This window comes from Roseibium sp. RKSG952 (assembly GCF_009711355.1).
Window position 1 is genome coordinate 1 of record NZ_SMMF01000918.1, and the last position, 56,678, is coordinate 56,678.

At 58.7% G+C, this 56,678-nt stretch carries 55 protein-coding genes and 1 tRNA gene (1 of these 56 running past the window's edge); 17 read left to right on the top strand and 39 right to left on the bottom strand.

Going from position 1 to position 56,678, the window contains the following annotated elements; all coding sequences use genetic code 11:
- The first annotated feature begins 155 nt into the window (after positions 1 to 155).
- On the top strand, positions 156 to 434 hold the full coding sequence (locus E1297_RS20520) for a GIY-YIG nuclease family protein (protein WP_155141746.1): 279 nt from the start codon (positions 156 to 158) through the stop codon (positions 432 to 434).
- Positions 435 to 512: 78 nt separating this feature from the next.
- Here E1297_RS20520 and E1297_RS20525 read toward each other — a convergent pair whose 3' ends face one another.
- From E1297_RS20525 to E1297_RS20550, 6 genes are all read right to left on the bottom strand, one after another.
- Positions 513 to 1,754 carry a hypothetical protein gene (locus E1297_RS20525; protein WP_155141747.1) on the bottom strand — a complete coding sequence of 414 codons (1,242 nt, stop codon included), beginning with the start codon at positions 1,752 to 1,754 and terminating at the stop codon, positions 513 to 515.
- A 170-nt stretch (positions 1,755 to 1,924) separates the two neighbouring features.
- Positions 1,925 to 2,677, bottom strand: a complete 753-nt coding sequence (locus tag E1297_RS20530) for an ABC transporter permease (protein WP_155141749.1) — start codon at positions 2,675 to 2,677, stop codon at positions 1,925 to 1,927.
- A 9-nt stretch (positions 2,678 to 2,686) separates the two neighbouring features.
- On the bottom strand, positions 2,687 to 3,457 hold the full coding sequence (locus E1297_RS20535; RefSeq protein ID WP_244327829.1) for an ABC transporter ATP-binding protein: 771 nt from the start codon (positions 3,455 to 3,457) through the stop codon (positions 2,687 to 2,689).
- A gap of 16 nt (positions 3,458 to 3,473) precedes the next feature.
- A complete protein-coding gene (locus tag E1297_RS20540; protein WP_155141753.1) occupies positions 3,474 to 4,235 on the bottom strand; it encodes an ABC transporter permease in 762 nt (253 codons plus the stop codon).
- A 71-nt stretch (positions 4,236 to 4,306) separates the two neighbouring features.
- Positions 4,307 to 5,287 carry an ABC transporter substrate-binding protein gene (locus E1297_RS20545; protein WP_209015893.1) on the bottom strand — a complete coding sequence of 327 codons (981 nt, stop codon included), beginning with the start codon at positions 5,285 to 5,287 and terminating at the stop codon, positions 4,307 to 4,309.
- Between the two features lie 99 nt (positions 5,288 to 5,386).
- Positions 5,387 to 6,076 carry a FadR/GntR family transcriptional regulator gene (locus E1297_RS20550; RefSeq protein WP_368669632.1) on the bottom strand — a complete coding sequence of 230 codons (690 nt, stop codon included), beginning with the start codon at positions 6,074 to 6,076 and terminating at the stop codon, positions 5,387 to 5,389.
- Between the two features lie 192 nt (positions 6,077 to 6,268).
- Here E1297_RS20550 and E1297_RS20555 point away from each other — a divergent pair, with 192 nt between their 5' ends.
- Positions 6,269 to 6,955: a fumarylacetoacetate hydrolase family protein gene (locus E1297_RS20555; protein WP_155141755.1), complete on the top strand. Its 687-nt coding sequence runs from the start codon at positions 6,269 to 6,271 to the stop codon at positions 6,953 to 6,955.
- Positions 6,956 to 7,433: 478 nt separating this feature from the next.
- A complete protein-coding gene (mbfA, locus tag E1297_RS20560) occupies positions 7,434 to 8,417 on the top strand; it encodes an iron exporter MbfA (RefSeq protein WP_155141757.1) in 984 nt (327 codons plus the stop codon).
- Between the two features lie 252 nt (positions 8,418 to 8,669).
- On the opposite strand, the gene E1297_RS20565 is transcribed toward mbfA, so the two are convergent.
- A complete protein-coding gene (locus tag E1297_RS20565) occupies positions 8,670 to 9,566 on the bottom strand; it encodes a GyrI-like domain-containing protein (protein WP_155141759.1) in 897 nt (298 codons plus the stop codon).
- Between the two features lie 232 nt (positions 9,567 to 9,798).
- Between E1297_RS20565 and E1297_RS20570 the strand changes: the two genes are divergently transcribed.
- Complete coding sequence (locus tag E1297_RS20570) at positions 9,799 to 10,164, top strand: hypothetical protein (protein ID WP_155141761.1); 366 nt, start codon at positions 9,799 to 9,801, stop codon at positions 10,162 to 10,164.
- Between the two features lie 99 nt (positions 10,165 to 10,263).
- Here the strand turns inward: E1297_RS20570 and E1297_RS20575 are convergent, their stop codons facing one another.
- Complete coding sequence (locus tag E1297_RS20575) at positions 10,264 to 10,425, bottom strand: hypothetical protein (protein ID WP_155141763.1); 162 nt, start codon at positions 10,423 to 10,425, stop codon at positions 10,264 to 10,266.
- Positions 10,422 to 10,676, bottom strand: coding sequence for a hypothetical protein (locus E1297_RS20580; protein WP_155141764.1), 255 nt, complete (start codon positions 10,674 to 10,676; stop codon positions 10,422 to 10,424). Before E1297_RS20580 ends, E1297_RS20575 begins: the two co-directional genes overlap by 4 nt.
- Here E1297_RS20580 and E1297_RS20585 point away from each other — a divergent pair.
- Together E1297_RS20585 and E1297_RS20590 are read left to right on the top strand one after the other, a co-directional pair.
- Positions 10,675 to 11,130, top strand: a complete 456-nt coding sequence (locus E1297_RS20585) for a MaoC family dehydratase (RefSeq protein WP_155141766.1) — start codon at positions 10,675 to 10,677, stop codon at positions 11,128 to 11,130. The genes E1297_RS20580 and E1297_RS20585 overlap by 2 nt on opposite strands.
- Positions 11,130 to 11,624, top strand: coding sequence for a MaoC family dehydratase (locus tag E1297_RS20590; protein ID WP_155141768.1), 495 nt, complete (start codon positions 11,130 to 11,132; stop codon positions 11,622 to 11,624). The genes E1297_RS20585 and E1297_RS20590 overlap by 1 nt, the downstream gene beginning before the upstream one ends.
- A gap of 266 nt (positions 11,625 to 11,890) precedes the next feature.
- On the opposite strand, the gene E1297_RS20595 is transcribed toward E1297_RS20590, so the two are convergent.
- The 13 genes from E1297_RS20595 to E1297_RS20655 form a co-directional block, all read right to left on the bottom strand.
- Positions 11,891 to 12,370 carry a GNAT family N-acetyltransferase gene (locus E1297_RS20595; protein ID WP_155141770.1) on the bottom strand — a complete coding sequence of 160 codons (480 nt, stop codon included), beginning with the start codon at positions 12,368 to 12,370 and terminating at the stop codon, positions 11,891 to 11,893.
- Between the two features lie 9 nt (positions 12,371 to 12,379).
- Positions 12,380 to 13,078, bottom strand: coding sequence for a 5,6-dimethylbenzimidazole synthase (bluB, locus tag E1297_RS20600; protein ID WP_155141772.1), 699 nt, complete (start codon positions 13,076 to 13,078; stop codon positions 12,380 to 12,382).
- Positions 13,056 to 13,604, bottom strand: a complete 549-nt coding sequence (locus E1297_RS20605) for an adenine phosphoribosyltransferase (protein ID WP_196223372.1) — start codon at positions 13,602 to 13,604, stop codon at positions 13,056 to 13,058. Before E1297_RS20605 ends, bluB begins: the two co-directional genes overlap by 23 nt.
- Positions 13,605 to 13,713: 109 nt before the next feature.
- Complete coding sequence (locus E1297_RS20610; protein WP_155141776.1) at positions 13,714 to 14,592, bottom strand: S-methyl-5'-thioadenosine phosphorylase; 879 nt, start codon at positions 14,590 to 14,592, stop codon at positions 13,714 to 13,716.
- A 77-nt stretch (positions 14,593 to 14,669) separates the two neighbouring features.
- Complete coding sequence (locus E1297_RS20615) at positions 14,670 to 15,299, bottom strand: heme-binding protein (RefSeq protein WP_209015894.1); 630 nt, start codon at positions 15,297 to 15,299, stop codon at positions 14,670 to 14,672.
- An 84-nt stretch (positions 15,300 to 15,383) separates the two neighbouring features.
- The gene (locus E1297_RS20620; RefSeq protein ID WP_155141780.1) at positions 15,384 to 16,223 is read right to left on the bottom strand and encodes a cytochrome c1; all 840 of its coding nucleotides are present in this window, start codon (positions 16,221 to 16,223) and stop codon (positions 15,384 to 15,386) included.
- Positions 16,224 to 16,254: 31 nt separating this feature from the next.
- Entirely contained in the window at positions 16,255 to 17,523 is a 1,269-nt protein-coding gene (locus tag E1297_RS20625; protein ID WP_155141782.1) for a cytochrome b/b6, read from the bottom strand.
- A gap of 24 nt (positions 17,524 to 17,547) precedes the next feature.
- Positions 17,548 to 18,108, bottom strand: a complete 561-nt coding sequence (petA, locus tag E1297_RS20630; RefSeq protein ID WP_155141784.1) for a ubiquinol-cytochrome c reductase iron-sulfur subunit — start codon at positions 18,106 to 18,108, stop codon at positions 17,548 to 17,550.
- 323 nt (positions 18,109 to 18,431) lie between these two features.
- Entirely contained in the window at positions 18,432 to 20,270 is a 1,839-nt protein-coding gene (locus E1297_RS20635; RefSeq protein ID WP_155141785.1) for an ABC transporter ATP-binding protein, read from the bottom strand.
- On the bottom strand, positions 20,263 to 20,703 hold the full coding sequence (locus tag E1297_RS20640; RefSeq protein WP_155141788.1) for a hypothetical protein: 441 nt from the start codon (positions 20,701 to 20,703) through the stop codon (positions 20,263 to 20,265). Before E1297_RS20640 ends, E1297_RS20635 begins: the two co-directional genes overlap by 8 nt.
- 439 nt (positions 20,704 to 21,142) lie before the next feature.
- On the bottom strand, positions 21,143 to 22,462 hold the full coding sequence (locus tag E1297_RS20645) for a methyl-accepting chemotaxis protein (RefSeq protein WP_209015895.1): 1,320 nt from the start codon (positions 22,460 to 22,462) through the stop codon (positions 21,143 to 21,145).
- Between the two features lie 135 nt (positions 22,463 to 22,597).
- On the bottom strand, positions 22,598 to 22,999 hold the full coding sequence (locus tag E1297_RS20650) for a DUF2177 family protein (RefSeq protein WP_155141790.1): 402 nt from the start codon (positions 22,997 to 22,999) through the stop codon (positions 22,598 to 22,600).
- Between the two features lie 101 nt (positions 23,000 to 23,100).
- Positions 23,101 to 24,960, bottom strand: coding sequence for an ABC transporter ATP-binding protein (locus E1297_RS20655; protein ID WP_155141792.1), 1,860 nt, complete (start codon positions 24,958 to 24,960; stop codon positions 23,101 to 23,103).
- A gap of 132 nt (positions 24,961 to 25,092) precedes the next feature.
- Here E1297_RS20655 and E1297_RS20660 point away from each other — a divergent pair, with 132 nt between their 5' ends.
- A complete protein-coding gene (locus tag E1297_RS20660) occupies positions 25,093 to 25,563 on the top strand; it encodes a tRNA (cytidine(34)-2'-O)-methyltransferase (RefSeq protein ID WP_155141794.1) in 471 nt (156 codons plus the stop codon).
- Positions 25,564 to 25,630: 67 nt separating this feature from the next.
- Positions 25,631 to 26,557, top strand: a complete 927-nt coding sequence (hemF, locus tag E1297_RS20665) for an oxygen-dependent coproporphyrinogen oxidase (protein WP_155141796.1) — start codon at positions 25,631 to 25,633, stop codon at positions 26,555 to 26,557.
- Positions 26,558 to 26,570: 13 nt separating this feature from the next.
- Here the strand turns inward: hemF and E1297_RS20670 are convergent, their stop codons facing one another.
- Genes E1297_RS20670 through E1297_RS20685 form a run of 4 tightly spaced genes read right to left on the bottom strand, consistent with a single transcriptional unit; the run spans position 26,571 to position 29,435 of the window.
- Positions 26,571 to 27,818 carry a CCA tRNA nucleotidyltransferase gene (locus E1297_RS20670; RefSeq protein WP_155141798.1) on the bottom strand — a complete coding sequence of 416 codons (1,248 nt, stop codon included), beginning with the start codon at positions 27,816 to 27,818 and terminating at the stop codon, positions 26,571 to 26,573.
- A 3-nt stretch (positions 27,819 to 27,821) separates the two neighbouring features.
- On the bottom strand, positions 27,822 to 28,082 hold the full coding sequence (locus E1297_RS20675; protein ID WP_155141799.1) for a DUF6111 family protein: 261 nt from the start codon (positions 28,080 to 28,082) through the stop codon (positions 27,822 to 27,824).
- Entirely contained in the window at positions 28,079 to 28,747 is a 669-nt protein-coding gene (locus tag E1297_RS20680; RefSeq protein WP_155141800.1) for a CoA pyrophosphatase, read from the bottom strand. The genes E1297_RS20675 and E1297_RS20680 overlap by 4 nt, the downstream gene beginning before the upstream one ends.
- Before the next feature lie 49 nt (positions 28,748 to 28,796).
- Positions 28,797 to 29,435: a DUF1285 domain-containing protein gene (locus tag E1297_RS20685; protein ID WP_155141802.1), complete on the bottom strand. Its 639-nt coding sequence runs from the start codon at positions 29,433 to 29,435 to the stop codon at positions 28,797 to 28,799.
- A gap of 245 nt (positions 29,436 to 29,680) precedes the next feature.
- Between E1297_RS20685 and E1297_RS20690 the strand changes: the two genes are divergently transcribed.
- The 4 genes from E1297_RS20690 to E1297_RS20705 are packed head-to-tail and all read left to right on the top strand — an operon-like array spanning position 29,681 to position 36,568.
- Positions 29,681 to 30,697, top strand: coding sequence for a MoxR family ATPase (locus E1297_RS20690; RefSeq protein WP_155141804.1), 1,017 nt, complete (start codon positions 29,681 to 29,683; stop codon positions 30,695 to 30,697).
- Between the two features lie 21 nt (positions 30,698 to 30,718).
- A complete protein-coding gene (locus E1297_RS20695; protein WP_155141806.1) occupies positions 30,719 to 31,645 on the top strand; it encodes a DUF58 domain-containing protein in 927 nt (308 codons plus the stop codon).
- A 1-nt stretch (position 31,646) separates the two neighbouring features.
- Positions 31,647 to 34,478 carry a DUF4159 domain-containing protein gene (locus E1297_RS20700; protein WP_155141808.1) on the top strand — a complete coding sequence of 944 codons (2,832 nt, stop codon included), beginning with the start codon at positions 31,647 to 31,649 and terminating at the stop codon, positions 34,476 to 34,478.
- A 14-nt stretch (positions 34,479 to 34,492) separates the two neighbouring features.
- On the top strand, positions 34,493 to 36,568 hold the full coding sequence (locus E1297_RS20705; RefSeq protein ID WP_368669633.1) for a hypothetical protein: 2,076 nt from the start codon (positions 34,493 to 34,495) through the stop codon (positions 36,566 to 36,568).
- A 3-nt stretch (positions 36,569 to 36,571) separates the two neighbouring features.
- On the opposite strand, the gene E1297_RS20710 is transcribed toward E1297_RS20705, so the two are convergent.
- Positions 36,572 to 37,078 (bottom strand): GNAT family N-acetyltransferase, encoded by a 507-nt coding sequence (locus E1297_RS20710; RefSeq protein ID WP_244327828.1) that lies wholly within the window; start codon positions 37,076 to 37,078, stop codon positions 36,572 to 36,574.
- 334 nt (positions 37,079 to 37,412) lie between these two features.
- Here E1297_RS20710 and E1297_RS20715 point away from each other — a divergent pair, with 334 nt between their 5' ends.
- Positions 37,413 to 38,387 carry a glutathione S-transferase family protein gene (locus E1297_RS20715; RefSeq protein WP_155141810.1) on the top strand — a complete coding sequence of 325 codons (975 nt, stop codon included), beginning with the start codon at positions 37,413 to 37,415 and terminating at the stop codon, positions 38,385 to 38,387.
- A gap of 13 nt (positions 38,388 to 38,400) precedes the next feature.
- Here E1297_RS20715 and E1297_RS20720 read toward each other — a convergent pair whose 3' ends face one another.
- Positions 38,401 to 38,901, bottom strand: a complete 501-nt coding sequence (locus E1297_RS20720) for an NUDIX domain-containing protein (protein WP_155141812.1) — start codon at positions 38,899 to 38,901, stop codon at positions 38,401 to 38,403.
- Between the two features lie 363 nt (positions 38,902 to 39,264).
- Here E1297_RS20720 and E1297_RS20725 point away from each other — a divergent pair, with 363 nt between their 5' ends.
- The gene (locus E1297_RS20725) at positions 39,265 to 40,170 is read left to right on the top strand and encodes a metallophosphoesterase (protein WP_155141814.1); all 906 of its coding nucleotides are present in this window, start codon (positions 39,265 to 39,267) and stop codon (positions 40,168 to 40,170) included.
- Positions 40,171 to 40,203: 33 nt separating this feature from the next.
- On the opposite strand, the gene E1297_RS20730 is transcribed toward E1297_RS20725, so the two are convergent.
- A complete protein-coding gene (locus E1297_RS20730; protein ID WP_155141817.1) occupies positions 40,204 to 40,785 on the bottom strand; it encodes a hypothetical protein in 582 nt (193 codons plus the stop codon).
- A 240-nt stretch (positions 40,786 to 41,025) separates the two neighbouring features.
- Between E1297_RS20730 and mtnA the strand changes: the two genes are divergently transcribed.
- On the top strand, positions 41,026 to 42,135 hold the full coding sequence (gene mtnA, locus E1297_RS20735; RefSeq protein ID WP_155141819.1) for an S-methyl-5-thioribose-1-phosphate isomerase: 1,110 nt from the start codon (positions 41,026 to 41,028) through the stop codon (positions 42,133 to 42,135).
- Positions 42,136 to 42,148: 13 nt separating this feature from the next.
- Here mtnA and E1297_RS20740 read toward each other — a convergent pair whose 3' ends face one another.
- From E1297_RS20740 to E1297_RS20780, 9 genes are all read right to left on the bottom strand, one after another.
- A complete protein-coding gene (locus E1297_RS20740) occupies positions 42,149 to 42,757 on the bottom strand; it encodes a GNAT family N-acetyltransferase (RefSeq protein ID WP_155141821.1) in 609 nt (202 codons plus the stop codon).
- Between the two features lie 126 nt (positions 42,758 to 42,883).
- A complete protein-coding gene (flhA, locus tag E1297_RS20745) occupies positions 42,884 to 45,064 on the bottom strand; it encodes a flagellar biosynthesis protein FlhA (RefSeq protein ID WP_155141823.1) in 2,181 nt (726 codons plus the stop codon).
- A 68-nt stretch (positions 45,065 to 45,132) separates the two neighbouring features.
- Positions 45,133 to 46,488, bottom strand: coding sequence for a sigma-54 dependent transcriptional regulator (locus E1297_RS20750; protein WP_155141824.1), 1,356 nt, complete (start codon positions 46,486 to 46,488; stop codon positions 45,133 to 45,135).
- Positions 46,489 to 46,503: 15 nt separating this feature from the next.
- The gene (gene fliN, locus E1297_RS20755; protein ID WP_155141826.1) at positions 46,504 to 46,839 is read right to left on the bottom strand and encodes a flagellar motor switch protein FliN; all 336 of its coding nucleotides are present in this window, start codon (positions 46,837 to 46,839) and stop codon (positions 46,504 to 46,506) included.
- A gap of 14 nt (positions 46,840 to 46,853) precedes the next feature.
- Positions 46,854 to 47,585 (bottom strand): FliH/SctL family protein, encoded by a 732-nt coding sequence (locus E1297_RS20760; protein WP_155141828.1) that lies wholly within the window; start codon positions 47,583 to 47,585, stop codon positions 46,854 to 46,856.
- The gene (gene fliG / locus E1297_RS20765) at positions 47,585 to 48,640 is read right to left on the bottom strand and encodes a flagellar motor switch protein FliG (protein WP_155141830.1); all 1,056 of its coding nucleotides are present in this window, start codon (positions 48,638 to 48,640) and stop codon (positions 47,585 to 47,587) included. The genes E1297_RS20760 and fliG overlap by 1 nt, the downstream gene beginning before the upstream one ends.
- Positions 48,640 to 50,256: a flagellar basal-body MS-ring/collar protein FliF gene (gene fliF, locus E1297_RS20770; protein WP_368669634.1), complete on the bottom strand. Its 1,617-nt coding sequence runs from the start codon at positions 50,254 to 50,256 to the stop codon at positions 48,640 to 48,642. The genes fliG and fliF overlap by 1 nt, the downstream gene beginning before the upstream one ends.
- 311 nt (positions 50,257 to 50,567) lie before the next feature.
- A complete protein-coding gene (locus E1297_RS20775) occupies positions 50,568 to 50,843 on the bottom strand; it encodes a DUF1153 domain-containing protein (RefSeq protein ID WP_155141832.1) in 276 nt (91 codons plus the stop codon).
- A gap of 495 nt (positions 50,844 to 51,338) precedes the next feature.
- Positions 51,339 to 52,823, bottom strand: coding sequence for a flagellar hook-length control protein FliK (locus E1297_RS20780; RefSeq protein ID WP_196223374.1), 1,485 nt, complete (start codon positions 52,821 to 52,823; stop codon positions 51,339 to 51,341).
- Between the two features lie 533 nt (positions 52,824 to 53,356).
- Between E1297_RS20780 and mnmA the strand changes: the two genes are divergently transcribed.
- Together mnmA and E1297_RS20790 are read left to right on the top strand one after the other, a co-directional pair.
- Complete coding sequence (mnmA, locus tag E1297_RS20785) at positions 53,357 to 54,532, top strand: tRNA 2-thiouridine(34) synthase MnmA (protein WP_155141848.1); 1,176 nt, start codon at positions 53,357 to 53,359, stop codon at positions 54,530 to 54,532.
- 90 nt (positions 54,533 to 54,622) lie between these two features.
- Positions 54,623 to 54,699: transfer RNA gene (locus E1297_RS20790), tRNA-Met, on the top strand.
- Between the two features lie 536 nt (positions 54,700 to 55,235).
- Here the strand turns inward: E1297_RS20790 and E1297_RS49885 are convergent.
- Positions 55,236 to 56,678 carry the 3' portion of a hypothetical protein gene (locus E1297_RS49885; RefSeq protein ID WP_209015896.1) on the bottom strand. The gene runs 69 nt beyond the window's last position, so 1,443 of the gene's 1,512 nt are visible here — the last part of the coding sequence; the start codon falls outside the window, past its right edge; it ends in the stop codon at positions 55,236 to 55,238.

Genomic DNA, 56,678 nt, shown 5'->3' on the forward strand with positions numbered 1-56,678 from the left:
TGTGTTGCACTTCGCGCCTGAATTCACCCACACTCATCACGGTATAGAAAATGCACCCGGAAGCCTGACCCGACACTGGTTCGGATCCACTGGCAGATTTGCACCGGATAAAATTGCTGCCTTGATCCAGATAGCACCGCGCCCATCTCAGTATCATGAGCTATTTTGTGTATGTTCTGGCCTCAGGGCCACAAACCGACCTTTACACCGGCCTCACCGAAGACCTGCTTGACCGTACCAGACGGCACCGCAGTTGCGCCAAACAGGGCCGCACGCCGAGGCTCGTCTATTTCGAGACTTTCGAGCGGTTAAACGATGCCGCCGCGCGGGAAAAACGCCTGAAAGCGTTGCATCGCGATTGGCAGATCGACGTGGTCGAAGCGGTTAACCCGGATTGGCGGGACCTGTTTCCAAGCCTCGAAGCCAAACGCTGATTGCGCTTAGCATACCGTCACTCTCCCCCCCTGCCGGAACACCCGGCAAGGGCTCGGAGTGTGCTGTTGCGGGCTCCGTTATTCCGCAGGTGTCGGGCTTTTGGCCGTCACCGACAGGCCGTTGGTGATGGCCTCGCGATAGGCTTTCGCTGTGGTTGCCGGATTTTGCTCCGATCCACCGCAAGATCCGGACAGGAAGCAGTTCACGACCGAATCATAAAGCCATATGAAACCGCCATCCGGCGGGTGCTTCTCTGCCTTCCAGGTCTGGAACTGCGTCTGCAAGTCCGGCGGACAGGCGCCGTTCATGTTGTAGATATTGGAACAGCCGCCGCTTAACGCGTAGCCGTCACATTGCGGGGCAGCCCCCCACTGGGGCTCTCCGGCGAAATAGACCGCATCGCCTTTTTGAAACTGTTTGCCCGGCCCGAGATCCAGATATCCGTTGCAGTAGAAGAAGAAGGTTTCTCCGCCCTCGGCTCCCTGCAAGGCGTCATCTGCCGTGGCGAAATTTGCGACCCTCAAAAGGTTCGACCAATCGCCACCGCCATATTGGGCAACACTGGCGGTCTTGACGACGCTCTCGCCGATCGCACCATTGTTCCACCAAGGGCCGGGACCAGCCTGAACCGTGGCCAGACCCGGGATCAGCAGTGTTTGTCCGCCCGCATCAGATATCATTTGGCCCCAGGGTTCGGGGGAATTTCCCATGCCGCCTGAGTAGGCTTGCAAGTGGATCGCACTGACGAAACCCTTGCCGTGGGTTGCGAGGACCTTGCCATAGGTCTCTGTCCAGGTCGGCAGGCTGCTATAGGGACAGAACGTAACGCTCCCAAAGCCCACATTTGCCAGAAGCGTCGAAAAGCCGGTCATCGTGTCGACTTGTGTCTGATCGACGGGATACCCGGTGATTTCCTCGTTATCAAAATCGATTGCATCAATATCGCCACCGGCATCGACCTTGGCTTGTTTCAAGGCTGCAAAATTCCTGAAAAGCGTCGCCGTCGGACCAGTCCCCTCCTTTTGCAGGAGCGCACCGATATTGGCGTAGTCGGAGACACCGCCCGAACCGACGGAAAAAATGATTTGCACGCCGCCCTTGTAAAGCTGTGCTAGATGTCCCGGCAAGTCGCCCGAGGTTTGAGTATTGAAAATGCCATCGGACACGATCGGCGTGTCGTTGAGAGACAAATCCCCGCTGGTGGAGACATGCACCGACCAGACGATTACCGCCGTATAACCGGCTGCAAGCAGGTCATCGATTGCGGGTTGGCCGCCGAACTGGATGGCGCCACCTGCGTAAATGCGCGTGCTGATCATTTTGAAATCCTCCCGTGTTGATTGCCGGACCCGGCCGCGCCGCGAACGCAAAACCGGCAAAGGTCAGGAGCCGTACGCGACTCCTGACGCTAGGGAAGATATGTAGGTGCAACGCCTGCATATTCAATCTTAAATTGATAAAATACACGCTACCATCTTTACGCTTGAAATCAGCGTTTCGCCGCGTAATAGGACACGCGCTTCTCCAGATATCCGAGCAGTTCGGAAACCGTGAAGGCAAGGGCAAACAAGACCACCAGAACCGCCCAGAAATGGGCCATCAGGAAATTGTTGGCATAAAGCTCGAACAGCGCGCCAAAGCCCACGATCGAAATCAGCAATTGCCCGATAATCACGCCCTTCACCGCACGGATAACCCCGATACGAACGCCACCGAGGATCTCCGGCAAGGCCGCCCAGAAATAGATCTTGTAGAACGCCTGCATGGGTGTCGCGCCATAACAACGGGCCATTTCGATCAGGGAGCGGTTGATCTGCATGACTCCGGCCCTTGCATTCAGGATGATGATCCAGATCGCAAACAGGGTCGTTGTGATGATGATCGACTTCATTCCGAAGCCGAACAGCACCATCAAAACCGGAACAAGAGCCGTCAGCGGTGCGCTGAGGAACATGTTTACCCAGGGCAGCAGCAATTCATCGACCAGCCGGTTCTTGCCCATCAGGATACCCACCGGAATTCCGATCACCACTGCAAAGAACACGCCCGACAGGAACGCATAGGCCGTTTCCGCAAGCGCCTTCAGGAACGGAGACGTGCCGATGACGGAAAACAGTGTCGACATCACTTCCGACAAACGCGGCACGAAGAAAGTCAGCTCCATGATCCCGACGAGTTCCCACAAGAGCCCCCACAGAATCAGCGAGGACATGGCCGGCAGACGGTAGCCATAAATGGTCATGGTCTCCTCCTATTCGACGTAGCTGCGCAGCGACGCCCAGATCCGGTCGACGATGTCGAGATATTCCTGGTCGCGGCGGATGTTTTCGACGTTCTTGTGGCGCAGGCCCGCCGGACGGATGATCTCGGACACCCGGCTCGGCCGCGGCAGCAGGATCGCGATCTGATCGGAAACATAGACAGCTTCCTCGATGGAGTGCGTCACGAAGATAAAGGTCTTGCTTTCGTTCTGGACGAGTGAAAGCAGATCCTCCTGGAACTTGCGCCGGGTCTGCTCGTCAACCGCAGAAAACGGTTCGTCCATCAAAAGAACATCCGCGTCCACCGACAGAGCGCGAGCGAGACCGACACGCTGGCGCATGCCGCCGGACAGTTCGTGCGGGTAGCTTTTTTCAAAACCCGACAGCCCCACCTCCGCGATGTATTTTTCGGCGATCGCCTCCCGCTCGGATTTGGCAACCCCGCGCAGTTCCAGACCGAAGGCGACGTTTCGCAGAACGCTTGCCCAAGGCAAAAGCGCAAAATCCTGAAACACGAACGCCCGGTCCGGTCCGGGGCCTGCGACCGGTTTGCCATTGACCTCGATTTCGCCCGAGGTCGGATCGAGCAAACCGGCGATGATCTTGAGCAGGGTTGTCTTGCCGCAGCCGGAAGGCCCCAGAAGCGACGTCAACTGCCCGCGCGGGAACTCCAGTGTGAGATCGCGCAGCGCTTCGACCTCGCCATAATTCTTGGAGACGCCTTTTGCGACGACAGCGTTTTCAGCCTGGGGCACCCCCATGGGTTCCACGACTTCCTTAATCTGAGGCATAACCACGGACGTTTCCTTCAAACAGGTAGACTTCCAGCCGCTCCAGAACGTTCAGGAACAGGACAGCCAGAAGGATGATGGAGAAGATCGCGGCATACATGGCCGGGTAATCCGCGATGGAACGGCTGTAGGTGATGATGTCACCGACCCCGGTCGGTGTGATTTTCAGCTCCGCCAGAATGGCACCGATGAACCCGGCAGAAATGCCGAGCCGCAACCCGCTGAAGATCACTGGCGAGGCTGCCGGGATGATTATCTTCAAAATGATCTCGGTGTCGGAGGCCAGAAACGAGCGGCCCATCTCCTTGATCGAGGACGGCGTGTTGCGCACGGCACTGGCCGTGTTGAGCACAATGACCGGCATCGCCATGATGCAGACCACAAACACTTTCGACGTCAGGCCAATGCCATAGATCATCACAAGAAGCGGAATCAGCGCAGCCAGCGGCGCGGCCTGCATGACGATGAAGATCGGCGAGAACAACCAGTCAAACCGGCTGCTGAGCCCGATCCAGAGCCCTAGCCCGATGCCGAGAAAGGCGGATATCGCAACCCCGATCACCAACGGGCGCAGCGTTTCGACATAGGCCTGATAGAGGCTGCCATCCACGGCCATCCGGCCTAGCGCCGACATGGATTCGAAGAAGGTCGGAAAGGCATAGCTGACCGGGATCATGCCCGCAATCTGCCAGGCTCCGAACAGAACCACGGCGGACAGAAGTTTCAACCACAACGAACGGCGTTTCATTTAAGTGTGCCCTCGTTTTTCCATGTGAAAACAACTGCGGCCGCCGGACGAGCCGGCAGCCGCAACCGGGCTTATTGCTGAGCCGCCTTGTCGAGCGGCGCGAGGTACCAGAAGTCCTCAATGTTCAGGCTCGACGGATCGCCCTCCAGCTGACCGGCATTGGAATACCACTCCAGATCAGCTTGTGCCGCCTTGCGCCCTCCCCCATCGGGGTCGTAGAGGCCACCGGCAACCGCGTCGGAGTAGAACGCATCCAGATTCCTGCGAATTTCCGGCGGCAACTGTCCGATCGGACCTTCGGGATTGGTCTCCCGGGCGATAATGGCCGGATCCCGAGACATGTCCTGCCAGACGCTTGCAAGGGCATTCACGAATGTCTGGACGTCTTCCTCGTTGTTTTGAATCCAGTCGAGATTGGCGAATAGCGCCTCGTCACTGGCATCGACTTCAAACATCGGCAGAACGTTGAACCGGTCTCCGGCGATTTTCACGACCTTGTTCTTGTTCGCCAAGTCCACGATGGTTGCATCGGTCTGCCCGGCCATCAGGGCGGCGACCCGGTTGGAAGACCCCGGCACATAGGACCGGTTTCCGAACTCAATGTTCATCTTGTCCTCGATGACATTGGCGATGGAATCCGTCCCGCCGCCGCGCGAGTGCAGCATGATGGGTTCACCGTCCAAGTCTTCCAAAGAACTGTATTTCTTCGACGTTACAGGGAAGAATTTCAGCTTGGACAGCTGAAACACGATCCGGATCGGCGCTTTTGAGCGCTGCATTGCGGCATAGGGCGTGCCGAAGCCGATATCCATCTGACCGCTCAACACGGCCTGGATTGCCAGTTCCTCATCCGAAAACGCCGTCCATTCGTAATCCAGACCATTGGCCTTGGCCCTCTCAAGGGCAACAAAAAACGCCGCCAGTTCGTCCGACGGCGTTTCAGCCAGCGCAATCTTTATTTTTCCGTCCGCCACAGCCGGAGCCGCCATCAGGCCGACGGCCAACGGAATGACGGCAAGGGTTGCGCCCAACTTACGCATAAGTGACTTCATCGTTTTCCTCCCGAATCCGGAACCATTGTGGTCCCTTCTCATTCAGACGAGGCCCCCGGCGTCTTTGGCTCGTTCAGGCCATCTGAACCTTTCCCGGTCTCAAACCTCCCCGAACAGGCGTTTCGAGACCGAGCTGATATGCTGCCACATGGCGTCATGGGCAGACTTTGGATCGCGGTTTTCTATCGCCGCGCAAATCCGGTCATGTTCTGCAAAACTGGTGTGATTTTCCGGCGGCCGTTCCGTTTCCCGGATGACGATGCTGACTGCGACCGCACGGCGGGCCGTGTTGAGCTGGTCGAACAGGGCAAGCAGCAGAATGTTGTCTGCCGCCTCGGCTATGGCCTGGTGGAACAGGTCGTCCTGCGCCTCATACTCGCGCCAGGACCGGGCCTGCCGGGCGCGCTCCTTGATCTTCCGGATCTTTGCGACCGCCTCGCGGGATGCATTGATCGCCGCCTCGCGCGCAATAACCGCCTCGATGCATTGGCGCGCGCGCATCATCTTGACCGGCGTAATCCGCTGACCGATATCCGCAAACAACCCTGCATCCGGCATGGATCCGGCGCCGGCCACAAACGTACCCTTGCCGACATGGCGCCAAATCACGCCTTCCTGCTCAAGACTGTCAAGCGCCTTTCGCAACTGCGACCGCGTGATGCCAAGCCTTTCAATCAGTTCGCGTTCAGGCGGTAACCGGTCCCCGGCCGCGTAGTCTTTTTCGGCGATGAACGCCTTCAAAACACCGACAATCTCGCTCCGGTTCGATGTCTCAGGGCGGGTTAACACAGACAGGTCTCTCCTTGCCTCGAATGCCTTGAAACCGGTCAATTGGTCAACCAATTACCGATCAACACCCTTATTAACCGATAAAACATCTAAACTTGCAAGAAAAAACGATAAAAATAAAAATTGGTTGTGATTGATCAAAAATTGGTTAGGTTCTTGATCAGCCTGAAGCAGAACAATCAGAGGTGAAACATGCCGGAAACCGTCATCGAGCCAGCACAATCAGCCCTGTTGCCGGTCAAGGGGACAGACAAGAGCTTCCCGGTGCGCAGGGTCTATTGCATCGGCCGGAACTATGCGGCCCACGCCGTCGAGATGGGGCATGACCCGGACAAGGAGCCTCCGTTTTTCTTCCAGAAGAACCCGGACAATCTCGACACCAGCGGCACGTTCCCGTATCCGCCGAAATCCGCCGATGTCCACCATGAAATCGAGCTGGCCGTGGCCTTGAAGTCCGGCGGCACGAACATCCCGCTCTCCGAAGCGCTGGATCATGTTTACGGCTATGCGGTGGCTCTGGACATGACCCGGCGCGACCTGCAGGGGGAGGCCAAGAAGATGGGCCGCCCGTGGGAGGTTGGAAAGGCGTTTGAGCGCTCAGCACCAATCGGCCCGCTGGTTCCGGCAACCGAATGCGGACATCCGGACAGCGGCCGGGTGACATTGCACGTGAACGGCGCGCTGAAACAGGACGGCGACCTGAACCAGTTGATCTGGAAGGTCCCGGAAATGATTTCCTATCTGTCAGATTATTTCGAGCTGGCCGCGGGTGACGTGATCCTGACCGGAACGCCGGCCGGTGTCGGGCCGGTCTCCGCTGGAGATGTGCTTGAGGGCCATGTTGACGGTTTTGCCCCGCTCTCGGTCAAGGTCGTCTGACCGGAAGAAACACCAGACAAAGAAAAACCCCGCTTGGAGCGAAGCGGGGTTTTTCCTTTGCAAATATATCAGTCCTGATCCATTGCTTTAAGTATAAGCGGGTTTGGAGCCTTGTGATTATCGTCGCAGTCAAAAAAGGACCTGATGCGCTCACGCCAGCTGGACCTTTTGTGATGTCCAGGCGGCACCGTCGTATCCGGTAGCTGTAAATACTGTTTTGGCAAATTCATGATCCCTCTCCTCTCACCGCGGAGAAGCGAGCTCCACACCAAACATATCTAAACGCCACATGTCCCTTTCCTGTACGAAAGATTAAAAACCGGTCATGTTGCTCGTGGTTGCAGGGAGCCGAGCCCGGTCACCGGCATTTTATGCCTTGGCACTTTCAGGCTGGGAGCCGTCAAGCAGCTGAATTTGCGGTCACTTTCTGTACAGGCAACTTCTATTGCGCGTTTTTTTGGAGACTGGAGGATTTTCCATGTTCAGCCGCCTTCTCAATACCGCACGCCGCTCCTTCGCATCCCTTTCAGAGCGCGAAGTGCTGGCGCTGGCAATCTCGGCCGAGGAAGATGATGCGCGCATTTACGAGGCATTCGCGGAGGGCTTGAGGGAACAATATCCGAATTCCGCAAAAGTCTTTGAACGGATGGCTAACGAGGAAAAAGGCCACCGGCGGCGGTTGATCGAACAGTTCGAGCGTCAATTCGGCGGAGAAGTCCCCTTGATCCGGAGGGAGCATGTCCGTGGCTTTTATGACCTGAAACCCTATTGGCTGATGCGGCCGATGAAACTGGACAAGATCCGGAACCTGGCCGAGCAGATGGAAGATCAGGCCTATCGCTTTTACCTTGCCGCCGCCAAGCGCACTCAAGACGCGTCCATGCGCAAGCTGCTTGAGGACCTGGCTGGCGAAGAGGAAAAACATGAAACGCTGGCATTCAAGCTCGGCGAAAAATACACACCGGAAACGGTCAGGAAGGAAGAGAACGCGAAAGAGCGGCGGCAATTCATTCTGACCGTGATCCAGCCGGGCCTGGCGGGGCTGATGGACGGATCCGTTTCAACCCTTGCCCCCATCTTCGCCGCCGCCTTTGCGACCGGCGACACCTGGCAAACATTCCTTGTCGGCCTGTCTGCATCCGTGGGTGCGGGCATTTCCATGGGCTTCACGGAAGCCGCACATGATGACGGCAAGATCTCGGGCCGCGGCTCGCCGATTGTTCGCGGATTTGCGTCGGGGATCATGACCGCCCTTGGCGGTCTCGGCCATACTCTGCCCTATCTGATACCCGATTTCCGGATTGCGACCGGCATCGCAGCCGCAATTGTATTCATCGAACTCTGGGCAATTGCCTATATCCAGAACCGGTTCATGGACACGCCGTTCCTGCGCGCAACGTTCCAGGTGGTCCTCGGCGGCGCGCTCGTATTCGCAGCCGGGATCCTGATCGGGAGCGCTTGAGAACGGGCGGGATTCAGGCTCTTTCGGTTCCAAGGCGACAAAAGTTGTTTTACGGTGGCGCATATTTCACATTCTGGAGCGATCAAAAGATCAATCCGGGACCGAAGAGCCACCTGCATTTTTTGCAGGCTTGCCTTTCCGGTCCCGGGTCCGTGCTTTGCTTGTTCGGGGTGACAATTGCATCTCAGGAAAAATCTCGCGCAGAATTTCCCGACCTGATTTGGGAAGTTTACAGGCCCCGAACGCCCAGTCCTATTTCAACGGCATGCAGATTTCGGTCAGAAGATCCGCGGGCGCTGTCTCGTACGGATCATTCAGATAGATTTCCATCGCCGGAGCATCAGCTGGTTCCCGTCCGGACTGCACAAGCCATTCACCATACAGCCAGTCATAAGCCTGGCGCATGTTCTCGTAGGGACCCTTGTAATGAAGCACGGCATAGTCACCGGCCTGCGTCTCAAAGCGCTCAAGCGGCGCCTCGATTGGAAAGTCCGGGTCAACGGCGGCACCCGCGATAGATTGCAACTCATCTTCCGGAACACTTGTCGGATCGGAAAAATAGAGCGCTTTCATGGCCTTGCAGCGCCCGGTCAGCTGGTGCGCAGTCAGGTGGCTACCCAGTTTCTGGAACGCCTCGCCGATCTGCATGTAAGCGCCCTTGTGCGGAATACCCGCCAGAATTTCAGTATCGAAGTGCTTGATGTCCACGTTAAACATGCCCTTTCCTCCTTTACCATTTGCAACCGGCCGCAGAATGTCAGCCGCCCGGAACCGCGTGTGCGGCCCTGATGACCGGTACTTTGCGGGCGTCAGGCCGTAAGCCTGTTTGAAACTGCGCGTGAATGCGGCCTGACTGCCATAGCCCGCCCTCTTCCAGATTGCCCTGATCGGGGTGTCGGTTGTTGACAGCTCAGCCGCCGCCCGCATCAGTCTCAAGCGGCGCACCGTCGCGACGACCGATTCTCCATAGGTGGCCTGCCAGATCCGGTGCCAATGCCAGGGCGACATGGCCGCCGCCTCCGCAAGCCTGTTGAGATCCGGCGCGTCATCAAGATGCGTATGGATGTATTCAATGACGCAAGAGAACCGGCGCACATATGAAGTTGCGTTGGCTCGGTTCGCCGGTTTTTGCGCGTTCCGGTCCGCCATGCAGTCCCCCCTCTCTTCCGATAGGTTCCGAATAGCAATAACGGGATTGATAAATCTTGCGGAGTATAACCTATCGGGGTTTCGCGAAAAACGTGCGCGCGCCAAACCATGGTCCTGTCTGGTCGAAGACGTCCGGACCACCGGAAAGCAGAGCCCCTTTCAATTGCCGGGTTAATATCGTTTCATCGGGCGAACAACACTGAAGCAGGCACCCATCGCTACGGAGTAGAGTATGAAAATCGCGCAAACACTCGTCGTGAGCGCACTGATGAGCCTCACCGCTGCGGGCACTGCCCTCGCGCAAGCGTCCGGATCGGAAGGGTATTTCAACATCTACAACAACACGTCCGGAAACGTGGTCGTTGGTTTCTATACCAACGATGGCAGCGGCTGGAGTGACAACTGGCTGGGCAGCGAGTTGCCCCCCGGCGACAGCGTGGAAGCCGAATTCATCGCCGACAGCGGCAGCTGCGATCAAGTTTTGCAAGTGGGATGGCTCGGCGAAAACGACGAGGAAATTCTCGACGACCCGATTTCGATCAATATATGCGACGCCAGCAACGTGTATCTGGACGACAACGAAATCTATTATGATTGATCTGCCGGGATGAAACCACGCCTGCTATTGGCGTTGAGTACCGGCTCTGGAGGACAGTCCAAAACCCGTCCTCGAATCGGACGGGTTTGAGACAAGCGGTTAACCGAGGTCCTGCCGCCTGATGCTTGACGGATTGTCCTTGCCGCGGGTCTCTTCTGCCGAAAGAAACGCACGCATGACACTTTTCCAGTAAGATCTGCGATAGTCTTTTGACCGCACCGTTGCATCGGTGATGTCTTCGAGTTTTGCGTCACTGGTCATGGCATCCTCCTCTTCACAACGGAACCAACCGTTAATGAAAGACTAGGGGGCGCAAAATTGCTGCGTCCTTCCCGGAGCCTTAAATCTTCGACATGTGGTGGCAAGCCAGCAAGAAAAGATGAGCCCGCACGGGTTTGAATACCCGCTTGTTTCAACGGCAAACCAACAGCTGAATTGCCTGTTAATTGCTGCTGATAACGAGAAAAAAATGACTCGATGCCGTGTTGCCCCTCCTCTAGTTTGCCTTCCATGAAAGATCTGTTGCACTTTGAGGACTTCGAAGCCGGTCAGGTTTTCGAACTCGGTGAAATGCCCGTGACCAGAGCCGAGCTCCTTGCGTTTGCGGGCGAATTCGATCCGCAACCCTTCCACCTCGACGAGGAAGCAGCGCGCCAGTCAATCCTTGGGGGCCTTGCCGCTTCCGGATGGCATACAGCCTCCATCGCCATGCGGCTTCTGGCCGATGCGCTGCTATCACGCAGCACGTCTCAAGGGTCGCCGGGCATCGAAAGACTGCGCTGGCTGAAACCGGTGCTTGCCGGCGACAGCCTGTCCGCCGAGACCGAAGTGGTCTCCAGCCGTGCGTTGAAATCGCGCCCCGAACTTGGGCTGGTTCATTTTCTGTTGCGGGTTTCCAACCAGCGCGGCGAAGTGGTCATGACCCAGGAAAACCCGATATTGTTCCTCAAACGGTCTGTAAGCTGATGAGCCGGTTCTTCGAAGACATTCAACCGGGCGATGAGCTCGTGTTCGGTTCTTACACGTTCGAGGCTGGCGATATCATCCGCTTCGCTGCGAAATACGACCCGCAACCGTTTCATCTGAGCGACGCCGAGGCTGCCAAAACGCATTTCGGCCAGCTATGCGCTTCCGGCTGGCATACGGCAGCCATTTACATGAAGCTCCAAGTCGCAAAAGCCAAAGAGTTGCGCGCAAAACGGATTGCTCAGGGCCTTCCGGTGGCAGAACTCGGGCCGTCTCCGGGATTTGACGATCTGAAGTGGATCCGTCCCGTATTTGCGGGCGACACGGTCACGTATCGCAGCACCATTACTGCCAAGACCGAAAGCAAGAGCCGTCCACGCTGGGGCCTGATCCATGCCGAAAACCACGGCACAAACCAGAAGGGCAAAGCTGTGCTCTTCTTCAAGAGTACGGTTTTTGTCGAGCGGCGGGCTACCTTGCGCGCAACCGCGTAATATCAAACGCCCTAATCCATCACCTGTTTGGCCGTATCAACAAGCGTGAAGAACCTAGACAAACCGGCTGTTCCCCCGACATCAAGAAGGTCCCGCGTTCGGCCTGTGGAGTTCAGCGTCGTCAGGAAACGCCCTTAATGGCACTTTCCGCAGATGCCCAAATGGGGTGTTGAGCCCCCATGTTCGAGGCGCAATATGTGTAAGTGGGCATCGGTAAGACGTTCCAGTGATTGAAACGGCTGATATAAGATAGAATTTTTGTGCCCCTACAAGGCACGGCCGAACTGGACCTCGTCCCGGATTTCGATGCCATAGTCGCCGCGCAACGGGATCTCCGGCTTCAACTCACGCTCATCGTCAATCACGCCTTGCGCGATGCGTTCAAGGCGGAAACCGCGGCGCTGATAGAACCTGAAAGCATCGAGATTGTCGTTGGATGTGCGGACCGACAGCCGGTGAATTCCGGCAGCGCGTGCGCTCTCGACGACAGCGTCCAGCAACCTGGTGCCGATGCCACCCCAGCGGTTCAGCGAATCGAGCGTGAGGATCTCCCACTCGGTGTCCCGCTTGATCAGCGTCACAAGGCCAACCAGCTGGCTCCCGGCAATCGCCGCAAACCCCGGCAGCCGCGTCGCATCAACCATTTGTCCGTCGAGGAGAATCTCGGGCCCGGCCCAGCGGGCGGTCAGCAACTCGCGGACTGCTGCGTGATCATCTTCCTCGATCGCACGGATGGTGACAGTCATGCGGTTCCCCTATCGTTCGTATAAACGGGACGCCAGTGGCGTCCTGCCCTGCCAGCCAGCGCGTTCCAGTTCCGGATCCACATGATCTTCTTCCGGGTATCCGAGACACAAATACGCGATGAACTGCCAGTCCTCCGACACACTGAGTGCCTCATGAATGCGGACCGGGTCAAGTATCGAAACCCACCCGACGCCGACCCCTCTCATCCGGGCCGCCAGCCACAAGGTCTGGATCATGCCGACAACCGAGTAGGCAAGCGTTTCCGGCATGGTCGCCTTGCCGAGGCCGTGGCCCTGAGCCGTTGCATTGTCACAGAACACGGCCAGGTGTTCGGGAGCATCATCCAGACCGGCAAGCTTCAGGCGTGCATAAAGGGCCCGCCGTTCACCATCAAAACCCGCCATGGCCTCGGAGTTTTCCTGCTCGAAAGTACTGCGGACCGTTGCCCGTCGCTCCGGGCTCATGACCCGCACAATCCGCCAGGGCTGGCTGTTTCCGACAGAGGGCGCGAGATCGGCCTGGTCGAGTATCTTCGAAAGAAGACCGGGCTCCAACGGTCTGGTCACAAAGCGCCGGACATCCCGGCGCCAGAGTAATAGCTCGTGAAACTTGTCGGCAAACGCGCGGTCGAAAACCGGCGGCCGGTTGACGCCGGCATCCGTATCCCTGTCCGTGGCGGAGTGATCAGTGTCCCGGGAATTCGACAAGAGTGCGCACCGGTACGTTCAACGCTTCAAGCCTGGAGCGCCCCCCGAGATCAGGCAGGTCGACGATGAAGCAGGCCGCCACGATTTCAGCGCCCATGGATTGCAGCAGCTTGCAGGCTGCTTCTGCAGTGCCGCCGGTTGCAATCAGGTCATCGACCACGATGACCTTTTCACCGGGACGGATCGCATCCTTGTGCATCTCCATTTCGTCAAGGCCGTACTCAAGCGAATAGGCAATGCGCACGGTCTCGTGCGGCAGCTTGCCCTTTTTCCGGATCGGAACGAAACCGGCGGAAAGCTGGTGCGCGACAGCACCTCCGAGAATGAAACCACGCGCTTCGATGCCTGCCACCTGATCAACCTTCGATCCGGCCCATGGCTGCACCAGGGCATCGACCGCACGCCGGAACGCCCGCGCATCGCCCAGAAGCGTTGTGATATCCCGGAAAATGATGCCTTCCTTGGGATAATCCGGGATGGTCCTGATCGCATCGATCAGCTCCTGTTCCACGGTCTTGTCGCTCATCCCTCGTCCCACCTTCTTTATTTCGGTCATTCTGTGCTGCCGCCCGGCAGACAGCCGCCGCTTATAACAAGCGGCAGCTCAAAGCCCTAACGATTTTCAGTGGCAGTTCCTATGCCTTGTTGAGCACACGCCCGGCAACGGCCGACAGTTTGGAAACGAGTTCCGGATCACGGGCGTCAGGCGCTGTCAGAATGGCATATTCCAGTGCGGTATCCGATCCTACCGGACAGGCGGGATGGTCTCGCGGAAAGTTCTTCGCCAGCCGCGCAACCAACCTCTGTGCATTGCTCGCATTCTCATGAAGGGTGCGGATGATCGCCTGAATATCGACCGCACCATGGTCCGGGTGCCAGCTGTCATAATCGGTGATCATGGCGACCGTCGCATAGCAGATCTCGGCCTCCCGGGCGAGTTTGGCTTCCGGCATATTGGTCATGCCGATCACGTCGCAACCCCAGCTGCGATAGAGTTCGCTCTCCGCAAGGGACGAAAACTGCGGGCCTTCCATGGCGAGATAGGTTCCGCCACGATGACAGGACAGGTTCTCTTCCCGGGCCGCCTTCTCGATCTCGTCGACAAGCAGCGGACTGACGGGATCCGCCAGAGACACATGGGCCACAAGTCCGGTACCGAAAAAGCTCTTTTCCCGCGCAAAAGTCCGGTCGATGAACTGATCAACCAGAACAAAGGTCCCCGGTGCCAGTTTTTCCTTGAGCGACCCGCAAGCGGACACGGACACAAGATCGGTGACACCACAGCGTTTCAGGACATCGATGTTGGCGCGAAAATTGATGGTCGAGGGGGAATAGACGTGGCCCCGGCCGTGACGCGGCAGGAACACAACTTTCAAGCCGTCCACATAACCGATCCGGACCTGGTCCGATGGTATGCCCCATGGACTTTCAACCATGATCCACTCGGCGTCCACCAGCCCCGGCAGATCGTAAATACCCGATCCTCCAACCACACCCAAAACCGATTCAGCCATAACCCCTCCTGTCCGCCCGCACAGGGTGACGGTCGAACGTCCATTGCGGCCTCAAGGACCTGTTTCAACTCAGGAGGTTATTCCAAGTACTCGGCGATGGCGTCAAGACCGGCGCGCGCGCAGATTTCCTCGTTGGCGCCCCCGCCACCGCCTGCGACTGCTATTCCGCCAAGCAAATCACCGTTCGCAGACCGGATCGGAAGGCCGCCGCCAAGCAGAACCACATCCGGCACGGTGCGCAGACCCCAAGGTTCGCCCTGCTGGGCGATCCGGTTGAGTTCCATGGTGTTCATGTTGAATGTAACCGCTGTCCGCGCCTTGCGCCGGGCCGTATCGGCGACATGCGGGCCACCGAGGTTGCTGCGAAGGGTGACCTGTTCAACGCCGAAGGCGTCGACGACAGACACTCCGACCGGGTGACCGTCCGCATTACAGGTCTCGATCGATTTCGCGGCGGCGATCAGGGCTGTCCCGAGATCCAGGGACTTCACCGAGAACGTGCCCGTTTCCGATGCTTCCTCGTCTGTTTCCGGAGATGCGGCCGCTGGTTCCTGTTCTACACCGTCCGGCGTTTCTTGCGGGGCCGGTTCGGCAGGTTCTGCAGGCAGCGTCCGGGCAGCTGGTTCTTCAACCGGCGCCGGAGTTTCGGTCTGGGATTGGGCAAGGGCCTGCCCGGTCATAGCAAGCCCGAATGCAAAAATCATCATGCGCCACATTGGATCACCCACCTCATCGCAACAAAAAAGGCCGCCGGAAACCGGCGGCCTCATGTTGCAGCAAAAAGTGGTCAATCAATGATCAACATTGCGCCACAGGCTCTTCTTCGTGAAGTAGAGCAGTCCTGCAAAGACGATCAGGAAGATCATGACCCGGAAGCCGATCTTCTTGCGCTCTTCCAGATGCGGCTCGGCGGCCCACATCATGAAGGAGGCTACGTCCTTTGCGTAGTTTTCAACCGTCATCGGCGTCCCGTCAGTGTATTCAACGGCCTCATCATAGAGCGGCGGGGCCATCGAGATAAACTGACCTGCGAGGAACGAATGGTTGTAGTACTGACCGTCCGGCACCACGACGCCTTCCGGCGCATCAACATACCCTGTCAGAAGGGAGTAGATGTAGTCCGGGCCGTTCTCCTGATACTGCGTGAAGATATCAAACACGAACCAGGGAAAACCGCGCTGCGCTGCGCGGGCTTTTGCCAACAGGGAAAAGTCCGGCGGGTATGCCCCATTGTTTGCAGCACGGGCCGCGTTTTCATTCGGGAACGGTGACGGAAACCGGTCGGCGAGGATCGCCGGACGGTCATACATGTCGCCGTAATCGTCCGGTCCGTCAACGACGGTGTATTCGGACGCAATCTGCTTGGCCTGATCTTCGGAGAAGCTCGGGCCCCCGTTTTCAGCCAGATTGCGGAAGGCTACCCGGCTGAGGCCGTGACAGGCGGAGCAGTTCTCGCGATAGACCTTGAAGCCGCGCTGCAATTGCGCCCGGTCAAAGGATCCGAACGGTCCGGCGAAGGACCAGTCCTGATAGTCGATCTCGACATTGCCGCCGGCCGCGAGTGCCGGGGTCGCGATGGCAAGAGCAGCCACCGCAGCCAGGGAACGAACCATATTGATCATGGTGCTCATTTTCTTGTTTATCTCCCGATCCGGTTCGCCGTTACTTCGTCTGAGGCGCGGCAGCCGCACCGGTCGGTGTTCCGCCACCATTCTGCTTCAACACCGCTTCGTTGATCGATACCGGAAGGCCCTTGGGCTTCTCGATGAAGCCGAGCAGCGGCAGGATGATCAGGAAATGCGCGAAGTAGTAAACCGTGCAGACCCGCGCCCAGAAGACATATTCTGGCTCAGCAGGCATTGCGCCGAGGTAGCCCAGAACAACCGCGTTCGCTGCAAAGATCCAGAAGAACTGCTTGAACAGCGGACGGTAGGCACCGGAGCGAACCTTGGACGTGTCCAGCCACGGCAGGACGAACAGCACCGCAATCGCACCGAACATCAGCAGCACGCCGCCAAGCTTGTCCGGAACAGCACGCAGGATCGCGTAGAACGGCAGGAAATACCATTCAGGAACAATGTGCGCCGGAGTGATCAGCGGGTTGGCTTCGATATAGTTGTCCGCATGGCCAAGATAGTTCGGCAGGTAGAACACAAACCAAGAGAAGAAGATCATGAACACGACGATCGCGAACAGGTCCTTGATCGTGTAATACGGGTGGAACGGCAGCGTGTCCTGCTTGGTCTTCGGCTGAACACCGGTCGGGTTGTTATTGCCGGTCGTGTGGAACGCCCACACGTGCAGGAGAACAACGCCGAAGATCATGAACGGCAACAGGTAGTGCAGCGAGAAGAACCGGTTCAGGGTCGCGTTGTCGACTGCAAACCCGCCCCAAAGCCAGGTCACGATGCTTTCACCGATCAACGGCAGCGCCGAGAACAGGTTGGTGATCACGGTCGCGCCCCAGAAGGACATCTGTCCCCAAGGCAGAACGTAACCCATGAAGGCGGTTGCCATCATGATCAGGAAGATGATCACACCCAGGATCCAAGAGATCTCGCGCGGAGCCTTGTAGGACCCGTAGTAAAGACCGCGGAAAATGTGAATATAGACGGCGATGAAGAACATCGACGCGCCGTTTGCGTGCAGATAGCGCAGCATCCAGCCGAAGTTCACATCACGCATGATGTGCTCGACACTGCTGAAGGCAGCCGTCGTGCTGGGCGTATAATGCATCACCAGAACGATACCGGTGATGATCTGCGCAATAAGGACGAAAAACAAAATCCCGCCGAAAGTCCACCAGTAGTTCAGGTTTTTCGGTGTCGGGAAATCGACGAAGGAACCGCGCATGAGCGAGATGACGGGAAGACGGCTCTCAAGCCACTTCGCCGCAGCACTTTGCGGTACGTAATTGGAATGTCCAGCCATGGGTTTCTCCTCAAACTCTGGCCGTTAACCGATCTTGACCATGCCGTCAGACATGAACTCATACGGCGGAATCAGCAGGTTCTCGGGAGCAGGCCCCTTGCGAATGCGTCCGGCAGTATCATAGTGCGATCCGTGGCAGGGACAGAACCAGCCACCGAATTCTCCGGCATCACCAATCGGCACGCAGCCAAGGTGCGTACAGATGCCGACCTGCACCAGCCAGGGCTCGTTGCCCTCGGCTGCGCGGTTCACATCCGTTGCAGGCGCATCAGCCGGCAGGTTGGCATTCCGTGCCAGCGGATCCGGCAAGTCGCTCAACGGAACCGCATTCGCCTCGTCGATTTCGGCAGGTGTGCGGTAGCGGATGAAAACCGGCTTGCCACGCCACTGAACCGTGATGGACTGGCCTTCCTGGACGGAAGAAACATCCACTTCGATCGAAGCCAAAGCGAGCGCAGATGCATCCGGATTCATCTGGTCGATGAACGGCCATGCAAGCGCACCAACGCCGACGGCGCCCATGGCGCCCGTCGCTATATAGAGGAAATCTCGGCGGGTCGGTTCCGCCGTATCCGAATTTGCCAAGGTCGCGTCCTCTCGAAACCTGTTCAATCTGTGCCGAAAGCCCGCGCTGCAACTGCGGTCCCTCGCTTAGGCACGAAGGATAGGCAGTTCAAGGCCGGGCTCAACGGGAACCCGGTGCGGCATCTGCCCGCACCCGGTTCAATGGGGACGTCTTTTTGCACCCTTCTTGGGGCTTGTCCAGATCAACCAAGGGCCCAATTCGCATATGTCGCAGGCAAAAGCGGAAGGATGTCGCATTTTTAACCCTATTGACAAAAAAGGCATGGCACCGGGCGATGCCATGCCCCTTCGTCACTTCTTCAAAGCCGCTTCAATGCCGCTTGTCAGGCCGCCTTGACCGGATCGAGGAAGCCACCGGACTGGTGCGACCAGAGCTGGGCATAGAGCCCGTTGTGATCCAGCAATTCCTGGTGGCTGCCGTGTTCGATGATCTTGCCATTGTCCATGACAATCAGGCGATCCATCGCGGCAATGGTCGACAGCCGGTGGGCAATCGCAATCACGGTCTTGCCTTCCATCAGATCGAACAGGCTCTCCTGGATCGCGATCTCCACCTCCGAATCGAGGGCGGATGTCGCCTCATCCAGGATCAGGACCGGCGCATTCTTGAGAAGAACCCGGGCGATCGCGATCCGCTGGCGCTGGCCGCCTGACAGTTTCACACCCCGTTCGCCGACATGGGCCTCCAGCCCGGTACGGCCTGCCGGGTCCGAGAGCTCTTCGACAAAATCAAGCGCATGGGCCTTGCGAAGGGCCTCAAGCACCATGGCCTCGGTCACATCGCCCCGGCCGTAGGCCACGTTCTCGAAGATCGAGCGATGCAACAGCGAGGTGTCCTGGGTGACAACACCAATATTGGCGCGCAAGTCGTCCTGACGGACCGTCTTGATATCCTGCCCGTCAATCAGGATCCGCCCGCCCTCGAGGTCATAGAACCGCAAGAGCAGATTGACCAGGGTGGACTTTCCGGCACCCGAACGGCCGATCAGGCCGATCTTCTCGCCCGGACGGATCGTCAGGTTCAGATCCTCGATCACCCCGGCTTCCTTGCCATAGTGGAACCGGATACCGTCGAACTGAACCTCCCCCCGGCTGACCACAAGGTGCCTGGCATCGGGCATGTCGACCACGTCCCGCTCCCGGGAAATGGTGTTGATGCCATCCTGCACGGTGCCGACGTTCTCGAACAGGCCGGACACTTCCCACAAGATCCACTGGGACATGCCCTGAAAGCGCAGCACAAGCGCGATGGCGACCGCAATTTCGCCGGTGGAGACCAGACCACGCTGCCACAACAGGATCGACACGGCCCCGGTCGCAAACAGCAACAGCATGTTGATTGTCGTCAACGTGATGTTCATCGCCGTGACCAGACGCATCTGCATGAAGACGGTCTTCAGAAAGTCCATCATCGATTGCTTTGCATAGGCCTCCTCACGCTCGGCATGGGAGAACAGCTTGACGGTCGAGATGTTGGTGTAGGCATCCACCACATGACCGGTCATGATCGAGCGGGCATCCGCCTGCTCTTTCGATACGGACTTCAGCTTAGGCACGAAGAACCGGATCACGAGCAGATAGCCGGCAAGCCAGACCAGGAACGGGATCACGAACACCCAGCTGGCCTCGGCCACCACGAAAACGCCGGCGGTAAAATACACGCCGACGTAAACGAGAATGTCCGCAATCCGGGTCACGACCTCCCGCACCGCCAAAGCGGTTTGCATGAGCTTGTTGGCAATCCGGCCTGCGAAATCGTTCTGGTAAAACGACACGCTCTGACGTAGCAGATAGCGGTGCACCCGCCAGCGTACCGACATGGGATAGGTGCCCATCAACCCCTGATGGAACAGCAATTCGAAGACGCCGGTGATGACCGGCAGCAGCACCAGAATCACCAGCCCCATGCCGACGAGATGCCAGGTGTTGTCGGCAAAAAAGCTGTCCGGGTTTTCGCCGGACAGCCAGTTCACCAGATCCCCGAGGAAGGTGAAGACCAAAACCTCGAGGATCGCCACCACCGCACTTGTCGCCGACACACAGGCCAGGATCGGCCAGACCGGCTTGGTGAAATACCAGCAAAACGCCCAAAAGCCGGTCGGCGGGACATCAAGCTGCGTATCTTCAAACGGATCGATCAGGTTCTCAAAACGCTTAAACATGATGCGCCTTTCCTAACCGGATGAGTTGTGCCTTTGTCTCGGGTTCGGCAACCGGTTCACTTCGCTTGGCAGGCTTGTAGCTCCGCCATGAAACCAAAGGCCCAGACACCAGAGCAGCCGAGGCAATGAAGCTCAGGATCGCCACCGAAACAATAGCGGTCCCGAGGAACAAATCGATCAAGTGCCCGGCAAATGCGCCCGGGCGCAGGCCGATCCCGTTCATGACGACAGTGTCGATCCGGCCTATTTCACGGATCAGGACCGGAGCATACAGCAATCCGGTCAAAACCACGGCGGCCAAAACGAAAATCCCGAAGGATCTGGCCGCTGCCTTCAGCGTGCCGGTCCTGTCGCGGGGTCCGGTTCTCTCGGGAACCGGAATGTCAGGCCGGTCCGGCAACGCGAACGGGTCCAACGGATAACGAGCAGACATCGGATGTCTCCGAAAAGAAATTTTCTGAAACGACGCCGGCAAACGCACCAAGGGGCGGCGCGCAGCACACATTATTCAAATGTTCAGAAAGGCTTAAGCCAGACGTCAGGGCAGTTGGAAGTTGGTCGGCAAATTAATGCGCGCTATGAGGCCGCGCAGTGCCGGAGCCGAGGACGCAGTGCGTAGCTTTGATGACAATGCTGATCATTTACGTCCTCCCTGAGTTCATGGCCAAAAGACAACCCGGGGCATTGGTGCTCGCCGGTGAGGAAGTTCATGCCCCAGGATTGCGGAAAAAAAAAGGCCCTAAATCACTGGCTGCGGCATATGGCAACACCACGTTGCAATTTTGCAACTACTGCGATTACCGGCTAAACACGGGATCAAATAAAAAGACCCGGCACAACGGCCGGGTCCGGACAGTTGGTAATCCTTGTCTTCAGGCAGCCCGAATGCTGAGCAGGAATTCGCCAACCTGCTTTTCGAGATCGTGCGACAGGCTTTTCAGGTCGCTGGCTGCATCATGCATCTCGGATGTTGCGGTCCGGCTGACATCCATTGCCTCCGACAGGGAAGACACATTGGTAAAGACACGCTCGGAACTGGAATTTGCCTGAACGGCGCTGTCACCGATTTCATGGGTCGCGGCAGACTGCTCCTCGACCGCGTGCCGGATCGCGCCGGAAATCTCGCTGATGCGATCAATTGTCGTGGCAATGGATTTGATGGCGGTCTCGGACTGTTCGGACACGTCCTGGACAGAGGCAACTTGCGCGGAAATGTCTTCCGTTGCCTTGGTTGTCTGTTCGGCCAGTGCCTTCACTTCACTGGCGACGACCGCAAATCCCTTGCCGGCCTCACCGGCGCGGGCCGCTTCAATCGTGGCGTTAAGCGCCAGCAGATTGGTCTGGTTCGCGATCTGGCTGATCAGCTCCACGATTTCACCGATTGCCCGTCCGGTTTCCGACAACCGGCTGACAATCGCATCTGTCTGCTGGGCTTCGGTCACCGCCTTTGCAGCAATGTCGGCAGCCTGATCCACATCGGAGCTGATCTGGCGAATCGAATGCGCCAGGGTTTCGGCAGCACCGGAGACCGTGGCAACGGAGGTCTTGGCTTCTGCCGAGGCCTCTTCCACCTCCCCGACCGATGCCAGCGAAGTCTGAACAACCTGTCCGAGATTGTCGGAATTCGATCCGACAGTGCCTGCCGCACTCAGCAGCTTTGTGACAACCCCCATGACCGAACGTTCAAAATCATCGGCAACCGCATGCATCAACTCGGTCCGCTCGCGCTCGGCCTGTTGCTGTTGCTCGACCTGCTTGTCCGCCTCTTCCTTGGCACGGGCAGCCAGTTTCTTGCGGAATTCGGTCACCCGGCGGGCGATGGCACCAATCTCGTCCTTACGCTCGACACCTTCGATCTTGATATCGAGATCGCCGTCGGACAACCGCTTCAATCCCCCGGTCAACCGCTCCAAAGGCCGCGCGACGCCCAGTGCGAGATAGACAGCAAGGCCGAGAAAGGCGATCCCCGCGGGCGCACAGACCAGAGCAATGGTGACGATCTGGTCCATGATCAGATCATCCACCTGGGCAACCGGATTGGAGGCAACAAAATTGGCAACCGCATCCTCGGTCCCCAATCGTTCAAACAATGCCTGACGGAAAGAATAAAATGCATATCCGGTCCCGCCCATCATGATGATGGCGGCGGTCACGACCATGACAACAAAGCGGCCCTGAATTGAAAGTGTCACGATACCATTCCGTTCTTGTTCAAGGTGCCCTCCCCAGAAGGACTGCTTGACAGAACTGTTAGCGATCTACGTAAAAATATCGTAACTAAAACGAATAGGGACTTATCCGTACTACTTGAGGTATAGCGGCACGGTTCAGGTGAACGCCCTGGTCAGAAGATAGCCGGCACCTGCGGAAATTCCGCCCAGAAACGTCCCCCAAAGCACGTCAACCACCACCACCAGAAACGGCCAATCCTTCAAGGTGGCGTAGTTGGTCACGTCATAGGTGGCGTAGGTAAAGAAGCCGAACAGTGCTCCGAGAATGATTGCGGTCACCACCGATTCGGACTTGAGCGCCGGTGCGACTGCAAAAATGACCAAGCCGACCACGTACAAAATATAAAAAGCGCCCGCCGCCGCCATGTTCGGCTTCGCCATGAGAAGGTGGCCGATTCGATCAAAGTAGAACCGCGTCGCAACCTGGGTCAACCACACGTAGTCGATTGCCAGAAAGACGATAACGGTTGAGATATAGGCGGTTACGTATTGCAGCATGTCGGCTCCCGGGCAGGCTCGTGACAAGCGTACGCCGCCGCCATCCCATCAGATCAGACGCCAACCTTGAAAGCCACCCTCTTGCTTGACACCGGAAAGTGTCAAGCGGCGCTGTATTCGGCATCCTCTCCAAGAAAGCCGAGCGACTGACGCTGCCAGAGCTGATAGTAAAGTCCGCCAGTGTCGCGCAACAGCTGTTCGTGCGTTCCCTCTTGAACGATTTCCCCCTTGTGCATCACCACGAGCCGGTCCATGGCCGCAATTGTCGACAAGCGGTGAGCGATTGCAATCACGGTCTTGCCGTTCATCATCCGTTGAAGGTTTTCCTGAATGGCATTCTCGATTTCCGAATCGAGCGCGGACGTTGCTTCATCAAGCACAAGTATGGGGGCATCCTTCAACAACACCCGTGCGATGGAAATCCGCTGCCTTTGTCCGCCGGACAATTTGACACCGCGTTCCCCCACCTGAGCCTCGAAAGCGTGCCTTCCCTTTTGATCGACAAGAGTTTCAATAAACTCCAGCGCGTGCGCATCCCGTGCCGCCTGACGCATCATCCCTTCAGACGCCTGAGGGCGGCCATAGACAATGTTTTCCCGGATGGACCGGTGCAGAAGCGACGTGTCCTGCGTCACCAGACCAATGGAGTCGCGCAGGGATTGCTGGGTCACCTGCGAAACATCCTGGCCATCAATCCGGATCCGCCCGCCCTCCAGATCGTAAAACCGCAGCAGCAGGCTCACAAGGGTGGTCTTGCCGGCACCTGACGGGCCAACGATGCCCACGCGTTCGCCGCCACGGATCGACAGGGACAGATCGTCAATCACACCCCTGCTCTTTCCATAGTGGAACCGGATTTTCTCAAACGAAATCCGGCCTTCCTTGACTGCCAGCGCTCCCGCATCCGGCGCATCCACGAGCTGAACCGGCCTGGCGATCAGCTCCATGCTGTCCTGAAGTGTACCCAGGCTTCTGAACAGCGCATTAAGCTGGCCCAGCATGCGGTTGAGCAAGAGATTCAGTCTGAGCACCAACCCAAGTGTGAACGCGACATGGCCAACGCTGGTGTCGCCAGTTTGCCAAAGCCAAATTGCGGTTCCGGCGATCAGAACGATCGCTGTGCCGCTTAGCAAGGACATGATGGCGCGCACAGCCGTCAACGTCCGGGTGAATTCCCTGAGCTTGTCGAGGAAACCGTCATAGGCGCTGCGGACGCCGCGGTTCTCGCTTGTCCGGTTGCTGAACAGCTTGACGGTCTGGATGTTGGTGTAGGTATCCACCAGCCGGCCGGTGACGATCGAGCCGGCATTTGCCATGGTCTTTGCCCTGTGCCTCACTCGCGGCACGAAATAGGCCGCAATCCAGCAAAAGAAACCAAGCCACAGCGCCACCAAAACGCCCAACCGCCAATCCAGATCCGAAACCAGCACAAGGGTCGCGATCGCATATACAAAGATGTACCAAACGGTCTGAAGCAGCGTGGTCATGAAATCGCCGGCCGCCTGGCCCGCCTGCCAGACTTTTTGCGAAATACGGCCTGAGAAATCGTCGTTGAAGAACGACAGGCTCTGATCCATGACCGCCTGATGGCATTGCCAGCGCACAAGATTGAAGAAGGCAGGTACCACGGTCTGTTCTTCGACCAGGGCCGTCAATAGCGTGACCAATGTGCGCGCTACAAGAACGACCGCAGCCATTGCAAGCAGCACGGTTCCGTTGCTTGCAAAAAATTCGTGAATCTGCCCCTGATCGAGCATGTCCACTATGTCGCCGAGAAAGGTGTAAAGCGAGGCTTCGATGATCGCAGTCAATCCGCCGAGCACAAGCATCAGCACAAACGGCCAACGCATCTGCTTGACGAAAAAAAACAGGAAGGCATAGGGGCTGTTTGCGGGCAGCGCCGCCGGTGCCCGTTGAAACGGGGCAACCCAGTTCTCAAACAGCTTGAAGAGAAAATTCAAGAACTTGCTCCGGGAGTTAGCGATTCGAGTGAACTCTCACTATGGCAGTATTGGGGAAGCCTGCGTGAAATGACACGGCACGCTTGAAATGGTAAAGGCGGGTTTGAAGACAACCCTTGCCCTGCTGATACAATGCCCGACCTAGCGCTCTACCAACCTGACATACCGCAAAACACCGGCACGATCCTCAGGCTGGCGGCCTGCATGGGCGTACCGGTGCGCATTATCGAGCCAGCCGGTTTTCCACTTTCAGATCACGCCTTGAAACGGGCCGGGATGGATTACCTTGAACGCGCAGCGATGATCCGGCACGTGTCCTATGAGGCCTTCCGGTCGTGGAAACAGGACTGTCAGCGCCGGATGGTGCTGGTCACGACCAAGGGCTCAGTCCCCTATACGGAGTTCAGCTTCCAGACCGATGATATTCTGCTTTTCGGGCGAGAATCTGTCGGTGTCCCGGAAACGGTTCATGCGGATGCCGATGCACGGATCCGTATTCCGATGATGCCTAGCATGCGGTCCTTGAATGTTGCCGTTTCGGCAGCAATGATCATCGGCGAAGCGCTGCGCCAGACAGGCGAGCTTCCCGCCGAAAGTCCCTGACAGGCATCCGCCTGCCGATCGGTGTTGCCCGCCAACCCCCACTCTTGATGAAACCGGAGACCAGTTCATGAGCGCCCCTTCGCCTGAAAAACGCGGCGGCCCGATTCCCGAAGGGATCGACACAAAGAAAGAAACAGCCGAAACCTGGTTCCAGACATTGCGGGACCGGATATGCCTCGCTTTCGAACAGCTGGAAGACGAAATCGGGTCCCTCGGCGGCCCCTTGTCGGACATGCCCGCCGGCCGGTTCGAGCGCACACCGTGGGAACGGACCGACAGCACCGGGGGGCACGGCGGCGGCGGCGTCATGTCGATGATGCATGGCCGTGTGTTTGAGAAAGTTGGCGTCCATACCTCGACTGTTCACGGTGAATTCTCGCCCGAGTTTCGTGGCCAGATCCCCGGAGCCAACGAGGATCCGCGCTTCTGGGCATCCGGCATCAGCCTGATCGCCCACCCGCAGAACCCGAATGTACCGGCCGTTCACATGAACACCCGCATGGTCGTGACCACCCGCCAGTGGTTCGGCGGCGGCGCCGATCTGACCCCGGTGCTGGATGCCCGGCGCACCCAGACCGATCCGGACACGGTGGCCTTTCACGAGGCCATGGAGAAAGCCTGCGATCCGCATGCCGTTGCCGACTATCCGGCCTACAAGGAGTGGTGCGACGAGTATTTCTTCCTGAAACACCGCAACGAGCCGCGCGGCATCGGCGGGATCTTCTATGATTATCTCAACAGCGGTGGCTGGGAGGCCGACTTCGCCTTCACCCAAGATGTCGGCAAGGCTTTTCACGGCATCTACCCGGAGTTGGTGCGGGCGAATTTCGAAAAGAGCTGGACAGATGCCCAGCGCGAGGAACAGCTGATCCGGCGCGGCCGCTACGTGGAATACAATCTGCTTTACGACCGCGGCACGATTTTCGGCCTCAAGACCGGCGGCAACGTCAGTTCCATCCTGTCCTCCATGCCACCAGTTGTGAAGTGGCCCTAGGACGATGTACTGACTAGAGCGATGGCCGCAGGGAGCCTGCGGCCACTCCGATCAGGTCGGCCTTAGACAGGCGGTACCCCGACGCTTTCCAGGCCTGACGCAGGCTGTTGAGAGCCACGCCTACATCCGGTCCCGGTTTCACACCCAGAGCCAGAAGATCTGCGCCGGCAATCGGGAAATCCGGAACCGCGAGTTCGCGGAGGGCCGACAAGGCTTCAATAAAGCCGCTATCGGACTCCCAGACTTGGGCATTTGCGCGCTCGTAGGCCCAGGCCATCAGCAAGCCATCAACAGCAGCCTTGCGGCCGTGATCATGCAAGGCATGCTCAAGCCCCGCCTCCGGCCAATGATTCTGAAACCAGCGCGCTGCCTGCAAGGCCTGATGCATGCGCTTTTTTTCCGCATTGGACAGACGGAACCGCTCGCCGATGCGCGTCAGATCCTCATCGACAAACCCGGCCAGCATGGCAAAGCATAGCGGCGGCTCCGAGGTTTCAGGTGCCTGGTCATCAAGGCTTCGGAGAGCCGCAAAGTCACGGGTCCGCGAAATGCCTCCGGTGGTGATCTCCAGAAGCCCGCAATCCTCCATGATCTGAACGCTTTGCGCGGCACCGCGCGCACTCGCCAGCTTTTTCATTTCCGCACCGACGCGCTCGGCCGACAGATGCCGCAAACCGTCGCGCTGATGCGTGCAGGCGATCAGAGCGTCCTCGTCCGGAACCCCAGACCCATAGGCCGCGTGGATCCTGAAAAACCTTAAAATCCGCAGGTAGTCTTCGCGGATCCGCTGCTCGGCATCGCCAATAAAGCGCACCCTGCCGGACCGGCAATCTTCAAGCCCGCCAAGGGGATCGAACAGATCGCCATGCCGGTCGACATAAAGGGCGTTCATCGTGAAGTCACGCCGCCGGGCATCGCGTTCCCAGTCAGTGCCAAACACAACGCGTGCCTGCCGTCCGAAGGTCTCGACATCTTCGCGCAATGTGGTCACCTCGTAAGGAGCACCCGCACTGACAATGGTGACCGTTCCGTGGTCGATCCCGGTGCCGATGGCTTTCAGACCTGCATCACGCGCCCGTTCGAGCACAGCCTCCGGCCGTGCCGTTGTTGCAATATCGATATCACTGACCGGAACACCCAGAATGGCGTTACGCACCGCACCGCCGACGGCGCGCGCCTGGTCGCCGTCCTGCTCTATGGCGGCAAATACGCGCTGAACGGAAGCCTCAAAAAGCCAGGGCGCGTTGTCCAACCGATCCATCAATCACTCATAGCCGCCAGGCACGAACACGCCGTCCTGCATCTGCGACGGCCGGTACTCGGTCCCATCCGGCGCCCGTTTGAAATTCGCAAACACACCGAGGCTCACCAATACGAGCACAAGACCGGTAAGGGCAAGCCAGGGCATCGGTCCCGATCGCCAGTTTTCCCGGGTTTGTGCCTTCTTGTTGGCCCAAAGCCAGATCGCATACCCGATAAAGGGAAGCGCAAACACAAGCAGATGCGATAGAACAACGCGGATCATGAACCAAAAACCGTTTCGTAGAGGGACCGGATGATACCGGCAGTAACGCCCCAGATTTTCCGGTTCTCATAGGGCATGGAATAAAAGAACCGCTGTGCGCCTTTCCATTCGAGGCTTTGCTTGTGGTGCTGCGCCGGATCCATCAGGAAACTGAGCGGCACCTCGAAGACGTCTTCCACCTCGTTCGGGTTCAGGGTCAGCACACGTGCGGGCGATACATCCGCCACGACCGGAATGACCTTGTAGCCGGATCCGGTCAGATAGGCCGGCAGGCGGCCAAAGGGATGGACCACGGCACGTTTCAGATCGATCTCTTCCTCGGCCTCGCGGATGGCCGCCTCCACCGGCCCGCCATCGGTTTGGTCGATCTTGCCTCCCGGGAAGGCCACCTGGCCTGCATGGGAGGAAAGATGGCCGGTGCGTAAAGTCAGGATAACGGTGGGCTCCGGATCAAGATCGACAATCGGGATCAGAACCGCGGCATCGCGCGGTGGTCCTTTCGAGCGGGCGTATGGCCCGAGATCCGGATTGAGGATGTGATCACCTGAATCCCGCAATAAATCCAATCGATCCGGATCAGACAGTCTCAGCCGGATGCGGGAAAGAAGTTCCTGCCCGGTCAGGGATTCTCCAGTCTGAACATTGTTATTCAGGGCACCTGCCATGAAGCGGACTCACCTCCAGAATCATTGCGTCTTTTTGTCTATCAGATCGTCAGCTTTCGTCTATCGCGAAGAACGTTCCATTGCTCCAGACGCCCAGGCGTGTTTCAGGCCCGGCAGGATCCTCGACGAAATAGTCGGCAAGCTGATAAAGCAGCGGCCGGGAGCACAACGCCTCCAGCCTGCCGCGAACATGCAGGTAGGGCTTGAGACCGCCATTTACCGGATCTGTTTCGAAACGCAGCGGATGTTCCGGACCGATCTCGACAACATCACCAACATTTGTTCTAAGGATCAGCTGCTGGGTTTCGCCCTCCCCCTGCCGGTGCATTTCAACGGCGATGAAATGCGCATCTTCGACCGTGATGCCGATTTTCTCGACCGGGGTAACCAGGTAGGTCTTGCCATCATCATCCTTGCGCAAGACGGATGCAAACAGGCGCACCAGCGCTTCCCGGCCTATGGGCGTGCCGAGATACCACCAGGAGCCGTCTGACGCGATCCGGATATCGAGATCACCGCAAAACGGCGGATTCCAGCGCTCGACCGGCGGAATGCCGCGCTCGTTCTTGCCCGCACGTTCCATCAGCGCAGACAGCCCCGAAGGCAAGCCCCGCATCCGGTTCAATGCATCTTGTTGTCCTGCTCCCATATTGCTCCCGTTCCGACCGAGGGTCCTTATGTCCGCCATACCTGCTCCCGCCAAGATGGTAGAGCGTTCCCTGGCACCCTGCTTATCCCAAGGCAGGTCCTAATTCTGCCCCACAATTTAGGTCTCTCGGTCAAACACGCAAATTTTTCCGGAATTCGCTGCACAGCTATCATGCAAAGGTAGTACGGGAAGACAGACAGGCGTTCAGGTTGACGGTCAAAATGTTTGCCTCAATTACTGGATCGTAGGAAACTGAACGCAGGCATCATGCAGAAAGGTGTTCAATGAGCGTCATGGCCCCTCCCCCTTCCGGAACCGAAGCTGATGACACCGCACAACGTGCGGAAGCCGCGGTCGAGAGCATTCAAGCCGCCAAATCGGAAATCTCCCGTATCATCTTTGGTCAGGAAACGGTGGTAGAGCAGAGCCTGATCACGATCCTTTCAGGCGGCCACGGTTTGTTGGTGGGCGTTCCCGGGTTGGCCAAGACCAAGCTTGTCGAGACGCTCGGGACGGTCCTGGGGCTCAACGCACGCCGAATCCAGTTCACACCGGATCTGATGCCCTCCGATATCCTGGGGGCCGAGGTCATGGAACAGGGGGCTGATGGCAGCCGTGCCTTCCGGTTCCTGCCCGGCCCCGTGTTTTCGCAGCTTTTGATGGCCGACGAGATCAACCGCGCAAGCCCGCGTACGCAGTCGGCCCTTTTGCAGGCCATGCAGGAATATCATGTCACGGTCGCGGGCCAGCCGCACGATCTGCCTCGCCCCTTCCACGTTCTGGCAACGCAGAACCCGCTGGAGCAGGAAGGCACCTATCCCCTGCCGGAAGCCCAGCTCGACCGGTTCTTGATGCAAATCGATGTGCATTACCCGGATATCGAAGCCGAACGACGCATTCTTCTGGAAACGACCGGCGCCAATCAGGCCGAAGCCAAAGCTGCCATCGATGCGGATCAGCTCTGCGCGGTTCAGCAACTGGTACGGCAGATGCCGGTTGGCGGATCGGTCGTGGAAGCGATTCTGTCGCTGGTCCGCGCCGCCCGGCCGATCGAGGACAACGGCGCTGGCGACATCACCAAGCTGATTGCCTGGGGCCCCGGGCCACGCGCCAGCCAGGCCTTGATGCTGACAGTTCGCGCCCGCGCGCTTGTCGACGGCCGTCTCGCCCCGTCAATCGACGACGTGCTGGCCTTGGCCGAACCGATCCTTCAACACCGTATGGCTCTCACCTTTGCGGCGCGCGCCGACGGCCACACCGTCAGGGACGTGATTGCCCGGGTAAAAGACCGGATTGCCTAACAGGTGCTGAAAGGCGGACATATGGTGCCCCCCACCACGGACAAAGCAGCGATCGACCAGAAGACCTGGCCAAATGTCATTGGCGAAGCCCGTGCTGTCGCCGAGGCACTGCCGGACCTATTCGTCGAAGCCCGGCATGTCGCAAGCGCGATCATAGCCGGCTGGCACGGCCGCCGGCGCGCTGGTCCGGGAGAAACCTTCTGGCAATTCCGCCCTTTCAACATGGGTGAACCGGCCAAACGTATCGACTGGCGCCGGTCTGCGCGCGACGATCATCTCTATGTCCGGGAAAAGGAATGGGAATCGGCGCATACCGTCTGGCTTTGGGCAGACCTGTCGCCCTCCATGGTGTTTCAGTCCCGTCTGTCCAGCGTCTCCAAGCGCGACCGCAGCATTGTCATGTTGCTGGCTCTTGCCGATGTCCTTGCAGATACCGGCGAACGCGTCGGCCTGCCCGGGATCACCCGGCCCTTTTCCGACCGCAAGGCTGCGGAACGTCTGGCCGATGCACTGGCGCATCTCGGACAGCACAAGGCCCTGCCGGATCCCTCCGGTATCCAGCGGTTTTCCGATGTGGTCCTGATTGCGGATTTTCTGGACCCGCTGGACGAGATCACGAAGTGGATCGCTCAGGTCGCCGGGACCGGCGCCCGGGGCCATCTGGTTCAGGTGCTTGACCCGGTTGAGGAGACCTTTCCCTTCAGCGGTCATGTCGAGTTTCACGAACCGGAGGCAGGCCTGCGGCTGACAGCCGGACGCGCGGAAGCGTGGCGCGAGTCCTATCAGAACATTCTGGCCGAACGGCGCGCAAGATTGCAGGATCTCGCGCGCAAGGCGGGCTGGACCTTCGTGGTGCATCACACCGACCGGTCACCGTCGGAACCCTTGCTGGTGTTGCATGCGGCCTTGTCCGGCATCAGTGAAACCCTGTCACAGGGAGGTGCTTGAGATGTTCGGGCTGCCTCTCGCCTTTGCCGCCCCATGGGCGTTGCTGGGACTTGCGGTGTTGCCGGTCATCTGGTGGCTGCTGCGTCTGACACCGCCAAAGCCGAAGGAAGTGTCGTTTCCGCCAACCCGCCTGCTTCTGGATATCGAGGAACGGGACCAGACCCCTCAGCGCACGCCGTGGTGGTTGACGCTTCTGCGGCTGATCCTTGCAGCACTCCTGATCCTCGCCATGGCCGGGCCTGTCTGGCGCCCGGCAAATGACGTTGCCGCCGGAAACGGAATGCTGTGGCTTCTGGTCGACAACGGCTGGACCTCCGCAAAATCATGGGACCAACAGGTCGCCAATGCGGAGCGCATTCTTCAAAGGGCGGAAAGCAATGGCCAGCCTGTCGTCCTCGCGGCAACCGCCGACGGCCCGTCCCAGCAACTGGAGCCACAGTCGGCAGCCACCGCACTTGAACGCTTGCGCGCGCTGGAACCACGACCCTATCCGCCCGCGCGGCAGGATGTGATTGCGGGCTTGACCGAATATGCAGCAGAAACCCCGCCGGAAACGGTGATCTGGCTTTCCGACAGCACAGACCAGCAAGACGGAACAGCGGCAGGTTCGGTTTCCGGTTTCGAAAACGCCCTCAGCACGGCCGCCAGCGGTGCCCCGGTGACCGTCCTGACCGGCCTTCCGGTTCCAAAAGGCTTGAAGCGCCTCAACAATGATGCAGATGCTCTAAGCGTTACTGTGATTCGGCACCCCTCCGATTTCGACAACACCGCAACCGTCCGGGCCCTTGATCGCAACGGACTTCCAGTCGGCGAGACCAATATACGCTTCGAGTTCGACAATCCGGAGAGCGACGCCCATTTCGAAATTCCGAGCGAACTCAGAAACGATATCGCCCGGGTCGAGATCGCCGGAGAGAATGCCGCTGGCGCGGTGCAATTGCTGGACGACACCTGGCGCCGCCGTACGGCCGGACTTGTTTCCGGCATGGGGTCAAATCTCGATCAACCGCTCTTGTCGCCTCTGTTCTATCTGGAACGGGCATTGGCTCCCTTTTCCGATCTGCGTATCCCGCGCGGGGATGATCTGGGCGAAGCAGTGTCCGAGCTACTGGACCAACGCATCTCTGTCCTCGTGCTTGCCGATGTCGGCCGCCTGCCGGACAGCACCGTCGCCGAGCTCGAGGACTGGGTCAACGACGGCGGTACTCTGCTGCGTTTTGCAGGCCCGCGCACGGCTGGTGGCTCTGACGAGCTGATCCCTGTTGAACTGCGCACCGGAGGCCGCTCCATGGGAGGCAGCCTGTCCTGGAAACAGCCGCAACATCTGGCCGAATTCGCACCGGACTCGCCCTTCGCAGGCCTCGTTGTGCCCGAGGAAGTCACCGTTTCCCGTCAGGTGCTCGCCGAACCGACCTCCGACCTGCCAGACCGCACATGGGCTATGCTGGAGGACGGCACGCCACTGGTTACGGCCCGCCAAGCCGGGCGCGGATCAATCATCCTGTTCCATGTCACCGCCGACAGTGCCTGGTCGAACCTGCCGCTGTCCGGCACATTCGTCGAAATGTTGCGGCGTGTCTTGGCCGGGTCCAACGCGACCATGGCGACGGAAGCTGAAGCCGGGTCACAAGGCGTCCTGCCCCCTTTGCGTCTCCTGGACGGGTATGGCCGGTTCGATGCACCGCCTGCGGATGTCACACCGGTTCCGGCCAGCAGTTTCCCGCAAGCCATCGCTTCGAAACGCACGCCCCCGGGTCTCTACGGGACCGATGATGGCTTCCGGGCCCTCAACACCCTTGAACCATTCACGCGGCTTGCTGCCCTTGATCCGTCACAGATGAGCGAAAACACCGTTCTGCGGAACTATCCGTCAAGCGCACCGGTTGATCTGCGGGCACTCCTGTTCACCCTGGCCTTTTTGGTGTTCGTTGCCGATGCAATTGCAGTCATTTTCCTGTCAGGTGCGTTGTCCCGGCTTGGGGGGCGCCGCTCGACGGCGAGCATTGCCGTTCTGGCGGTTGGGGCAACCCTCGCCCTCTCGGTGTTTGCAGCAACACCGGCCCATGCCCAGTCCACCTCAAGCGACTTGAGGGATCTTGAAGCCAGCCTCGAAACCCGGCTGGCCTATGTGGTGACGGGAAATGCGGAGATCGATCAGGCGAGTGAAGCGGGCTTGCGCGGCCTCAGCCAATATCTTGCCGAACGAACGGCGCTTGAGCCGGGAGAGCCGATGGGCGTCGATATCGCAAAAGACGAACTTGCCTTTTTCGCATTGCTCTACTGGCCGATCGATTCGAATGCACCCAAGCCAGACGAACGGACCATGAGCCGGATCGATACTTTCATGCGCAATGGCGGTTCAATCCTGTTCGACACCCGCGATCACCTGTCGGCTCCGGCCTCCGGCTTTTCATCGACACCAGCAACCTTGAAACTGCGTGAAATCCTGGAAGATCTCGACATCCCGCCACTGGAGCCGGTGCCCCCCGATCATGTGCTGACCAAGGCGTTCTACCTGCTCGACACCTTCCCCGGCCGCTATGCGACGAGCCCGCTCTGGGTCGAGAGCCTGACCGAAGCAAGCGCCATGGGCGGACGGCCGGTGCGCGCGGGCGACGGCGTGTCACCGATCCTGATCACCGGCAATGATTTTGCCGCCGCGTGGGCGCTTACCGACACCGGTGAGTTCATGTTCCCGACCGTGCCCAATGACCATGTCCAGCGCGAATATGCCTTCCGCGCCGGAGTGAACATCGTGATGTATACCCTGACCGGAAACTACAAGGCCGATCAGGTCCATGTGCCCGCCCTGCTCGAACGGCTTGGCCAATGAGGAGGCGTTGACGCGTGATCTGGTCCGTTGCATTTGATCCTCTGGTGCCGTTTTGGGCGCTGATTGCAATCCTTGCCGTGATTGGCCTTCTGACACTGGTCACCGGCTATTTGCGCCTGCGCGGCTGGTTCTTGCGCAGCCTTGCCATGCTGCTCGTGGCGCTCGCCCTTGCCAATCCCGCGATTGAACGGGAAGACCGGGAACCGCTCACAAGCGTTGTTGCCGTGGTCGCCGATCGCAGCCAGAGCCAGAAGTTCGGGGACCGGCAGGATCAAACGGAGGCTGTCCTGCAATCCGTGACCGAGCGCATCGAAGCGTTGCCCGGCTTTGAATTGCGCGTGCTGGAGGCAAGCAATGCCGGCCGGGGCGAAGGCACGACCCTGTTCAACGATCTGGCCAACGGGCTTTCCGATGTTCCACCCGACCGGGTGGGCGGCGCAATCCTTGTTACCGACGGTCAGGTGCACGACGTTCCGGAAGACGCGTCCAGCCTCGGCTTCAACGCGCCGGTTCACGGGTTGATCACCGGAATGCCGGGCGAGAAGGACCGCCGTCTGGTTCTTAAAAAGGCTCCACGCTTCGGGCTGGTCGGCTCCGAACAGGTCATTTCCCTCGAAGTCCTCGACAGCGGCACGGACACCGCGCCTGGCGACCGGGTCAAACTGCGGGTCAAGCGCGACGGTGTGCTGGTGAGCGAGCGCAATGCGGTCATCGGCGACACCATCGACATTCCCGTGGAGATCGGCCATGGCGGCGACAATATCTTCGAGTTCGAGGCGGAAGAACTCGACGGCGAGCTCACTGAACTGAACAACCGCGCCGTGGTCACGGTCGACGGAATCCGCGAGAACCTCAGGGTTCTGCTGGTGTCCGGGTCGCCCCATGCAGGTGAGCGCACCTGGCGCAATCTGCTGAAGTCCGACGCCTCTGTCGATCTTGTGCATTTCACCATTTTGCGGCCGCCCGAAAAGCAGGACGGCACACCGATCAACCAGCTGTCGCTGATTGCGTTTCCGACGCGCGAGCTGTTTTCGGTCAAGATCGACGAGTTCGACTTGATCATCTTCGACCGCTATGTCCGCCGTGGCGTGCTGCCAATGCTCTACTTCGACAATATTGCCCGCTATGTTGAAGATGGCGGGGCGGTGCTGATCGCGGGAGGTCCGGATTATGCCGATGCCGGCAGCCTGTACCGCACACCGCTGGCACCGATCCTGCCTGCAGCGCCGACAGGCGTGGTGCTCGAAGAACCGTATCATGCGACCGTCTCCGATCTCGGCAAACGCCATCCGGTGACGCGCGGGCTTCCCGGCGCGGAACAGTCGCCACCGGACTGGAGCCGCTGGTTCCGGGTCGTGGAAACGGACGTCAATGGTGGCGAAACCCTCATGACCGGGCCGGAGGATCTGCCGCTTCTCGTCCTCAACCGGGACGGGGATGGCCGGGTCGCGATGCTCCTGTCGGACCACGTCTGGCTATGGGCGCGCGGCTATGAGGGTGGCGGCCCGCATGTGCCGCTCCTGAGACGGCTCGGCCACTGGCTGATGCAGGAACCGGATCTCGAGGAAGAAGCGCTCAGGGCAACCATGCGCGGTCCGGATCTTGTTGTGGAACGCCAAACCCTCGGGGAAACCATTGATGATGTCACGGTCGTCTCGCCTTCGGGCGAAGCGTCGGAACTCGTCATGAGCGAAGCCGAACCCGGCCTGTGGCGCGGCACCCTCCCCGTCTCTGAAACCGGGCTCTATTCGGTAACAGAAAGCGACAAGTCCGCGCTGGTCCATGCCGGTCCGCAGAACCCGCTGGAATTTACCGATGTGCTTTCAAGCGAAACGCTCCTGACCCCGGTCAGCGCGGCAACCGGAGGCAGCGCAAGGCGGATCGCCGATGCATCGGGTTCTCTGGACGTGCCGCGCATCGTGCCGTTGAAAAACGCCGCCAGCTATTCGGGCGCCGGATGGATCGGCCTGAAACAAACCAATGCCAGCGTCCTGAAAGGCGTTGACCGCTATCCGCTGTTCATCGGTTTGCTCGGCCTTGCCATCCTCCTGGGTGCGATTTCCATGATGTGGTACCGCGAGGGACGTTAAGCCTTAAGCGCTTGCCGCCCCGGACGGCATGTCGCCCCCATTCAAGGTGGCGATCAGCAGGCGTTTCGGATCAACGGGGCCGGGCAAGGTGATGCGGCCAAACGGGACGGGATCGAAACCAAAGGGCCCGTAGTAGGGCGGATCACCGACAAGCAGGACCGCTGTTTCACCACACCGGCGGGCAGCATCAAGCGTCGTTTGCAGCAAGGTCCGGCCAAGACCCTGGTTCTTGTAGGCAGGCGCAACTGTCAACGGGCCGAGCAGCATGGCTGGCGTTTTACCGATCCGGATCCGGGTCATGCGCACCGAACCCGCCAGCTCCCGCCCGGACAAGCCGACAAAACTCAGCTTGGGGCAATGGGGCACACCCTCGCGCATCTGGAAGGCCGTGCGGGTAAAACGGCCCGGACCGAAGGCATCTGCCTGCAGGGTTTCGATATCAGCTGCGTCACACGCCTCTTCAGGGCGCACAAACCACTTTGTGGGGATCATGTCATCAATTTCCGGCATTCTGCAGTCTCACATCTGCCGGAAGGAGCCGCCCCTACTCATCGGGGCAATAAACCGGTCAGACGCAGCGAAGGGGACGAGCGCTGGCTCGTCGGATGGTTCGTCGTCGCAATGCAAAGCCGGTTGGCATGAGAAAATGGCTCTTCAACTTTTAAGATGAAACGCCGTTAGCATACAGAATCCGTTCCCGTCTATCTAAAAGATGAGCAGACCATGACAAAACTTCCGGGAAGCCACCTTTGTTCAGCACGGCGAAACAGAGCGTTGAAGCGATTGCAGGAGACATCACGCGCGCCACATGATGTGATAATCGCAAGACATCCAGGAGATTGACATGGGCGTTCTGGTAGACGGTGAATGGAAAGACCAGTGGTACGACACCAAGTCGACCGGCGGGCGGTTTGTGCGAAAGGAGTCTTCTTTCCGGAACTGGATTACTGCCGACGGATCACCCGGCCCGACCGGAACCGGCGGGTTCACGGCCGAAGCGGATCGCTACCACCTCATCGTTTCCTATGCTTGCCCCTGGGCGCATCGCGCCTTGATTTTCCGGAAGTTGAAGGGGCTTGAGGACTTGATTACCGTTTCGGCGGTAGAGCCGCTCATGCTCGAGAACGGCTGGACCTTTCAGGAACCTGACCCCGTCACCGGCGCGCATTTTGCCTGGCAGGTCTATGTCAAGGCGGACCCGGGCTATTCGGGCAGGGCAACGGTTCCCATTCTCTGGGACAAGAAGGCCGGCACGATCGTCAGCAACGAGTCTTCCGAAATCATTCGCATGTTCAACAGCGCCTTCGACGGGCTCACCGGATCCGATCTGGAATTTTGCCCCGATGCGCTTCTGCCCGAGATCGATGCCGTCAACGACCGCATCTACCATTCGGTCAACAACGGCGTCTACAAGTCCGGCTTTGCCACCACCCAGCAGGCCTATGAGGACGCGGTGACCGACCTGTTCGAAACCCTCGACATGCTTGACGCCCGCCTGTCCGGACAGCGCTACCTGACAGGCGAGCGGTTGACGGAAGCCGACTGGCGGTTGTTCACGACCCTGATCCGGTTCGACGCTGTCTATGTCGGGCATTTCAAATGCAACATCCGCCGGATCTCCGACTATCCGAACCTGTCAAACTACCTGCGCGACCTCTACCAAATGCCCGGAATTGCCGAAACGGTGCAGCTGGACACGATCAAGACCCACTATTACGGCTCTCACAGCACCATCAATCCGACTGGAATTGTACCAACCGGACCGGCACTTGATTTCGGCGGGCCGCATGACCGCGCGCGCTTGAGAACCGCAGCCTGACCCCGGATACCCGTTACCATTCCCCATCACCTGACAGCGTTTGCGCCTGAAAATCGCGTAAACGCTTTCGGGTCGCATCAGACGTGTCATCTGGCAGATCATCGAAGGCAAAGAACCCGGCTTCGGAAATCTCCATATTCGCTTTCAAGAACCCCGGCGTTTTGCTCCACGTCCCGGCGAAATACAGCGCAACGTGGTCGCGCCCGAGCCCTCTGCGGTTGAGATAGAGGCCGAGAAGTCTGGGTGAACCTTCAATCACGACGCCGACTTCTTCACAACACTCGCGAACCGCTGCGTGCCCGGCCGTCTCGCCACGATCAACCGCGCCACCAGGCAAATACCACCCCGGCAGATAGCTATGTTTGACCAGAAGAACGCGATGCCGGTCATCCAACAGGATGACCCTCACACCCAGCGTGACGGACCGGACCAGCCAACCCCAAACATGGATCGATAAAAGAACCGCTTTTGTTTTAAAACCTGCTGTGGATTTGATGATTCGCTTTTTCGTCATGGTCCTCCTTTGCCAATGTGAACTCCCGATGAACCTATGCATAAAACGCAGGGCTGCGTCTCGGATTCACCCTCTTCTCGCATCTGCGAAAGAGGGTAGAAAAGCATCACACTGATGAATTGATAGGCAGAAAATTGCCTACCCGAGAGGCTCCAACATGATGAAAATTTTCTCCAAACGCCGTGCACGCACCTACACCTGGAAGCCGGCTGTTGATTTGCGCAACCCGGGTCTTGCCCGCATCCTGATGACCTTCCCAAGCAACTGAACCTATTGCGGCATTAAAACCGCAATTGCAGGCAAATGAAAACAGCGCCCCGTTTTTACTTGACGCGGCGCCGTTTGCCCAGATGATGCGCTGCAATGTTGAAACTTGCGCATCTCTCCGACCCTCATCTTGGCCCCCTGCCCGACTTCAAGCTGATCCAGCTGCTTTCCAAGCGCGTGGTGGGTTATTTGAACTGGCAGCGAAACCGCGCCAGGTTCATGGGCGGCAATCATCTCGACCAGCTCATCTCGGACATGAAGGCACAGGCGCCGGACCACATCGCGGTCACGGGTGACTTGGTCAATATTGCCCTGCCTCTGGAAATCACCGGGGCCCGTCAATGGCTTGATGAACTCGGCCCGCCTGAATGCGTGTCTGTTGTGCCGGGCAATCATGACGCCTATGTCCCGGGCGCGATCAAGCGTGCCGGCAAGGCGTGGTTCCCCTACATGTGCGGAGACGGCGCAGCTGAAAGCGCCGAAACCCGGTTTCCCTATGTACGGCGGCGCGGAGACGTTGCCCTGATCGGCGTTTCAACAGCGCGCGCCAGCGCTCCGTGGTTTGCAACCGGCCGTCTGGGATCAAGGCAAACCCGCCGCCTGCTCAAAATCCTGGAAGACACGAGACGGGACGGGCTTTTCCGTGTGATCATGATCCACCACCCGCCGTTCAAAAAGGCAACCGGCTGGCACAAGCGCTTGTCCGATGCCTCTAGACTGCGCGCAGTGGTCAAGCGGGCCGGTGCGGAACTGATCCTTCACGGCCACACCCATATCGACAGCCAGTCCGGGATTGAGGGACCGGCAGGTCCGGTGCCCGTCATAGGCGTGCCATCTGCGACGGCAGCTCCCGGCGGGAAGAAACCGGCAGCCCGGTACAATCTGTTTTCCATCGAAAAAGCACAAGCCGGATGGCGCTGTCACATGGCAGAGCACGGATATACGTCAGAGGGGACCCGCGTTACCAAAATCGCCGAGACCGAAGTGGTGATTCCGGGCTGAGACAAGCAGACAGAAATAATTGTCTCCCCAAACTCAGAGTGGGTTGGCGAACCAGGCATACGCGACCAATCCGCCTGCGCCCGCAGCCAGCCCGAGCGCGAATGCCCCGACTATCGACAGCCAGGCCGATCCCCTGGGCTCAACCGGTACAGCATGCCCCTGGCTGGCCAATTCCCGCAGCCGGTTGTTGAGCCAATCCCCTTCCAGGGCCTTTTCGCGCTCCAGAATGCGGTCGGCAATATACTCGGTCAGACAATCGGCCATATCGCCGATATCGCCGGTTTCCAGAAGGACAACCCTCCCCAGGCGGGTATCCTTTAGAAACCGGTATGTTTTCCGATCTGCCCCCACCACCACGAAGCTGGTTACATCGACCCAGAGGCGGGGTGTCGACCCGGGCAGGATCTGAAGTGAAAACTGATCGTCATCCTGCGGGATCTCCTGAAAAACGCCGGTCATTTCCTCAACCAGCAATTCCAGCCGCGCCCTCTCGGTCTCCTGCCGGTCTGCCACAACATCCGACCGTTCCGCTTCACCCAGCTGAACTTTCCGGATGGCGTCGCGCAAGGAGCGGATACGGGCGTGCGGTACGACGTTTTCCTGAATTTCCGCCATGTCTCGTCCGGCTCCCCACCGATTCGGTTGCCTAAAACAGCTACAATCTTAACCGAGAGTTACCAAGGTAAAACCGATAGAACCCGCTGGCAGGGGGTCATCCACGGTCTTTCAAGCGGCATGGTTAATGACAAACAGGGGTATTATAGCGCATACCAGCGGGGCTTGAAGTCGTGCCCGTCACAGTGTTTCGATACGCAGGGCCATTTCAGAATCGCCCGCAGCATTGGGAGTGGTATCATGAAGGTCGATGGACAAACATTTCGGACAATCTGGCTTGCTGACGACGGCGAAGCCGTTGTGATCATCGACCAGACGAAATTCCCCCATGCATTTGAGACACTTGAGTTGAGTACGGTCGAACAGGCAGCGCACGCGATCCGCACGATGCAGGTGCGCGGAGCACCGTTGATCGGCGCAACGGCGGCCTATGGGATTGCGCTGGCCATACGGCAAGACCCTTCGGATGCCGCACTGCTTGCGGCATGCGACACGCTGCTGGCGACCCGCCCAACGGCGGTAAATCTCCGCTGGGCGCTTGATATCGCCCGGCAGGAGCTGACGCAGATCGCACCGGAATCCCGGGCCGCTGCCGCCTATGCCCTCGCTCACCGGATTTGCGACGAGGATGTGGCCATCAACAGGGCCATCGGCACGCATGGTCTGGAGGTCATCAAGAGAATCGCCCAGACGAAGAAACCCGGCGAAGCAGTCAATATCCTGACCCATTGCAATGCCGGTTGGCTGGCAACCGTCGATTGGGGCACAGCCACTGCACCGGTCTACATGGCCCATGACAGTGGCATACCGGTTCATGTCTGGGTCGACGAGACCCGGCCCCGCAACCAGGGAGCCTTCCTGACCGCGTGGGAACTGGGACACCACGGCGTACCGCATACGGTCATCGTCGACAATGCCGGCGGCCACCTGATGCAGCACGGCAAGGTCGACATGGTCATTGTCGGGACGGACCGGACCACGGCAGATGGTGACGTCTGCAACAAGATCGGAACCTACCTGAAAGCCCTCGCGGCAAGGGACAACAATGTGCCGTTCTACGTCGCGTTGCCCTCACCGACGATCGACTTCACACTGGCGGACGGCTTGCGGCAAATCCCGATAGAAGAAAGGGCGGCTGCGGAAATCAGCCAGATGACCGGACGTTCGGCCAAGGGCAGTGTCGAGACCATCGAAATCGTGGCTCCGGGGTCGGAAACGGCAAACCCGGCCTTTGACGTCACACCTGCGCGTCTGGTGACGGGTCTGATTACCGAACGCGGGATCGTAGCGCCAAACCGTCAGGCCATCGCAGAAGCGTTCCCGGATCGCGTGATGGCCCAAAGCGCCTGACCAACAGTCTGGTTCAAAGCACCGGAATGTGCCGGCCCGCCCCGGCCGGCAGCAGGCCTTGCAGTCTCGGGTCGCCGGCAACTTCGATGGCGCGTTTATAGGGCACAAAGCCGCAGTGCTGATAAAATCCGAGCGCTTGGGGACTGTCCCCGGTGCAAGTGTGCAGCCACAGCCGCGCGGTTTCAGGCTTGCTCCAGGCAATTGCGATGGCGTGAGCCATCAGCCAGCGTCCAAGCCCGCTGCCGGTTTTCTCCGGTGTAATTCCGAAATAAGCAATTTCCGGCTGCCCGGCATCGCTGTAGTCGAGTTCCAGAAGCCCGACCGGCTTGCCGCCTTGCAAGGCGGCATAGACCTCGCGGGTGGGCTCGTGAAGCGTCGCAACCAGTTCGTCCCGGCTCAACACCAACCGGCCGAACCACAACCAGTCCTCACCAATGGCCTTGAACAAGGACAAATAGGCCTCCGGATCCGGCACATGCCAGCGTTCGAGGCGGACATCCTCCCGGTCAGGCACTTTGTGACCCGCCGGTTTTTCCAGCATCTGCAGATAGGTGACAATGAACGCAAGCTTGCCCGCAGGGAGGTCGGTATATCCCTCAAGGTCCAGTTCGATCGACGCCATGCCTGTTCTTCTCCAAGGGGGCCACCAGTCCGGCCAAAACGCCGAAACCGCCGTTCCGGCCACCGAACTTGCGGGCACTCATTCTCATTTTCCTATCAATTTCCCGATTGTTCCACGGTCTGAAGATCAAATCGTCCCGATGGTCTTCAGCTTGACGCGCGGGTGAACCTCATTCTGGCTCATGACGGTTGTCTGCGCTCTGAAACGCTCCACGATGGAGCGCACGAAGGGGCGGGATTGCGGGGACGTAAGCAGAACCGGGACTTCCCCCTGCTGGGCGGCTTTTTCATAGGCGTCACGCACAATGGTGACAAATTCCTGCAGCTTGCTTGGCTGCATGGCCAATTGGCGGTCGTCCCCTTCGCCGACAATCGCATCGAGAAATGCCTGTTCCCATTTCGGTGACATGGCAAGCAAGGGCAAATAGCCGCCCGGCGCCAGATTGGCCGCGCAAATCTGGCGTCCAAGCCGTGTGCGCACATGTTCGGCAATCGCGTTGGTGTTCCGGGTCATGCCGGTCGCCTCCGAGACGCCTTCCAGAATGGTGCCCAGATCCCGGATGGAAATCCGCTCGGACAGGAGCTTTTCGAGGATGCGTTGAATACCGGATACGGTGATCTGTCCAGGGATCAGATCGTCAACCAGCTTGGCCTGTTCGCCCTGAAGCTCCTTCAGGAGTTTCTGGACATCGCCATAGGTCAGAAGCTCGCCGATATTGGCCTTGATCGTCTCGGTCAAATGCGTCGAGAGGACCGTTGCCGGATCGACGACCGTGTAACCGCGCAAGGACGCCTCTTCGCGGTATTGCGCCTCGACCCAGGTTGCCGGAAGACCGAAAGTCGGCTCCGTGGTCTGGCTGCCCGGCAGCCTCACCTTGCCGCCGGTCGGATCCATGACCATGAAGTGGTTCGGATAGAGCATGCCCCGTCCGGCCTCCACTTCCTTGACCTTGATGACATAATCGTTGGCACCGAGCTGGATATTGTCGAGGATGCGCACCGGCGGCATGATGACGCCCATGTCCCCGGCAATCTGGCGGCGCAGGGCCTTGATCTGCTCCGTCAGCTGATCGCCTCCGGCCTTGTCCTTGCCGTTGATCAGGGCGAGCAGGGCATAGCCGAGCTCGATCCGCAACTCGTCCATCTTGAGCGCATCGGTGATCGGCGGCTCGGGCGCCGGTTTTGGCGCAGCCTCGATTGCCTTTTGCTGGGCCGCCTTTTCCGCGTCCTTCTTCTTGGTCGTCCCGACCTGATAGGCCAGATACCCGGCCAGCCCCGCCAGACCGAGAAACGGCACCATCGGCATGCCGGGCAACATGGCAAGCACGACCATCACAGCGGCCGACATGCCGAGCGCCTTCGGATACCCGGTGAACTGCGACGCAAGAGCCTTGTCGGCGGCACCTTGCACACCGGCCTTGGACACCAGAAGACCCGCAGCGGTCGAGACAATCAGGGCCGGGATCTGCGACACAAGCCCGTCGCCGATCGTGAGAAGCGTATAGTTGTTGGCGGCTTCCGAAAAGGTCAGCCCCATCTGGGCAACACCGATGAAAATGCCGCCAAGGATATTTATGAAGGTGATCAGCAGGCCGGCAATCGCGTCACCGCGAACGAATTTCGAGGCACCATCCATGGCACCGAAAAACGAGCTCTCGTCTTCCAGCGTCTTGCGCCGCGCGCGCGCTTCCGCCTCGTCGATCAACCCGGCGGAAAGATCGGCATCAATGGCCATCTGCTTGCCCGGCATCGCATCAAGGGTGAAACGCGCCGCCACTTCGGCAATTCGGCCGGAGCCCTTGGTGATCACCACGAAATTCACGATCACGAGGATGGCGAAAACGATGATCCCGATGACGAAGTTCCCCCCCATGACAAGATTGCCGAAGGATTGGATGACTTTCCCGGCCGCCGCCGTGCCTTCATGCCCGTTCGCCAGGATCAACCGCGTCGAAGCGATGTTCAATCCCAGCCGCAACATGGTGGCAATCAGAAGAACGGTCGGAAAGGAGGAAAATTCCAGAGGTTTCTGAATAAACAGACCGGTCATCAGGACCAGAACGGAAAATATGATCGACACGGCCAGAAACATGTCGAGCATGATCGGCGGCATCGGCAGGATAAGAAGGGTCAGGATCACCAGGACACCGATTGCAAGCCCGGTATCCCCGCGCCGGACCGTGTCCCAGATTTCCTGAACGAACGGGAGGTTCAGCCCGCCACGGCCACCTGAAGCGGTGTTCGCTGCCGGGTCGGTGCTTGCCTTTTGAACCGCCTTGCCGGTTTGAGGGGCCGTGCTGTCCGCCATTCCTGTCCTCTTGCCCAAAAATTCCGGCTCACAGGCCACATGCTGCATCTGTCGCGGCCTGCGTCACACTACGTCGCCCGAACCTCGCCGGGGCCGGGAACGCTCACACCTTCATCCGTATACTGATTCAGCTTGTTGCGGAGGGTCCGGATCGAGATACCCAGTATTTTCGCGGCATGGGTCCGGTTGCCAAGACAATGGTCGAGCGTGTCCAGGATCAGATCCCGCTCAACATCCGCAACGGTCCGCCCGACAAACGAGCGCGAGACTGCCTCCGCCGCCTGGGCCGCCCGTTCTGCAGGCCCGGTTGAGACCGCCAGCGGAGACCCGTCCGGCATCCGGATCGCATCGGCGCCAATTTCATCGCCAAAGGCCAGCAAGACGGCGCGATGCATGGTGTTTTCCAGTTCCCGGACATTTCCGGGCCATGGATTGGCCAGCAGCGATTCCCGCGCTTCCTCGGAAAGCGGTCGGGACGGAACCCCGTTGGCCTTCGAATAGTGTTCGGCGAAAAACCCGGCCAGTTCCAGAATATCGCCCGGACGCTGGCGCAGTGGCGGCAGCCGGAGATTGACGACATTCAGCCGGAACAGGAGATCCTCTCGAAAGGTTCCCTCGCGCACGCTTTCGGCAAGGTCGCGGTTGGATGTAGCTAGAATTCGAATATTGACCGGCACCGGACGGGTCCCGCCGACGCGGTCGATCACCCGTTCCTGAAGAGCGCGCAGGAGTTTTGCCTGAAGACGCACGTCCATCTCGGAGATTTCGTCGAGCAGCAAGGTACCGCCATCGGCCTCTTCGAATTTGCCGATACGCCGGGCGACAGCACCGGTAAACGCCCCTTTTTCATGGCCGAACAATTCGGATTCCAAAAGCTGCTCGGGAATGGCCGCGCAGTTGATGGAAATAAACGGCTTGCTTGCCCGCCGGGAACAATGGTGCAGGTGTTTTGCGATCACTTCCTTGCCGGTGCCGGACTCGCCCGTAATCAGAACCGATGCATCTGAGGGGGCAATCTGTTCGGCCAACCGCACAACAGCTGCCATCGCCTCGTCGCGATAGATAAGCTCGCCCCGATCCTGCGCAACCGCCGCCAGCACAGCAGCAATCAGATCCGGATCGGGCGGAAGCGGGATATACTCCTTGGCACCGGCACGAATGGCCGATACCGCCGCATCGGCATCCGTCTCGACGCCACAGGCGACAAGAGGAACATGAACACGCTCGTTTTGGAGGCTGTCCAAAAGTCCGGCGATATCGAGATTGACATCGACCATCAGGAGGTCAGCGCCACGCCCCGAACGCAAAATAGTCAATGCATTTTCAATACCATCGGCATGCGTCACCTGCGCCCCGCGCTGCATCGCAATCTTCGATGCCGTGGTCAATTGCCCACCGAGGGTTCCAACAATCAGCAGCCGCATGGTGTTCTCCCCGCCTTACCGGTCGGTCTTGATGATTTCCGTCATGGTGACACCCAGCTTGTCCTCGACCAGAACAACCTCCCCGCGGGCAACCAGACGGTCATTCACATAAATGTCGATCGCCTCCCCGACCTTCCGGTCAAGCTCAAGCACCGTCCCCGAAGTCAGCTTGAGCAAATCGGACACATGCATCTTGGAATGCCCGAGGATGGCCGAAATCCGGACCGGCACGTCAAAGACGGCCTCCAGATCTCCCGCCGTTTGAGGCGTGTGCAAACCTTCGCCCTTGTCGGCCCTGCCCGGCGCTTCCAACTCATCGAGAGGGATGCCCTTGTCGTGATCATCACTCATCTGTCTTTGTCCTCTTACCCGTCCGCGCCAGCAGCGGTTCGCTGCGTCTGCCGCGCCTTGGCCGCAGCCGCCTGTGCCTGAAGGTAGGCTTTCATGCTTGCGTCGATTTCCCGCTCTATGGCTTTCCGGTCTCGCCGGATACCACCGTCTGCCCACTCGATGTGACAGTCCCCGCGGGCAATTTCCGGCTCGCCCAGAATAACAAGGCGCCCCTCAAACCCCTTTTCCTGCACGATCGGATCAATGCGGCTCTTCAAGGCCTCGACATCCTTTTCCGGAACCCGGATCACCAGATGCGGAGCCTTGCGCAAAGGACCGAGACACTCGGACACCAACGCAACCGTCTCTGCGAGCGGCTGGCGGGCGATCAGATGCGCACACAAGCGCCGTGCCACCAGAAACGCCAGTCCGATTGCATCCTTTTCCCGCCCCGCCTGGTGCTCATCGAGGGTTTGGAGAACGGTTTCGGCAACACCGGCAAGACGCACCACCTCGTCTGTGAGGAGCTTGTCCTGCGAGGCCTGCAAATCGGCCAGAGCGGCGGCGCGCCCTTCCTCAAAAGCCTGTTCCCTGGCCACTTTCAGCGCCTGCCTGTGCTCCGCAACCGGGATCACAGGGACTTCCGGTGGGGACGGCGGGGCAGCAGTCTCCTGTTCCTCCGGTTCGGAGAAATCCAGATCAAACAGGAACTTCGAAGGGCTGGTCATGCCGTTTGCTGCCAGTTTCCGGATGCCGCGTGTTTCCATCAGTAGATAATCTGGTCGTCACTCTTGGATTTCGAGATCATGATATCTCCCTTGGCTGCCAGGTCCTTTGCCTTGTTCACCATGCTGGTTTGGGCTTCATCAACGTCCCTCAGACGCACCGGCCCCAGCGCTTCCATGTCATCCAGAAGCAGTTTGGCCGCACGCTGTGACATGTTGCTGAAGAAGAACTCGCGCGCGGCGTCGGTCGACCCTTTCAAGGCCACTGCCAGCAGGTCTTTTTCAACACTGCGCAGCAGTGTCTGACAGCTCGCTGCATCAAGCTTCAGAAGGTCATCGAAGGTGAACATCAGGGTCTTGATACGATCCGCCGATTCGCGGTTTTCCTCTTCGAGCGCCGCAAGGAAGCGCGCCTCGGTCTGCCGGTCGAAATTGTTGAAGATTTCCGCCATCATCTCATGGCTGTCCCTGCGGGATGTATTGGTCAGGTTCGACATGAACTCGATCCGAAGCGTCTGTTCGACTTTTTCCAGCACTTCCTTTTGAACCGCATCCATCCTCAGCATGCGGCTGACCACCTCAAGCGCGAGCTCTTCCGGCAGGATGCTCAGAACGCGCGCGGCATGCTCCGAATCGATCTTTGACAGGACAACGGCAACGGTCTGCGGATATTCGTTCTTGAGGTAGTTTGCGAGGACATTTTCCTGAACATTGGAGAGCTTCTCCCACATGTTCCGGCCTGCAGGCCCCCGGATTTCCTCCATGATGATGGACACCCGGTCCTGTGGCAGGAAGCTGGATAGCAGCCGCTCTGTCGCCTCGACGTTTCCGGTCAACGATCCTCTCGAACTCAACCGCCGGACGAAGTCGATGAACAGCTTCTCCAGCATGGCCGGTGTCACCGGTCCGAGATTTGCCATGGCAGCCGAAATCTGACGCACTTCCATGTCATCCAGCTTCCGCCAGATTGGCTCCCCGTGTTCCTCGCCCAGTGCCAGAAGCAGCACCGCGGCGCGTTCCGCGCCCTTGAGCTCGCGCTCTTCTCCATCGACGCTGACCTGGAGATGCTTTTTCAACTGGTTCTTTGCCTGTTTCATCACGCCGCCTCGTCAAGCCAGCTACGTACAATCGTTACGGCTTCACCGGGATGATCCGCGATCATGGACCCCACTTTCGCAATCGAGTCCGCCTGCATCGCACCTTGTTGCTTGGCTTCCTCCAGCCATTCGATCGCGAACTTGTTCGGTTCTTCGGAGAGCTCATCCGGTACTTCCGCATCCGCGACCAGGGTCCCGTCCGGACCGATGATCAATTCCTGCGGCTGGCGCTCCTCGGGCGTCACGATCCTGCGCAGCAAGGGACGGACAACAAGCAAGAGCAGTAAAACCGACACCAGAAGCAAAACGCCAAGCTCGGTCATGCGCAAGAAATCGTCTCTGGTAAAATCGAAGAGGCTGCCCGAACTTGTCAGGAGTTCCGTCTGTGGCGGCAACGCGAATTGAAGGTTCACAACCTCGACCGTATCGCCCCGGCTCGCATCGTAGCCGATGGCGGAACGCACCAAGACCGCAATACGGTCCAGGGTCTCCTGGGTCCGGGGCACATAGACCATTGCTCCATCGGCATTCGGCGCATATGTGCCGTCGACCAAAACCGCGACCGACAAGCGCCTGATTTGCCCGGCCTCAACGACTTCGGTCCGTGTCGATTTGGAAATCTCGTAATTGACGACTTCCTCGGAGAGACTGCTCTGGTCCTCATCAGCCGCAGCGGCCGCATTGTCCCCCGCATTCGGCAGCTGATTGCCCACCGTGACCTGTCCGGGAGCATCGGTACTTGAGGAAGCTTCCTCCCGGGTTTGCGTCGACCGGACGACCTGGCCATCCGGATCATAGGTCTCGATTGTTTCCGTCGTGCGGTTATGGTCAATCTCCGCAGCTACTCGGACCCGGGCCCGGCCCGGGCCGACAACCGAACTCAGAATTTCCTCGATCTGATTGCGCAACCGGGTTTCGGTGGCAACGACCTTGTCTTCCAGTCCGTTCCCGAAGAGACCATTCCCATCAGCGTTGGCCCCGGATGCGAGCAAACGGCCTGTTTCATCCACTACGGAAACGCGCTCCGGATCAAGACCTTCGACCGCAGTTGCAACCAAATGCTGAACGGCCCGCACTTCCTGATCGCTCAATGTGCCTCGGACATTCAGGACAATGGACGCGGATGGCGGGCGCCGGTCACGCTGAAACAGCTGGCGTTCGGGTATCACCAAGTGGACGCGGGAGGCATTGATACGGTCGAGCGAGGAAATGGTCCGAGCAAGCTCGCCCTCCATCGCCCGCAAGTGATTGATGTTCTGAACGAAGCTGGTGGCGCCGAGCGTATCGCTTCGATCAAAGATCTCGTAGCCGATCGACCCTCCGGTCGGAAGGCCCTCCTCCGCCAGTTGCATCCTCAGGCGTGCAACCTGATCCTGGGGAACGAGAATTGTGCTGCCTTCACGCGCGATCTCGAATGTGACACCGGAGGATTCGAGTTGCGACACAATCGCGCTTGAATCCTCCAGCGCAAGATCGTTGTAGAGCGTCGTCATTTGCGGTGCGGTGACGCGAAAAATGATAAATGCAAACACGCCAATGAGAGATGCCGCCACAGCTCCCATCGCTGCCACCCGCGCCGGCCCCAGCGTTTTGATGAATTCCAACAGCCCGTTCACCTATGCCCGCCCGTTCACCAGCCCACAACTTAACGCTAAGTAAGTTAAGGCATACACCCTGCAATAGGCAAAAATTGCCGCCCAGAGCATTAACAGGGAGTTAACGCCACGCCATAGATTTACCGTATTTGCCCGAATTTCGCCAAAGTATCGGAAGCAAAATGCGATTTCATATGGGGAAAAACAACAATCACCGTTAGCTGTTTCGCAGAGACTGAAAAAATCCCACCAAAAGAAATGGGCCGGCAAAGCCGACCCAAAGCGATAAAGGTTTTCGGATGACCGGCCGAGATCCTAGGCCTGACCCGCCATCAGTTTCGGTATTGCTGGATTCGGGTTGCCCTGAGTCCGGCCAGCCCATGCCTTTCGATCGAGCTTTGCCAGGACAAAAACTCTTCAACGGTAAGGGTATACCTCTGACAGGCTTCCTCAAGCGACAAAAGCCCGCCGCGTACGGCCGCCACAACCTCTGCCTTCCGGCGGATCACCCAACGCTTCGTTGAAGTCGGGGGCAAATCCGCAATGGTAAGCGGGCTTCCATCGGGCCCGATAACATATTTTACGCGCGAACGAATCTGTTCGGTCATTGTACTCTCACACTAACCATGACCTTGGTTGTGATCAGAATACGTGCCGCTATTTAACAAACGCCTAAACCGGCATACAGTGTATATTTACTATAAAGCGTCAAATTTCTTAATAAATATAACCATTTCAGAAACAAATAGACGAATTCATTAAAGCTATGGCGGGTTGCCGTTAACCAGACCAAACCAAAATTGCATTTTGCATTTTCATTTGCGTGCCTACGAAACCGGTCACTCAATCAAACCTGAACGATAAACCAAATGTGCCACATACCAACGGTACTCGGCGATCACTCATCCACCCATCCATAAAGACGCGGGCGTAGCTCGTCAGCCCGGCAGTTTGCAAAAACCAATTTCAAATAACACCGGGCAGCGCCCATGGTTTCACTCAGAGGCCACACGGGCGGTACAATCCGAAGGACTTGGGAGCTGCGCCCCCCGGCAACAAACCTGAAAATGTCGAGGGAAACACCTCACTCAGCACGAGCCGTCCTAGACCCTTATATCGAGGCCCGTTTCGCCAAGCGACAGGTTCACAGTCACCTCCAACGACGGCTCGCCATCGCTGCCGGATGTTTGCTCCCGCCCCCCGCCAAACGCACGCTGCCCCTGATCTGGCTGGTTGCCTGAATTACCGGAATGCGCATTCTGGCCAGACCCGTCGCGCAGGGAGTATTTCAGGCTTTCTCCATCCGCATTCAATCCGGCCGACTCCAGCGCCCGCTCCAGCCCGCGCTGGTCTCTCAAGAACATGTCAAGCGTTTCGGGACGCTCGACAATCAGATGCGCCTGCACGGCACCATCAGCCCCCACCCGCATATTGACATCGACACGGCCAAGCTCGGGAGGATCAAGCCGCATCTGAAACCGGGTCTGACCGTTTTGAAGATTCCGGTTCATTTCGGCTGCAACCTGCAGACCCGCATTGGCTGAGGATGCGTGGTGCGCCGGAGCTTGTTTACCCAAAGCGGAAAGCTCGGGTTTGGCATTCACGCCACTGTCATTCGCACGGAACAGCGCCACATCGGAGCGTTCAGGTTCCGGGTCGCTCTCGACGGTTGCGGCAGCGAGTTTCTGCATTTCGCCGTTTTTACTGGCCCGGGTTTGTGTGTTCCCCCCCCGGACCTCGCTCCCCAATGACGGCCCCATAACCGGGACCTGCTGCCCCTGCGTGCCCGAGAGTTGCGTGCCCTCCCGCCTGGCTGAAGAACCTGTATTGACTGAAAGAGTATTGACCGTGGCGTTTGAGCCCGAGAGAGACGAACCGCCAGAGCCCGCCAGCATATCCCCCTGAAAGTCAGCATGTTGCTTCGGGGCCGCTGCGGACGGCAAGGCACCATAGGTCATGCCCTCTGGCGCAACCGGCCTTCCCGCTTCTGCTGGAAGCACACCACCCTGCTGACCAGCAACAGTCTTTACGTCCCTTTCGTTCGTTCCGGTCCGGCCGGACACATAAGTCTTATCACCAGCAGTATCCCGATTCATTCCCGGAGACCCCGACTCGGTCGCGCTCTGAAAAGTCAGCTGCGCATCGACCAGCCCCGTCTCCAATACGCCATACCTGGCCGCAATTTCCGGCATTGATCCTTTACCCGCAGACAGGTCGAAACCAATCTCCGTCAGGTCTGAAACCGGAGCCGGAGACTTCCCTTCGGGACCGGCAACAAACATCGAACCCGGCGTTGCCTGGCCAGTCGCCTGCCCGGGTGCTACAGCCAACGGCGCTGGCCCTGCACGGCCTTCGCCACTCACCGTTTTCCCGGCAACACCGTTATCAGGGGATTCCGGCCCGCCATCTGACACCGAGGATTGCACCGCTTGACCAGCAGAGCCTTCATCCGCCAGCCCCTGGGGCATAAAGAGAACTTGTTGTTGGCCGGTTTGGACGCCAGCCGGCAAAAGCTGCGCAGAATTTTCCTGCTCGGGCGCTGCTTCCTGCCCCGATGCCTCTTTCGGCTCGTCTGACGTTGGGTCCATGCGACCGGCACTCTTCGGCAGCCCCCTCGGATGATCCGGGCCGGTGTCTCCAGATGCCCCGCCGGTTGCATCCATGAACTGCGAAAAATCCGAGGCTTCAGCGGGTCTTTTTTGCGGGAGACCGGCAGCTCCACCGGAACCGGCGGGCACGTTGCCCGATATACTAACAAGCGTTCCCGATGGCTGCACAGGACTTCCCAATTCCAGATTGATCAATTCATTCCGAACATGGAAAGCAAGTCCCATACCAATCGCAGAAATCAAATTAATATAGCATCTTCAGTATGATGCATGTGTCCCGCATACCGAACGCCATCGCTTGTCCGGCAACACTTGCCGGGTGCGGCAAGCCCTGCCTGTCACCTGCAACTGGAATTGGCAAGACGGTGGATTATCTGTATATTGCGGTCAACTTTTTCCGGCGGCAACGATGTCAATTGGCCGCTGGAACACACAAACAAATCCGGCCGCTCCTTTTGACAGGCTGACAGCAATGGCCGGAGAACCAATTTGATCTGGGTGATCTGGAAATGATGAATTCACTGGACCTCCCGGGCCGGCCGGAAGACACACGTGTGGTGGTGGCCATGTCCGGAGGTGTCGACAGTTCTGTGGTTGCAGCCCTTTTGGCGCATCAGGGATATGATGTGGTCGGGGTCACTCTGCAGCTCTATGATCACGGCGCAGCGGTCAGCAAGGCCAAGTCCTGCTGTGCCGGGGTTGATATTCACGATGCGCGCCGCGCGGCGGAAACCATCGGCATTCCGCATTATGTGCTGGACTATGAAAGCCGGTTCAAGGAAGCGGTGATGGACCGGTTTGCCGACAGCTACATTGCCGGCGAAACGCCGATCCCTTGCGTTTCCTGCAACCAGACGGTCAAGTTTACCGACCTCTTGAAGACAGCCCGGGACCTTGGCGCCGATGCGCTTGCAACCGGCCACTATGTGCGCTCGTCCCAAAAGGGGAACAAGCGCGCGCTGTACCGTCCGCAAGATCTCGACCGGGACCAGAGCTACTTCCTGTTTGCCACAACGCAGGAGCAGCTGGATTTCGTGCGCTTTCCCCTGGGCGGCATGCCGAAACCGGAGGTCCGGGCGCTTGCCGAAAAATTCGGACTGTCGGTTGCCAACAAGCCCGACAGCCAGGACATCTGCTTTGTGCCCAATGGCGACTATGCCGAGGTCATTCGTAAGCTGCGTCCCAACGCTGCCGAGCCTGGAGACATCGTCCATATGGATGGCCGGGTTCTGGGCCGGCATCACGGTATCATTCATTTCACCATCGGCCAGCGCCGGGGAATAGGCGTCGCGACCGGTGAGCCGCTTTATGTCGTCCGTCTGGACGCGGACGAGCGGCGGGTCATTGTCGGCCCGCGCGAAGCGCTTGCCACGCATCGGATCCTGTTGCGGGAAGTCAACTGGATTGGTGACCTGCCTCTGGACGAAGGCTCGGAAATCGAGGTCTATGCCAAGGTGCGCAGCACGCGCCCGCCGGCGCCTGCAATCCTGCGCAAGAGTGATGACACCGTAACTGTCGAGCTGGTCGCGGGGGAAACGGGCGTCGCTCCGGGGCAGGCCTGTGTGTTTTTCGATGACGAAGGCCGCGAGGCCCGGGTGCTTGGCGGCGGATGGATTGCAAAAACCTTGAAAAACGGGGACTGGAAGATCGATTTTCCACAGCCGGACGCGCGGCAACCTGCGGCCTGAGGAAGATTTTTGGGCGGGCGCAAGTCTCCTGCTTGACATCGCGCCCTGCCCGTCCCTATAAGCAGCCCACGTTCGCGACAGCGTCGATTTGGCGGAGTAGCTCAGCCGGTTAGAGCAGCGGAATCATAATCCGCGTGTCGGGGGTTCGAGTCCCTCCTCCGCTACCACTATATCATTGAAAATAAAAACTAATTTCAAGAGTGTGATCCACCAGCTATTATGGATCACGAATTGGATCACGCAAGTCGGATTTCTTTTGGCAAATTGGGCCACATTTTTCGTTAGGCGGCGATCGTAAATGCCGCACTTGCCAACGATGGCGGAGAGGACCGACGTCTTGTTCCGTACGCACGAGGCGTTGAGCCTCAAACAAGCGAAGAAGTTTGCAAAGAAGGCGGCGGCAATTCCACTGGCTGCTTGAGTGTTATCGGCCGGACGATGTCCGGCCCTCATTCATATGACAAATGCGCGGATATGCATTTTTTCGATATACTCAATAGCGTCCGCTGTGCCGCGTCTTGCAACTATATCCCTGACGACCTCGGCTTCCCGAACCGGCTGAGAGTTGAACGAACGCCGTTCAAACCCCCAACAACAGAAATGCTGTCGTCATTTCACGACCGCTGCAAGAACTTTTTTGAATGAACGGAAGGAAAATATCTTAGAGAATCAAATTGTTGACATTTCTCCTTCTTAAAATTCCTCAGATTCTGAGAGGATCGGCTCTCTCTTCAACGTCGAATAAAGCATCGTCAACCGCACCGTCGTCATCAGCGCTTTGCAGGCTTTGTTCTGCCTGGCTCCATATCCCCTGAAACCCCAGAAAGACCGCATCGGGATCATTGGCGAGAATGTCCCGGCACGCCTCCAGCACCGAAAGCCTTTCTCGAGCAAGTTTCTCACACTTGGAATGTTCCGAGAGGCGTTTCTTGTGTTCCTTTTCGGCCAGCCGCAATTTTCTGCTTCTTTCGAAACCAACATTTGCCACTTGCTGGCGTTTCGATTGAACGGCAAGATCAGCAACAGTCAACGCCTGATTCAGCGCAGCCAAGGCTCTGGCAACGCGCTTTCGTTTTCCCGGCCAGAACGCCCACCACCAGCGCGGTTTCGGAAGCCTCTGGACCTTACTCCAAACGTCTCCCTGAGCTTCCTCAGCCTTCGCCAAAGCCGCTTTTGCCTGCTTCTCTTTCTCGAATAATTTCTTGGGTGAAACAGTCTTGGGTGGTGACGGTTCGGGAATGGACAACGCCTCATGCAACTGTCCTTCGAGATGGTCGAGATGGCTCATCATTTCGGCTTTTTGTCGATTAAGATCCGATGCCTTGACATCCTTTCGTTTGGCGTTTTTCGCGTTAACCCCACTCGTTGCGGTTCTAACGACATCAACCTGCGACGACATAAGATCCGCAGCGATGCGCTTTCGCACACCAGCAAGCCGATGAAGCGCCCCTACCAATTCGCCTCCATGCGCTTGGACAATCCAGGTGCCAGGCTTCTCTCCAATTTCGACAGCCAATCCGTGACGCGCGAGCATGTCCCTGAATTCTTCAGGTGTCGAAGCAGAAGACCAGGCCTCTTTCACGACGGCTCGGATTGCAGGGAGGTCAAGTCCTTTGCGCTTACATTCCTGATGCTGTGCGTGATTAAGACCTTCGCGGGGCTTATTCTGCTCAGCACCCCTCGCGACGAAAGCCGCCAGCGCCTTCGCGACGTTGAACAGACCGCGTTCTCGAAGACCTGCTAGAACGGCCTCCGAGTGTCGCCCCTGAACGAACTCATGCCGCAGTTCGTGCTCGGACCATCGCGCGATCAATTCGTGCCGGACATGATCAAAAGAGGTAGATAACACCCGCCCAGTCACTGGGTCGATTTCCCCGACCAATATGTGCCAATGCCGGTCGAATGCCGACGATAAGGCACGCGGCTTTTGATGCTCTACGACAACCGCAGCTTTTGCATCAAAGCCGAATTCCTCGGCCAGCCTCCCAACGACGGCGAGGCATTGGTCACTCGACATCATTTCATGGGGTGACACGATCCAATGTCTCAGGCAGTAACGGCTCTTATACGCCTTCGCATCAGAATGCATGTCACCAACATCCGCTTCCGTACCTCGGAGGAACGCCACCTGTTCGTTTTCATCGCC

What these genes read in the sequence shown, in the direction of transcription:
- E1297_RS20605 (WP_196223372.1), bottom strand. Translation starts at nt 13,604, where the DNA reads ATGAGCGACAAGACCGTGGAACAGGAGCTGATCGATGCGATCAGGACC.
- mnmA (WP_155141848.1), top strand. Translation starts at nt 53,357, where the DNA reads ATGAATTCACTGGACCTCCCGGGCCGGCCGGAAGACACACGTGTGGTG.
- E1297_RS20700 (WP_155141808.1), top strand. Translation starts at nt 31,647, where the DNA reads ATGTTCGGGCTGCCTCTCGCCTTTGCCGCCCCATGGGCGTTGCTGGGA.
- E1297_RS20525 (WP_155141747.1), bottom strand. Translation starts at nt 1,754, where the DNA reads ATGATCAGCACGCGCATTTACGCAGGTGGCGCCATCCAGTTCGGCGGC.
- E1297_RS20610 (WP_155141776.1), bottom strand. Translation starts at nt 14,592, where the DNA reads ATGGCTGAATCGGTTTTGGGTGTGGTTGGAGGATCGGGTATTTACGAT.
- flhA (WP_155141823.1), bottom strand. Translation starts at nt 45,064, where the DNA reads ATGGCGGACAGCACGGCCCCTCAAACCGGCAAGGCGGTTCAAAAGGCA.
- E1297_RS20625 (WP_155141782.1), bottom strand. Translation starts at nt 17,523, where the DNA reads ATGGCTGGACATTCCAATTACGTACCGCAAAGTGCTGCGGCGAAGTGG.
- E1297_RS20690 (WP_155141804.1), top strand. Translation starts at nt 29,681, where the DNA reads ATGAGCGTCATGGCCCCTCCCCCTTCCGGAACCGAAGCTGATGACACC.
- E1297_RS20635 (WP_155141785.1), bottom strand. Translation starts at nt 20,270, where the DNA reads ATGTTTAAGCGTTTTGAGAACCTGATCGATCCGTTTGAAGATACGCAG.
- E1297_RS20775 (WP_155141832.1), bottom strand. Translation starts at nt 50,843, where the DNA reads ATGACCGAACAGATTCGTTCGCGCGTAAAATATGTTATCGGGCCCGAT.
- E1297_RS20740 (WP_155141821.1), bottom strand. Translation starts at nt 42,757, where the DNA reads ATGGCGTCGATCGAACTGGACCTTGAGGGATATACCGACCTCCCTGCG.
- E1297_RS20580 (WP_155141764.1), bottom strand. Translation starts at nt 10,676, where the DNA reads ATGGAAGGCAAACTAGAGGAGGGGCAACACGGCATCGAGTCATTTTTT.
- E1297_RS20555 (WP_155141755.1), top strand. Translation starts at nt 6,269, where the DNA reads ATGCCGGAAACCGTCATCGAGCCAGCACAATCAGCCCTGTTGCCGGTC.
- E1297_RS20620 (WP_155141780.1), bottom strand. Translation starts at nt 16,223, where the DNA reads ATGAGCACCATGATCAATATGGTTCGTTCCCTGGCTGCGGTGGCTGCT.
- E1297_RS20585 (WP_155141766.1), top strand. Translation starts at nt 10,675, where the DNA reads ATGAAAGATCTGTTGCACTTTGAGGACTTCGAAGCCGGTCAGGTTTTC.
- E1297_RS20530 (WP_155141749.1), bottom strand. Translation starts at nt 2,677, where the DNA reads ATGACCATTTATGGCTACCGTCTGCCGGCCATGTCCTCGCTGATTCTG.
- E1297_RS20675 (WP_155141799.1), bottom strand. Translation starts at nt 28,082, where the DNA reads ATGATCCGCGTTGTTCTATCGCATCTGCTTGTGTTTGCGCTTCCCTTT.
- E1297_RS20670 (WP_155141798.1), bottom strand. Translation starts at nt 27,818, where the DNA reads ATGGATCGGTTGGACAACGCGCCCTGGCTTTTTGAGGCTTCCGTTCAG.
- E1297_RS20570 (WP_155141761.1), top strand. Translation starts at nt 9,799, where the DNA reads ATGAAAATCGCGCAAACACTCGTCGTGAGCGCACTGATGAGCCTCACC.
- E1297_RS20780 (WP_196223374.1), bottom strand. Translation starts at nt 52,823, where the DNA reads ATGGACCCAACGTCAGACGAGCCGAAAGAGGCATCGGGGCAGGAAGCA.
- E1297_RS20575 (WP_155141763.1), bottom strand. Translation starts at nt 10,425, where the DNA reads ATGACCAGTGACGCAAAACTCGAAGACATCACCGATGCAACGGTGCGG.
- E1297_RS20750 (WP_155141824.1), bottom strand. Translation starts at nt 46,488, where the DNA reads ATGCGGCTGCTGATTGTTGGAACCCTCGGTGGGCAATTGACCACGGCA.
- E1297_RS20710 (WP_244327828.1), bottom strand. Translation starts at nt 37,078, where the DNA reads ATGCCGGAAATTGATGACATGATCCCCACAAAGTGGTTTGTGCGCCCT.
- fliG (WP_155141830.1), bottom strand. Translation starts at nt 48,640, where the DNA reads ATGAAACAGGCAAAGAACCAGTTGAAAAAGCATCTCCAGGTCAGCGTC.
- E1297_RS20760 (WP_155141828.1), bottom strand. Translation starts at nt 47,585, where the DNA reads ATGGAAACACGCGGCATCCGGAAACTGGCAGCAAACGGCATGACCAGC.
- E1297_RS20685 (WP_155141802.1), bottom strand. Translation starts at nt 29,435, where the DNA reads ATGGCGGACATAAGGACCCTCGGTCGGAACGGGAGCAATATGGGAGCA.
- E1297_RS20695 (WP_155141806.1), top strand. Translation starts at nt 30,719, where the DNA reads ATGGTGCCCCCCACCACGGACAAAGCAGCGATCGACCAGAAGACCTGG.
- mbfA (WP_155141757.1), top strand. Translation starts at nt 7,434, where the DNA reads ATGTTCAGCCGCCTTCTCAATACCGCACGCCGCTCCTTCGCATCCCTT.
- mtnA (WP_155141819.1), top strand. Translation starts at nt 41,026, where the DNA reads ATGAAGGTCGATGGACAAACATTTCGGACAATCTGGCTTGCTGACGAC.
- E1297_RS20725 (WP_155141814.1), top strand. Translation starts at nt 39,265, where the DNA reads ATGTTGAAACTTGCGCATCTCTCCGACCCTCATCTTGGCCCCCTGCCC.
- fliN (WP_155141826.1), bottom strand. Translation starts at nt 46,839, where the DNA reads ATGAGTGATGATCACGACAAGGGCATCCCTCTCGATGAGTTGGAAGCG.
- E1297_RS20590 (WP_155141768.1), top strand. Translation starts at nt 11,130, where the DNA reads ATGAGCCGGTTCTTCGAAGACATTCAACCGGGCGATGAGCTCGTGTTC.
- E1297_RS20535 (WP_244327829.1), bottom strand. Translation starts at nt 3,457, where the DNA reads ATGGGGGTGCCCCAGGCTGAAAACGCTGTCGTCGCAAAAGGCGTCTCC.
- E1297_RS20595 (WP_155141770.1), bottom strand. Translation starts at nt 12,370, where the DNA reads ATGACTGTCACCATCCGTGCGATCGAGGAAGATGATCACGCAGCAGTC.
- E1297_RS20545 (WP_209015893.1), bottom strand. Translation starts at nt 5,287, where the DNA reads ATGAAGTCACTTATGCGTAAGTTGGGCGCAACCCTTGCCGTCATTCCG.
- E1297_RS20720 (WP_155141812.1), bottom strand. Translation starts at nt 38,901, where the DNA reads ATGACGAAAAAGCGAATCATCAAATCCACAGCAGGTTTTAAAACAAAA.
- E1297_RS20520 (WP_155141746.1), top strand. Translation starts at nt 156, where the DNA reads ATGAGCTATTTTGTGTATGTTCTGGCCTCAGGGCCACAAACCGACCTT.
- hemF (WP_155141796.1), top strand. Translation starts at nt 25,631, where the DNA reads ATGAGCGCCCCTTCGCCTGAAAAACGCGGCGGCCCGATTCCCGAAGGG.
- E1297_RS20615 (WP_209015894.1), bottom strand. Translation starts at nt 15,299, where the DNA reads ATGATGATTTTTGCATTCGGGCTTGCTATGACCGGGCAGGCCCTTGCC.
- E1297_RS20650 (WP_155141790.1), bottom strand. Translation starts at nt 22,999, where the DNA reads ATGCTGCAATACGTAACCGCCTATATCTCAACCGTTATCGTCTTTCTG.
- E1297_RS20540 (WP_155141753.1), bottom strand. Translation starts at nt 4,235, where the DNA reads ATGAAACGCCGTTCGTTGTGGTTGAAACTTCTGTCCGCCGTGGTTCTG.
- E1297_RS20640 (WP_155141788.1), bottom strand. Translation starts at nt 20,703, where the DNA reads ATGTCTGCTCGTTATCCGTTGGACCCGTTCGCGTTGCCGGACCGGCCT.
- E1297_RS20565 (WP_155141759.1), bottom strand. Translation starts at nt 9,566, where the DNA reads ATGGCGGACCGGAACGCGCAAAAACCGGCGAACCGAGCCAACGCAACT.
- E1297_RS20680 (WP_155141800.1), bottom strand. Translation starts at nt 28,747, where the DNA reads ATGGCAGGTGCCCTGAATAACAATGTTCAGACTGGAGAATCCCTGACC.
- E1297_RS20660 (WP_155141794.1), top strand. Translation starts at nt 25,093, where the DNA reads ATGCCCGACCTAGCGCTCTACCAACCTGACATACCGCAAAACACCGGC.
- E1297_RS20730 (WP_155141817.1), bottom strand. Translation starts at nt 40,785, where the DNA reads ATGGCGGAAATTCAGGAAAACGTCGTACCGCACGCCCGTATCCGCTCC.
- E1297_RS20715 (WP_155141810.1), top strand. Translation starts at nt 37,413, where the DNA reads ATGGGCGTTCTGGTAGACGGTGAATGGAAAGACCAGTGGTACGACACC.